Genomic DNA, 57,671 nt, shown 5'->3' with positions numbered 1-57,671 from the left:
CAATAGTGTTGAAACTCAGCGATACATAGTCAGGGCGACGGGTACGTGCGGCCGTCAGGTGCTCGTCAATGGTCAGTTCGGTAATACGCTCACGGCCCCACGCCGACTCCAGCCAGGCGAAGAACTCGCACAGTGCTGCGCCATCCTGCTCCATGGCCTGGCGGATATGCTCGGCATCAGCCAGGCTTTTGCGTGATTTGGCCAGGGTCGTCGGGTTCAGGCCTTCGACCAGCCTCACGTCACTGCTCAGGTTAGCCAGCAAGCCCGCCGTCACCCGCGCGGGATCAACCTGCAGGCTCGTTCCGGCGGGTACCGCACGCAACGCATCAGCGACTTCGCTGTAATCACGCAAAGTCACCCCATCCTGCTCAAGCACCGCGCGCAACTCGGCGCTGACCTTGCTCAACGCCACGAACAAGGTGGCCTGTTGCGGGCCGATCAAGGCGAAGGAAACAAACACCGGGTTGAATGACACGTCACCGCCGCGCAGGTTGAACAACCAGGCAATGTCATCAAGAGTGGCGATGAAATGCCAGTCAGCTGCGCGTTCTTTCATCACCTCGCGCAGTTTGCCGAGTTTTTCTGTGCGGCTGACCGTCGCCTGGGGCGGCAGGTGTTGATAGATCGGTTCATTGGGCAGGGTCGGACGATCACTCCAGACTTCGCTCAGCAGGTCAATGTCGGTACGCAGCCGGGCACCGCGCTCTTCAAGCTTGCTACCGAGCGTGCGCGCAGAGGCGACCGCCATCACCGCGCCGTCTACCGCGACCACACCGCCTTCGGGGGTCTGCTCTGCCAGCCATTCCAGCGGCCCGGGCTGGCCCGGTTGCAACTTGATCAGCTCGATACCGCTGCCTTCGAGTTCCTTGGTCGCCTGCTCCCAATAGCGGCTGTCGGCCCAGACTCCAGCGAAGTCCGGCGTGACGATCAGCGTACCGACCGAACCATGAAAGCCCGACAGCCACTGACGCCCCTGCCAGTAACCCGGCAGGTATTCCGACAGGTGCGGATCCGCCGATGGCACCAGCAGCGCATGAATGCCCTCCCGGCTCATCAGCTCGCGGGTTTGCGCCAGGCGCTGGGGCACTGACCCGTTGATCGAAGGCTGCGTACTCATCATGTCTCCTGCTAATCACGTATTCATTATTGTTGAAGCACTGATTCGAATCGGCGCTTTGAAGCCCTATTGCCAGAATGTCGGAGCACTGGCGCAGGCTGCTTTTATCAGTTCTGCCGCCTGGTCGATGTCCTGCTCGGTGGTGAACCGTCCAAGACTCAAGCGGATAGTGCGACTTGCCGAGCGGGCGTCATGCCCCAAGGCCAGCAGCACATGCGAGGGGGTATTACTGGCGGAATTGCACGCTGAAGTCGCGGAAAACGCGATCGAGTGGCTCAATACCGCTGAATTGAATTCACCCTCGGCGAACGTCAGGCTGAGGGTGTGGGGAATGCGCTGGAGTGGACTGCCGTTAAGGCGCACACCCGGAATGCTGGAGAGATGTTCGAGCAGGCGTTCTCGCAAACCGACGATGATGGTTTTTTCGTCCTCGAACAGCTGCGCCGCCAACTCGAAAGCCACCCCCATGGCGACGATCTGATGAGTCGCCAGAGTGCCCGAGCGCAACCCGCCCTCGTGCCCGCCGCCGTGAATCTGTGCCTGCAGGCGCTGTTGCGCGCGCGGTCCCACATACAGTGCACCGATCCCTTTGGGGCCGTAGATCTTGTGGGCTGAAAATGACATCAAATCCACCGGCAACCGTTCCAGGTCGATGACCACCTTGCCGGCACCCTGCGCCGCATCGACATGAAACAAGACCTCCCGCGCCCGCACGATCTCGCCGATGCCGGCGATATCGTTGACCGTACCCAGTTCGTTGTTGACCAGCATCAGCGAGACCAGAAAGGTGTCCTCGCGCATGGCTTCGCTGACCGCCTGGGGGGTGATCAGGCCATCGGCATCCGGCACCAGGTAAGTCACCGCTATTCCGGCGTCCTGCAGTTGCCGGGCAGTGTCGAGAATCGCCTTGTGCTCGATCTGGCTGGTGATGACATGGCCACCGGCAACGCCACGGGCCTGAGCTACGCCCTTGAGCGCGAGGTTATTCGATTCGGTGGCGCCGGAAGTCCAGACGATCTGTCCGGCCTGGGCACCGATCAGGTCGGCGACTTGCTGACGGGCCTGCTCGACCGATTGCCGGGCCTGCTGGCCGAACGCATGGGAGCTGGACGCGGGGTTACCGAAGTTACCGGTGAAACCCAGGCACTCGACCATTACCTTGATGACCCGCTCATCCACCGGGGTGGTGGCGGCGTAGTCGAAATACAACGGGCGTTTATTCATAAAAGACTCGCAGAGCGGGTTCCGGGATCAGGAGGCTCGTCACTGGAACGATAAAGCGCAGCCTCGTGAGCTGCGTTGATATCCCAGAACGCTAGAAATACCTGATCGGATGCCGTTAAAGAAGAACAACTTCATTTAAAAGTGCGTCGGAACGCTCCTGAAGTCGAGCTTAACAGGCATCGGCCAGCCGGTTGAAGCAATGCATCAGCCAATGCTCTCCAGCAGCAGCGGATAAAGCGAAATCACCAGCAGCGCGGCCATCCCCCAATTGAACAGTCGCAGCCAGCGGCGATCCTTCAATACGTTGCGCAACAGCGTGCCGCACGCGGCCCAGACGCTGACGCTCGGCAGATTGATCACGGCAAATACCGCGGCAATCACGATGACATTGGTGAAATAGCCCTGCATCGGCGTGTAGGTGCTGATGGCGCCGATCGCCATGATCCAGGCCTTGGGATTGACCCATTGAAACGCCGCCGCACCGAGGTAGCTGATCGGCTTTGCCTCACTGTCCTGGGTGTCGGAAACCGGTCCGGAGTGGGCAATTTTCCATGCCAGGTACAACAGGTAGGCCGCGCCGACATACCGTAATACCGTGTAAAGCAATGGATAGGTTTGAAACACCGCGCCCAGACCAAGTCCCACCGCCACGACCAGCAAAAAGAAACCGCAGGTGATGCCAAGCATGTGCGGAATGGTGCGGTTAAAGCCAAAGTTCACCCCCGATGCCAGCAACATAGTGTTGTTCGGGCCAGGAGTGATTGAAGTGACAAGGGCAAATAATGCGAAGCCCAGCAGCAGATCGGGAGAGAGCGTCATCGGAATCGGTCCATCAGGGTCGGTCAGGTATTGACCCTACCGCACGCCACAGCGCAAACCCATGGACAGTTGGGTGAAACTTCGAGCGGTACAGTCTCTCAGCTAGGCCGACCGTGCAGCTGCACAGTCCGCTCAGCGTTCATTTCGCCCTGTTTATCGAAGCTGAAGGTTTTCTGAGGCTGACCGAGCAATTCGGCCTTTTTCGCATGGTATTCGTCAAACGACAGGCTGCGACGATTGAGATCTTCAATGGCCAATTCACGGCTTTCTTCCGCAGTGTAAGGGCGTAGTTCCGGGGAAACATGGCTGGCACATCCGGCGAGTACGGAGACGGCGAGCAGCAGCAAAATGGCGACTGGCAATTTCATGGGGTGGCGTCCTGGCATCTGGGTTCGGGGCAATGACCACAGGCTACTCGCGCCCTTCTCCGGGCAGAAATCAACGCGCTCGATAGTGGGTATCGAGGTTTCGGCACGCGGTGCCAGCCCCCCATGTAAACAGCCTTTTATATTCATTAAAGATCTATAAATATTGTTTAACAGTCTTTTGAGGAATAACAACAAGCCTTTATAACAACCATATTGCTTAACCGCACTGTTGCCTCTGCAACTGTTTGCCAGGCAACAGCGAATCAACAAACAGCCTGCGCAATCGACAGCGATAACCGGCAGATGTGCTGCAACCCCCAGGAAACGGGGCTTCGAGGGATTGGTACAGCTCTTGCTGAAGTCAGTGACTACTCACTGCTCACCGAGCCACTGTTTAAAAAGGAACTGATCATGTCGCGCCCATTAAAAGTCGTTGCCCTCTCCGGTGGTACATGGCGTCCCTCTCGTACCCTGGTACTGACTCAAGCGCTGCTGGCCGAACTGTCCGAACACCTGCTGATCGAGAGCAAAGTGATCGAGCTGGGCGACATTGCCCGGCCACTGGGCGCAGCGTTGTCCCGCCAGGAACTAGGCGCAGAGGTCGAGGCCGAGCTACGGGCCATCGAGAATGCCGACCTGCTGATCGTCGCCACTCCGGTCTTCCGCGGCTCCTACCCCGGCCTGCTCAAGCATCTGTTCGACCTGATTGACCTCAATGCGCTGATCGACACACCGGTGCTGCTGGCTGCCACCGGTGGCAGCGAACGGCATGCCCTGGTACTCGATCACCAGTTGCGGCCGCTGTTCAGTTTCTTCCAGGCCCTGACCTTGCCGATTGGCGTGTACGCCACCGAAGCCGATTTCTCCAACTACCAAATAACCAGTGAGCCCTTGCAGGCCCGCATTCGTCTTGCTGCAGAACGCGCCGCACCGCTGTTCGGCGCGCCCCCCAAAAATCTGCTGAAAATCGCTTAAGGATTACTTCATGGATGTTTTCTGGTTCCTGCCGACCCACGGCGACGGCCACTACCTGGGCACCACCCAGGGTGCGCGTCCGGTCACGCTCAACTACCTCAAGCAAGTGGCCCAGGCCGCTGACAGCCTTGGCTACCACGGGGTGCTGATTCCCACCGGGCGTTCCTGCGAAGACTCCTGGGTGATCGCCTCGGCGCTGGTGCCGTTGACCGAACGCCTGCGCTATCTGGTCGCCATCCGGCCGGGAATTATCTCGCCGACTGTGTCTGCACGTATGGCTGCCACCCTCGATCGCTTGTCTGGCGGGCGCCTGCTGATCAACGTGGTGACCGGTGGCGATCCGGACGAAAACCGCGGCGATGGCAGCTTCCTGGATCACAGTGAACGCTACGAAGTGACCGACGAATTTCTGAAGATCTGGCGTCGCGTGCTGCAAGGCGAATCGGTGGATTTTGAAGGCAAACACCTGCGCGTGCAGAACGCCAAGGCGCTGTATCCACCGGTGCAGAAACCCTACCCTCCACTGTACTTTGGCGGCTCTTCGGATGCGGCCCACGACCTGGCGGCCGAACAGGTCGACGTCTACCTGACCTGGGGCGAGCCACCCGCCGCCGTCGCGGAGAAACTCGCCGATGTTCGCGAGCGTGCTGCGCGCCACGGTCGCACGGTGAAGTTCGGGATTCGCCTGCATGTGATCGTGCGCGAGACAGCCGAGGAAGCCTGGAAAGCCGCCGACAAACTGATCGAGCACATCAGCGACGAAACCATTCAGGCGGCACAGAAATCCTTCTCGCGTTTTGATTCCGAAGGGCAACGGCGCATGGCGGCTTTGCACGATGGGCGCCGGGACAACCTGGAAATCTCCCCCAACCTGTGGGCGGGCGTCGGCCTGGTCCGTGGTGGTGCCGGCACTGCGCTGGTGGGCGACCCGCAGCAAGTGGCCGCGCGGATCAAGGAATACGCCGATCTGGGGATCGAGAGTTTCATTTTCTCCGGTTACCCGCATCTTGAGGAAGCTTATCGCTTCGCCGAGCTGGTGTTCCCGCTGCTGCCGGAGCCCTATGCGAGCCTGGCCGGGCGCGGTGTTACCAACCTCACCGGGCCGTTTGGCGAAATGATCGCCAATGATGTGTTGCCCAGCAAAGCTACTGCCTGAGCCGGCTTCCACCTGTAGGAGCAAAGCTTGCTCGCGATGCGGTATGCACGGTCATCACGACAGACCGGGTCATCGTTCGTCGCGGGCAAGCCTTGCTCCCACAAAGAGTGGGCCAGCCTTGCTGCACACGAATGAGGAACCCCCGTGACTGCCAAGCCACAAAGCGCCCTGTTATCCCCCCTGCAGACTGCCCGGCAACTGGCGGCGCAGTTTGCCGTGACCGCTGTCGAGCGCGATGAACGCGGCGGCACGCCCAAAGCCGAACGTGACGCGCTGCGCGCAAGCGGCCTGCTCGCATTGAGCATCCCCATAGAATACGGCGGCGTCGGCGCGCAGTGGAGTGAAACCCTGGCGATCGTGCGCGAGTTCGCCAAGGTCGACAGCTCGATCGCCCATGTTTTCGGTTTCCACCACCTGATGCTCGCCACCGTGCGCCTGTTCGCCAGGCCTGAACAATGGCAGCCGTGGTTCGAACAAACTGCGCGCAAAAACTGGTTTTGGGGCAACGCCCTCAACCCGCTGGACACTCGCACCGTGGTGCGCAAGCTGGATGGCTGGCGCGAGTTCTCCGGCAAAAAGAGCTTCTGTTCCGGCGCCAGCGACTCGCAAATGCTGATCGCCTCGGCGGTGGATGAAACGGCGGGCGGCAAGCTGTTGATCGCCGCCATCCCCAGCAGCCGCAGCGGCATCACCTTGCACAACGACTGGAACAACATGGGCCAGCGCCAGACCGACAGCGGCAGCGCCACCTTTGAACGGGTTCGGGTGGAAGAGTCGGAATTGCTGCTCGATCCGGGCCCCTTGAGCACGCCGTTTGCCTGCCTGCGCCCATTGATCGCCCAGTTGACATTCACCCACATGTTCCTCGGCATCGCCGAAGGTGCTTTCGCAGAGGCACGGCAATACACCCTCACCGAAACCCGCCCGTGGCACAAATCCCACACCCAGGATGTGAGTCAGGACCCTTATGTGCTGGGTCATTACGGCGAGTTCTGGGTGGCGCTCGAAGGCGTTCGATTGCTGGTAGAGCGTGCCGCCGAGCTGCTCGACAAGGCCTGGGCCAAGGGCCCGAAACTCAGCGCCGAGGAACGCGGGCACCTGGCCATTGCCATCGCCACTGCCAAGGTCGCGGCCACCCGCAACGGCCTGGACCTGTGCAGCCGCCTGTTCGAAGTCACGGGTGCGCGCTCCACCCACGCCTCGCTGCGGCTCGACCGTCATTGGCGCAACCTGCGCACGCAAACCCTGCACGACCCGGTGGATTACAAACTCCATGAGCTGGGTGACTGGGCGCTTAACCAGTCCCTGCCGATTCCGACTTTTTATTCCTAGCCTGCCATTCATGGAGCGAACCCCATGCAACTGCTGACTCTACCGCCTTCGCCCGCGTTGGCCACCTCGATCCGCGCCACTGCGCAGGTGTTCGAAGACCCGAAATCCCAAGCCTTGCTCGCGCATCTGCAGCAGGTGGCGCCGAGTGAGGCCAGCGTGCTGATCATTGGCGAAACTGGCACTGGCAAGGAGCTGGTCGCGCGGCACATCCACAATCTCAGCGCCCGTCGCAATCGCCCGTTCGTGGCGGTGAACTGCGGCGCCTTCTCCGAATCCCTGGTCGAAGCCGAGCTGTTCGGGCACGAGAAAGGTGCGTTCACCGGCGCGCTCAGTGCCAAGGCCGGCTGGTTCGAGGAGGCGGATGGCGGCACCTTGTTTCTCGATGAGATCGGCGATCTGCCGATGGCGATCCAGGTCAAGTTGCTGCGCGTGCTGCAGGAGCGCGAAGTAGTACGCCTGGGCTCGCGCAAGAGCATCCCGATCGATGTGCGAGTGCTCGCGGCGACCAACGTGCAACTGGAGAAAGCCATCAACGCCGGGCACTTTCGCGAGGACCTGTATTACCGCCTCGACGTGGTCAGCCTGGAACTCAGCCCGCTGCGCGATCGTCCCGGCGACATCCTGCCGTTAACCCGGCACTTCGTCGAAGCCTACAGCCAGCGCCTGGGCTACGGCACCATCACGATCAGCAAAGAGGCTGAACTGAAACTGCGCAGCTACAGTTGGCCGGGCAACATTCGCGAACTGGAAAACGTCATCCATCACACCCTGCTGATCTGCCGCAACGGCATCATCGAACGCGATGACCTGCGCCTGTCGAACATGCGCATCGAGCGCCAGGATGATCAGGGCGGCAACTTCGATGATTCACCTGAGGCGTTGCTTGAGCGCGCGTTTCAAAAACTCTTCGAAGAACAGGCCGGAGCGCTGCATGAAAAAGTCGAGGATGCACTGCTGCGCGCTGCCTATCGCTTCAGTCACTACAACCAGGTGCACACTGCCGCACTGCTGGGCCTGAGCCGCAATGTGACGCGCACCCGGCTGATCAAGATCGGCGAACTGGCGGTCAACAAACGCCGGCCCACGGAAAATCTCCAGGGTGAGCGCTTGATGCAGCTGTCCATCTAACCCACCAGATGGCAGTGCAACGCGTTGTCATGGCTGCGTTCCAGACTGTGCAACACCTGGAACGAGCCGAAGGTCACGGTTTTCGCCTGATGAATTCGGATCAACTGCCAGAAATCCTGCGCGCCGCTTTCAAACTGCTGGAACGCCGCCTCTCCGGCCTCCCGCGTCTGCCACTGCAGATAATTCAGCACCCGCCGGCCATCGTCGCTGGCCTGGATGCTGGCACTTAGAAATCCCGCGTAGTCCTGGGCCAGGCGTTCGGTTTGCAGCGACAGCGCCGACACCAGTGCCGGTTGCTGGTGGGGTTCGATCTCGAACTCGATGAGTTGGGTAAAGCTGCGATTTTTCTCTGGCGCCTGCATGAAAAGTCCCCCTCGGTGTAGGCCGGATCTTGCGATCCGAAGACCTGCAGGGTAAAACCTCCAGTTAAGTCAAGGTCAAGGGGATTTTTCAATTGATTACCTCCGAGAACGTCCACCGGGAGCTCACGGTCGGCCAGGTTGCTGCCCGTAGCGGCGTGGCGGTCACCGCGCTGCACTTCTATGAGGCTAAGGGGCTGATCCGGAGCAACCGCAACCAGGGCAACCAGCGTCGGTATCCACGGGAGGTGTTGCGGCGTGTGGCGTTGATCAAGGTGGCGCAACGCCTGGGTATTCCGTTGGCAGAAATTGGTAAAGCGCTGCAATCGCTACCCGATAACCGCGCACCGACGGCGGCCGACTGGAAGGTGTTGTCGGCGCAATGGAGTCGGGATCTGGATGAGCGGATCAAACAGCTGACGCTGCTGCGCGATCGGCTGGATGGATGTATCGGTTGTGGGTGTTTGTCGATGGAGGCTTGTCCGTTGCGTAACTTTGGCGATGTGTTGGGGGATCAGGGGCCTGGGGCGCATTTGCTGGATGAGGATTAGTCGTGGAGTGGCGAGTCTGGACTCGCCTCGGGCTTGTTTAATGACAGTGTGATGAAATATCGGACTTACAGCTGGAATATCAGACGTTTCGGTGTTTGGTGTAGGGCGTTTCTGAGGTTTGGGTGGGGATCTTGCCTGGCAATCTTTTGTGGTGGTTGGATTGGGGTAAAGCGGATCAAAAGATCGCAGCCTTCGGCAGCTCCTACTATATTTATGGGTTCGTGACATTGTTGTTCCACAATAAAACGAGGGAGAACCGCCATGAGCGTCAAACCCATTCCAGAGGGCTATCACAGCATTACGCCGTATCTGGGTATTCAAAAAGCTGCCGAAGCTATCGAGTTCTACAAGAAAGCCTTTGGTGCCGTCGAAGTCATGCGTCTGTCCATGCCGGATGGTGGTATCGGGCATGCCGAGTTGCGCATTGGTGATTGCCCGATAATGTTGGGCACGCCCTGCGAACAGGGGCCGTTGAGTAATCCTGACCAGTCACCCTCGGTGGGGCTGCATCTGTACGTCAACGATGTCGATGCGTCCTACAAGCAAGCCATTGCCGCTGGCGGGACTGTGGTATCCGAGGTCAAGGATCAGTTTTATGGTGACCGATCCGGGACATTGAAGGACCCCTATGGGCATCTGTGGTTTCTGGCCACGCGCAAGGAGGATCTGACCCAGGAACAGATTGAGCAGCGCGCGCAGGAGATGTTCAAGCAGGGATAAGTGCGCGGCCCGCTCCCAAACATGAGTCTCGGGGAAGCGGGCCAATCAACATTTCGAAACATTTCCTTTCAAATGCAGATTCGGGATTTTTGATTCTCATTCGTCTTATATAGATGCAGTCAGCTCGCGTCGGCAAAAGCCACGGGCGACTTTTCATCGACCCCACGCTGGGAAGCCCGCAGCCAGGGCCGTCTCATCGATATAAGACTTAGACCATGTCGAAGAAATCCCGCTCCAAACTCTGGTTCCTGGTCCATAGCTGGCTGGCGCTGCCGATCTGGTTTTTTGTGCTGATCGTCTGCGTCACCGGCACGCTGGCGGTGGTAAGCCAGGAAATCGTGTGGCTGGCCAACCCGCAAATGCGTGCCAGCCAGCCTTCCGATGATGCCCAGCTGCTCAACTACGACCAGATCATGGCCGCGATCAACAAGGCTGAGCCTGACACCCTGGTCGAAAGTATCAGCCGGCCCGACGAGTCGCACTTCGCCCTCGACGTCGAGGTCAGCTACCCGGACGGGCGTTCGGTGACGGTCTACGTCAACCCGTACACCGGCGTGATCCAGGGCACGGCGCCGCAATTCAATTTCAAGGCGTTCACCCGCGCCCTGCATGGCTGGTGGCTGGTGCCGTTCACCAATGGCTACAGCTGGGGCTGGTATCTGGTGTCGTTCCTGAGCCTGCCGCTGCTGGCTTCGCTGATCACCGGGCTGGTGGTCTACAAGAAATTCTGGAAAGGCTTCATGAAGCCGACCCTGCGCATCCGTCACGGCGCGCGGATCTTCTGGGGCGACTTTCACCGGCTCAGCGGCATTTGGTCGATCTGGTTTATCGCGGTGATTTCCGTGACCAGCACCTGGTTCCTGATCGAGGCATTCATGTTCGATAACCAGGTGTCGATTTCCACCGCTCCAGTGGCGTTGGTGGTGCCTCGCGAGAGCGTGCCAATGACTGCCGATGGCTCGCCCGCGCCGATGATCAGCCTGCAGTCCGCGATCGCCGAGGCCAAGGAACGCATTCCCGGGCTGGACGACAGCTTTGTCAGCATGCCCGCCAACGCCTATAGCTACCTGACGGTGGGCGGACGCAGCTGGTACCCGCTGATGTTCCAGACCGCCGACATCAACCCCTATACCGGTGACATCGCGTCCACCCGACTGCTCTCGGATCGCTCCGGGCTCGAATTGGTCACCGAATCCATGCGCCCCCTGCACACCGGCGACTTCGGCGGCCTGTGGATCAAGCTGATCTGGTTCTTCTTCGGCCTGCTGCTGAGCATGATGGTACTCAGCGGCCTGCTGATCTGGACCAAGCGCACCGCCCTGGCTACGGCCAACGCCCTCAAGCGCGAAAGCAAGCGTTCACGGGTGCAGACCGCCACTCGCCACGAAACTACGGAGGTCAGCTGATGAGCCTGCTCGTTGCGGATAAACCGTCGTCGAAACTGAGCCGTTTTTGGCACAAATGGCGCTTCCATATCAACGTCCTGCTGTTGCTGGTGCCCCTGGGTTTCATGCCGAAATACTTCGCCGATGCCGCACTGTTCCGTGGTGACACTGGCCTGGGTGAACGGGAGGCCGGCGAAGTCCAGGTCGGCCCCTGGAGCGTGCGCCTGGCCGAGCTGCGCAATGAAGCGCCGCGACTCGATGGCCCGGCCGGCTACATGAAAAGCTTCAACGCAGCGCTGTGCGACAGCTGCCGTGATCAGGTCAAGGCGACCTACCTGCGCATCGGCAAACCCCGCAGTCTGCGCGCCGCCGGGGTGATTTTCTTCGGCACGCCGTACCGCATGGGCGCGATGTTGCCGATCCCGGAAAAGACCAAGGCCGATGCCGAGCTGTGGATCACCATGGAGGGTTGGGACGGTGCCATGCATCAAGCGTCCATTCCCCTGAGCCAGGCATCCCCCGCCACCGTTGAGTGGCTGACCAAACAAGGAGGCAAACCATGACCTTTCGCCCTCTCAGCCGCCTGCTGCTGGTGCTCTGCGCCGGACTCAGCACCAGCGCCCTGGCCCACAACCCGATGTGCGAATGCAAGGCCGTCGACGCCGAACAGATCGAATGCACCGGCGGTTTTTCCGACGGCAGCGGCGCACCCGGCGTGACCCTGGATGTGATCGGCTACGACGAAACCATTCTGGTGCCCGGCAAGCTTGGAACCGATTCGAAGATGACCTTTAAGAAACCCACCGCCGAATTTTATGTGCTGTTCGATGCAGGCCCTGGCCATGTGGTCGAAATCGACCAGGCGGACATCCAGACCCCATGAGTACGCCCACCCGCCAAATCGTCCGCCCGGCCGGCGCCGGCCATGAAACGCTGTACGTGTTGCTCCTGTGCCTGATGATCCTGGCAGTGGCCGGTTCGGTCGTTGCCTGGCGTTATGAATCCCAGGAAGTGACCACCGTGACCAGCCATCAGCTGGACGCGCGTCGCGACTTGAGCGCTTCAGAACAAGGCATCTATGCCGACCTGCGGGTCACGCTCGACGAGATCCATCTGTTGCGCCAGGAGCAGCAAGCGCTGCCGACCCCGGTGGTGCTCGCGAACGAAGGCTTCGCGCCTTTCGCCCAGGACGCCAGCTCGGTCAGTCGTGGCAGCCATGCCTGGCAGCTGCTTGAGGACCGGGCCTATTTCGGCCAAAGCCAGTCGCCGGAGGTGGCCGGCTCGTTCCTGATGCGCCTGACCGACGGCGACGATGCACCGGACATCTGGCTGCATCGCGGCACCGCCCTCAAGGCGCCCACCGATCTGGCTGACTCCGCGCTGGAAAGCGCCGGCTGGCAGCAAATCGTTGCGCAATTCGATGCCGGCGTCACTCGCCAGCACCGGCACTGACCCCGCCTTTACCCGAGAGAAGACCGCTTTCCCATGCCTATTTCATCTCAACGTTTCATGCGTGTGCTGCTGGCTGGCCTGCTGGCCTGCCTGTTGGCACCCCTGGCCCATGCTGACGAGGCCAAGCGCCTGCGCATCGGTATCACCCTGCATCCGTATTACAGCTACGTGGCCAATATCGTCGGGGACAAGGCCGAAGTGGTGCCGCTGATCCCGGCCGGCTTCAACCCGCATGCCTACGAGCCTCGAGCCGAGGACATCAAGCGCATCAGCGGGCTGGACGTAATAGTGCTCAACGGCGTCGGGCATGACGACTTCGCCGACCGCATGATTGCCGCCAGCGAAACCCCGAACGTGGCAGTGATCGAAGCCAACGAAAACGTGCCATTGCTGGCCGCTACCGGGGTTGCTGCCCGGGGTGCCGGCAAGGTGGTCAATCCGCACACATTTCTGTCGATAAGCGCCTCGATTGCGCAGGTCAACAACATTGCCCGCGAGCTTGGCAAGCTGGACCCGGACAACGCCAAGACCTACACCCAGAACGCCCGCGCCTATGGCAAACGCCTGCGGCAAATGCGCGCCGATGCCCTGGCGAAACTGACTGCGGCACCGAATGCCGAATTGCGAGTGGCGACGGTGCATGCAGCCTATGACTACCTGCTGCGTGAATTTGGCCTGGAAGTGACGGCCGTGGTCGAGCCCGCCCACGGCATCGAGCCAAGCCCGAGCCAGCTGAAAAAAACCATCGACCAGTTGCGTGAACTGGACGTGAAAGTGATCTTCTCCGAGATGGATTTCCCATCCAGCTACGTCGACACCATCCAGCGCGAATCCGGAGTGAAGCTGTATCCGTTGTCGCATATTTCCTACGGCGAATACACCGCCGACAAGTATGAAAAGGAAATGACCGGCAACCTTAACACCGTGGTCCGGGCCATCCAGGAGTCCGGCGCATGACTGTCCAGGAAACGCTGATTGCCCAGAGCGCCGGCCCGACTCTGGATTTCGCCGATGTCGGCCTGACCCTCGGCCGCACCCTGATCCTTGATCAGGTGACCTTCCAGGTCCAGCCCGGCAGCATCCATGCCCTGGTGGGCCCCAATGGTGGCGGCAAGAGTTCGCTGATCAAGACCCTGCTCGGGCAGATGCCCCACCAGGGCCGCCTGACCCTGCAGTGGCCAGGTACGCCGGGGACCATCGGCTACGTGCCGCAGGCGCTGGAATTTGATCGCGGGCTGCCGATGACCGTCGACGACTTCATGGCCGCGATGTGCCAACGCCGTCCGGCATTTCTTGGCTTGAGCAAACATTACGCCGCCGCCATCGGTGAGGCCCTGGAACGAGTGGGCATGCAGGACAAGCGCAAGCGCCGCATGGGCGCACTGTCCGGAGGTGAACGCCAGCGCGTGTTGCTGGCCCAGGGGCTGATTCCGCCGCCGCAGCTGCTGGTACTCGATGAACCGATGTCGGCGCTGGATGAAGCCGGTATCCAGGTGTTCGAGCGACTGCTAGGGGACTGGCGCCGCAGCGGCATTACGGTGCTGTGGATCGAGCATGACCTGGAAGCGGTTGGCCGTCTGGCCGACCGCGTTACCGGGCTCAATCGCCGGGTGCTGTTCGATGCCACGCCCAAGCAGGCACTGACGCCGGAACGCTTGCTGACGCTGTTTTCCACCCATCCACGGAGCGCTGCCTGATGAGTTACGAAGCATTTCGTCTGATGGTCCAGGGCTGGGCCTCTTCGGGTTACCTGCCGGAGGCGCTGGCCTATGGATTTGTGGTCAACGCGCTGCTCGCCGGCTTGCTGATCGGCCCGGTTCTAGGCGGCCTGGGCACTCTGGTGGTGGTCAAGCGTTTCGCGTTTTTCTCCGAAGCAGTCGGTCATGCGGCACTCACCGGCGTGGCCGTCGGCATCCTCCTCGGCGAACCGTACACCGGGCCCTATGGCAGCCTGTTCGGCTACTGCCTGCTGTTCGGCATTCTGCTCAACTACCTGCGCAACCGCACAGGGCTCGCGCCGGATACGCTGATCGGCGTGTTCCTGTCGGTGTCGTTGGCCTTGGGCGCGAGCCTGCTGCTGATCCTGGCCGGCAAGATCAACGTGCATATCCTCGAAAACGTGCTGTTCGGATCGGTGCTCACCGTCAACGGCAATGATCTGCTGGTGCTGGCCATCGTCGGCTCGCTGGTCATGGCCCTGGCATTGCCGCTGTACAACCGCATCATGCTGGCCAGTTTCAATCCGCAGCTGGCAGCAGTGCGCGGGGTGGCGGTGAAGACTCTGGATTACCTGTTCGTGATCCTGGTGACCCTGATTACCGTCGCTGCGGTGAAAGTTATCGGCGCCATTCTGGTCGGCGCCCTACTGGTGATCCCGGCCGCAGCGGCACGCCTGCTCAGCCAATCGCTCAAGGGCTTTTTCTGGTGCTCGGTGCTGATCGCTACGGTCAGCACGCTGTGCGGCATTCTCGCGCCGATTGTCTTCGACCTGCCTATTCCCTCGGGCGCCGCGATCATCCTGGTGGCCGGTATCGCCTTTGCCCTGGCCGCCATTGCCCGTGGCGTCGTTCCAAGTCTCAAAGGGAATATCGGATAAATGAGTTTTTCTCTGCGTCAACTAACCCTGGCCGTCGCTCTGTGCGCACTGGCCAACCCTGTATTCGCGGCTGATAGCGTCAAACCGCTGCGGGTCCTGGCTTCACTGCCAATCACCTATGGCCTGGGGGAAGTCCTGCTCAAGGGCACCGACGTCCAGCTGGAGCGGGCCGCGCCAGCGAATCTGCCCGGCAGCCGGCAGACTGCTTACTTCACCGGCCGAGGCGCCCCGGCGCTGGCCAAGCTGGCGACCGATGCCGATGCCGTGATCGGCGTGCGCTCGTTGTGGGCCGATGATCCGCTCTATCCCATGGCCCGGCGCAGCAACATTCGCGTGGTCGAAGTCGACGCCGCCCGTCCGGTGGATGGCGCCCTACCCGGCATCGCCGTGCAGCCGGACGACAAGCTCGATGGCTTGACCAGCCAGCCGTGGTTTTCCAGCAACAACATGGGGCGCATGGCGGACGTAATGGCTGCGGATCTGGTGCGCCTGGCACCCGCCGCCAAGCCGGTGATCGAGGCCAACCTGGCTACGCTGAAACAGCGCCTGCTGAAGTTCAGCGCCGCCAGCGAAGCGCGACTGGCCGCCGCTGACAATCTCAGCGTGATGAGTTTGAGCGATCACTTTGGTTACCTGATCGGTGGGCTTAACCTGGAACTGGTTGGCCTCGATGTACGGCCGGATGCCGAATGGACTCCAGAGGCGTTGAAGCAACTGGGGGCGAGGCTCAAGGACAATGATGTGGCGGTGGTGTTGCATCACCGTCAGCCGTCGGATGCGCTGAAGGCGGTGATCAGCGAAGCAGGGAGCCGCTTGGTGGTGTTGAGCACTGATGCGGCGGATCCGGTGGCGGAGCTGGAGGGGAATGTGGATTTGGTGATCAAGGGATTGAGCGGCTAGGGGTCTTCCTAAGATCAAGAGATCGCAGCCTCGTTGCACTCGGCAGCTCCTACGGGAAGAGCGAGCTTCACAATCTCCTGTAGGAGCTGTCGAGTGCAACGAGGCTGCGATCTTTTCCAAAGCCCAACCAGCAAATACTCAGTGACCCACAGCTGCCTGCTCTTCCATTTTCTTGCGCAGGCTCAGCGGACGCATATCGGTCCAGGTTTCCTCGATATACACCAGACACTCTTTCTTCAAACCGCTCTTGCCCACGGTGCGCCAGCCTTCAGGTACGGATTTGTAGTCTGGCCAGATCGAGTACTGCTCTTCGTGATTGACCACGACTTGAAAAAGGATGTCTTCGCGGTCGAATACTGACGTCATGCTGTTTCTCCATCGATGTGGGTGGGCTGCACGGCGGTGCAGCCGGTATGTAGAAGGTACGTTCGGGAAGCTGAAAAATTTACAGGCTGGCGGTGGCAGCGGCCATGGCCCGGCCGAAAATCTCGGCCACCCGGTCGATCTCGCTGGCGGTAATTACCAGCGGTGGCAGGAAGCGCACCACACCGCCATGGCGTCCGCCCAACTCCAGGATCAAACCGCGCCTGAGACATTCGCGTTGCACCAATGGAGCCAGGCGCGCGAACACCGGAGGATGCCCCTGGGCGTCCGGCTCGCCGGATGGATCAACCAGTTCAACCCCGAGCATCAGCCCGCGACCGCGAATGTCTCCCAGTTGCGGGAAACAATCGCGCTGCAGGATGCGCAAGTGCTCGCTCAAGCGCTCACCCATGGCGCTGGCGTGCTCGCAGATCTTGTGCTCGATCAGGTAGCGCATCACCGCAGAGCCTGCGGCCATCGCCATCTGATTGCCGCGAAAAGTCCCGGCATGGGCACCTGGCAGCCAGGTGTCGAGCCAGTCCCGATAGACCACCACCGCCAGCGGCAGGCTGCCACCGATGGCTTTGGACATCACCACCACGTCCGGAATGATCCCGGCGTGTTCGAACGCGAACATCTTGCCGGTGCGGGCAAATCCGCTCTGGATCTCGTCGACGATCAGCGCCACGCCGGCCTTCTCAGTGATACGGCGCAAGCCACGCAGCCAGTCGAGATCAGCCGGAATCACCCCACCCTCGCCCTGTACCGCTTCGACAATCACCGCCGCGGGCAACTGCACGCCGGCTTCCGGGTCATTCAGCAGGTTTTCCAGATAACTCAGGTTGACCTTCACCCCTTGCGCGCCGCCTAGCCCGAACGGGCAGCGGTAATCGTAGGGATAGGGCATGAATTGCACCCCGCTACCGAGCAAGGCGGCGATGGGTTTTTTCGGGCCCAGGCTGCCCATCAGGCTCAACGCGCCCTGACTCATGCCGTGGTAGCCCCCTTGAAATGACAACACGGTGCTGCGCCCGGTCGCGGTGCGCACCAACTTCAGCGCTGCCTCCACGGCGTCGGTGCCGGTAGGCCCGCAAAACTGGATTTTCGCTTCAGCGGCCAAGGCCGGTGGCAACAGGCCGAACAGGTCCTGGACGAATTGATCTTTCACCGGGGTGGTCAGGTCCAGGGTGTGCAATGGCAATTCATCGGCCAGCACCTGCTGGATCGCTGCAATGACTACCGCATGGTTATGCCCGAGCGCCAGCGTGCCGGCCCCGGCCAGGCAGTCAATGAAACGGCGACCTTCAACATCTTCGACATGGATACCCTTGGCCCGCTTGAGCGCCAAAGGAATACGCCGCGGATAGCTGCGCGCGTTCGACTCCTGGCGAGCCTGTCGCGCCAGCAGCGGCGACTCGTTGAACTGATAAAGCGTTTCCGCCGGCGCCGGAGCAAACCGCGCCGACTGGTCTTGCACAAGGCTGGTAGCGACTGTCATCTCTCGACCCCTAAAAAGGTATTCCTGTTGAGGAAACGCATCAGCCACCTGGGGATTTAGACCTTCGACAACGCTTTATGCATAGGGACGGCATAGAGACCCGCTACCGCGAAAGCTTGGGCGTACGCCTCATAACCCAGCCGCCGATAAAACGCTTCGCCGGTGCGGGTGCTGTTGAGTCGTGAATGACGCGAACCCTGTTCGATCAACCAGCCTTCCAGATCGCGCACCAGCGCCTGCCCGACCCCGCGACGAAACCATTCCGGCAGTACATAACAAAACGCTACCTTGCCGTTGCTGGAGGCCATGGCGACACCCACAGGCTTGCCCTGCAACAGCGCAATGTTCAGGTAAAACCGCCTGTCGGTGAACCAGGGAAGAATGTGTTCGACGGTCTTGTTGTGGGTCCAGTTGGCAACGGTTCGCCGGTTGTTGCGGTGGTCGAGCACGCAACCGATCCGGATGGAGCGCTCGATGATGCGACTGATGATGCCGGCGTCAGCCGGGGTTGCCTTGCAGGTATATAAGGATGCTTCCATGATGCGGTCATCTCAATCCATTGAGTATGAGCAACGATAGTACTGCGTGGTCCGGGTGGCCAATGGAGAGAAGTTACATTTGGTGTGCGTCAGAGATCCTTGTAGGAGCTGCCGCAGGCTGCGATCTTTTGATCTTTATAAAAGCAAAATCAAAAGATCGCAGCCTGCGGCAGCTCCTACAGGGGTGTAGTCCTTTAGGCTTGCAACGGCATCGTCAGCTCAACCCGCAATCCGTCCGGCTTGCTGTCGAACTTCAGCGTGCAACCACAGCGCTGGACAATCGCCTGGACAATCGCCAGGCCCAGCCCACAGCCGGTGCTCTGGCCGTTGCGCCAGAAGCGCTGGGTCAGGTGTTGCAGGTCATCGTCGGCGATCCCGGGGCCATGGTCACGGACCACGAACTGCGCGCGATTTTCAACTGTTTCCACGCTCAACTCTACCGGACCGTCGCCCGGAGTATGTCGCAGGGCGTTGTCGAGCAGATTGCGCAAAGCAGCGATCGACAGCACAGCAGGCATTTGCACGGGGGCTGCAGACAAACCGGTCGGCATCTTGAACCGGATGCGCTGTCGATCGCCGCTGCCGGCGTCCTGAATCGCCAGCCTGGCCACTTGCTCGGCACTGCATTGCACGCCGTCGTCGAATGACAGGCTGCCCTCTACCCGGGCCAACAGCAGTAACTGTTCGAGGGTGCGATGCAGCCGGTCGGCGCCCTCCTCCGCCCGGGCGAGGGACTGATCCCGGGCGGCACCATCGGTCATGCGCGCCACTTGCAGATGGGTCTTGATCGCCGTCAGCGGGCTGCGCAACTCATGGGCCGCATCACCGGTCAGGCGCCGCTCGCGCTCGATGGTCTTGCCGATCCGCTGCAGCAATTGATTCTGGGTATCGAGCAGTGGCTGCAATTCGCTCGGCAGCGGTTGGATCTGCAACGGTTCAAGGGAGTCAGCGCTGCGCCGCATCAGGGCGTCGCGCATGCGATTGAGTGGGGCCAGGCCCTGGCCAATCCCCAGCCAAAGGAGGCATAGGCAGCCGAGCAGTGCCACGCCGACCGGCACCGAAGCGGCCAGCAGGATCGACATGTTCAACGCTTCGCGCTCGATCTGCCGATCAGCGGTGGTGATGCGCAGATCGCCGCGCGCCAAGGTGAAACTGCGCCACGGCGCGCCATCGATCATCTGGTCGTGAAACCCCAGTTTCTCGGCTTCCAAGGTTTGTTGCGGATCGGTATGACTACGGGCCAGGATTTCGCCGCGCAGCGAACTGACCTGACAGGCCATGCCACCGGGAATATTCAATTGTTCGGCACTGAAATGGGTGCCCTCGCCTTTGCTCGGCAACGCCGGCAATTGCTCCATCAGGCCGGCAACCATGCGCGCCGAAGCGACCAGGCGCTGGTCGAGGGAAAACATCATCTGGTTGCGCAGATCGCTGAGCATCCAGGCGGCCGCCAGTGCCCAGATCAGCGCAAATGCGGCGCCAAGTGTAAGGGTAAGGCGCACACGCAGGCTCATCACTTCGGTTGATCTCCGCCGTCTGCCGGCCCCAGGCGATATCCCAGGCCGCGCACCGTCTCGACAATACCGTTACCGAGTTTGCGCCGCAGGTGATGGATGTGCACGTTCAGTGCATTGCTCTCCAATTCGTCGTTAAAGCCGTAGACGCTGTCTTTCAGCTGTTCGGTGGAGAGGACCCGGCCACGGTTGTGCAGCAAGGCCTGCAACAGCGATTGTTCACGCCGGGACAGGTCTACCGGCTGACCACCGAGCATGGTTTCGCGGCTGCTCGGGTCGTAGGTCAGCGCGCCGTGTTCAATCAGGTTCACACTGCGCCCCGCCACTCGCCGCAGCAAGGTATGCAGGCGGGCAGCCAGTTCACGCAGGTCGAAGGGCTTGAGCAGATAGTCGTCGGCACCGGCCTGCAAGCCGTCGACCCGGTCGGTCACCGAATCCCGGGCAGTCAGGATCAGTACCGGAATTTCCAGGCCACTGTGACGCAGCTGCTGCAATAGCTTGAGACCGTCCTCATCGGGCAGGCCGAGATCGAGCACCATGACATCGAATTCTGCAACCTTGAGCATGGCCCGGGCCGCCGACGCGGTAGCGACGTGCTCAACCGTCAGGCCCTGGGCGGTAAGGCCGGCAACTATACCGCTGGCAATCAGCTCATCGTCTTCGCAAACCAGTACGTGCATGGAGAGCTCCATAGAAAAACGTGAGTCAAACAAACCGGCATTAAGTGCGGATTATGTCGAGGAACGAGGCAGGAGAAAAGCTCGAATCATCAGCGGAAACACATGTTAATTCGACACCTGCATGCAAAAGTATTAAAAAAATAAAACCAACTGAAAGGAATCAGACCATGCAAGACCTCAAGAATTTTGTTGCCGTAGACTGGCGTTCGGGCAAAGACGCAGTGCATTTCTTCTTCAAGACCCCTAACACCTATTCTCGATTTGACATCGCCGATAACGAAGTCCCGCAGGGATATCCCTCCAAAATATCAGAAGGCAACTGGGGCTCATTTCATACTCACGCCAGAAATTTGAGATTTGGTTTCACCACCACAAGTTTGTTCAATGACAGAAGCAAGCTTGACGCGGACTCCACGTGGCTATTCTATCTGCACGAAGGTCAGACCCCATTTGTCTGCAAGTACAATCAGGACAGCGATAAGGTCGCCTACATGACACCCGTGAGCAAATCGGTATGGAGATCCATCCTGCCCTACTTCAACTCGATTGTAGCCGGTACATGGTGGAAAGCTGGTGGAAGCTCGACACATTTTCGGTTTCTGATGGACAATGGTAGTTACTTGACCCTCGACTTCGACTATTCAGTAAGCTTTGATGCACATGCGTCGCCAGTATATAAGTATGAAAATGACTTTCATTTTAAGACAACCCCCATCGTAAAATCTCAAAAAATTGATTCCAGCACGTGGCCCGGTCTGGAACAATTTAAGAACCGGATCATTACCGCAGTACAAAACGACCGAACATTCGGCGCAAATTACTACTACATCTTCCTCACCAACAACGAATACATCCGATTTAACATGTCCACGAACAGAGCTGAATCAGGCCCCATCAAGGTAGATGAGCATAGTTGGCCGGGACTGCTACGCGACTAATTCTGCGCGCTGCTTCCAACGCGGCAGGAAGCAAATCAACAGTTCACCAAGTGCGGCGTCGTTGACAAGGTGCGCCGCGCACTTGACCAAACATTTTTTATTTTGCTTCATGCTTGCGAAGCGGACGGCCGGTACCCGGTGACAGGGCAGTCCCCACCTCATGCTACGGTTAATCATCGGTTAATCGACATCACCCATTGTGCCCCCACTTGCACAGGGATAAGGCTAACCCATGCGTCGATTTTTTCTGTTTTTCATTCTTCTGATCTCGGGCCTGGCCCAGGCGGCAAATGATCCGTTCGCTACAAAACCGGACTTTCTTCCGGTCGCCAAGGCGTTCATCTTCACCTCCGAGCGCCTGGAGTCCGGTGAGACCCAACTCTATTGGCAGATCGCCGATGGCTACTACCTGTATCAGCAACGCCTCAAATTCGATGGTTTGCCGGTGGAGCACAAACCTGCGCTTCCGCCTGGCGAATCCCATAGCGATGAGTTCTTTGGTGAGCAGCAGGTTTACCGCCAGGGCCTGGAGCTGAAAATCCCGGCGGGGGCCACGGGGCAGATCAAAGTGGGTTTCCAGGGTTGTGCCGATGCAGGCCTGTGTTATCCGCCGCAAACCCAGGTCGTAGATCTGGGGGGTAAAAGCGCTGTGGCTGCGAACGATGAGGCCCCGGATCAAGCCCTGGCCAGTGGCCTGCAACAACGGGCGCTGGGCTGGAGCCTGCTGGTGTTCTTCGGCCTGGGCCTGCTGCTGGCTTTCACCCCTTGCACCCTGCCAATGTTGCCAATACTTGCCGGTTTAATCGTCGGCAGCGGGGCTTCGCCTCGCCGCGGTTTCGCCCTGGCCAGCAGCTATGTGGTGTGCATGGCTCTGGTGTATGCGGCGATGGGCGTATTGGCGGCGATGCTCGGCGCCAATCTGCAGGCGCTGTTGCAGAACCCCTGGCTGCTGGGCACTTTTGCTGCAGTGTTCGTGTTGCTGGCGTTGCCGATGTTTGGTTTCTTCGAGCTGCAACTGCCGGTGGCGATTCGTGATCGCCTGGAAAATGTTTCGCGCAACCAGCGCGGCGGCAGCCTGATCGGCGCCGGCGTCCTGGGCGCAGTATCCGGTCTGCTGGTGGGCCCGTGCATGACCGCGCCCCTGGCCGGCGCCCTGCTGTACATCGCGCAGAGCGGCAATGCACTGCATGGCGGGCTGATCCTGTTTGCCATGGGCATCGGCATTGGCGTGCCACTGCTGTTGCTGGTAACAGTCGGCAATCGCTTCCTGCCCAAGCCGGGCGCCTGGATGAATCTGCTCAAAGGCGTGTTCGGTTTCCTGTTCCTCGCCACTGCACTGCTGATGCTGCGTCCCGTACTGGATGAATCGCTGTGGGTCGGGCTGTGTGGCGCGTTGCTGCTGATTGCGGCGTACAGCGCATGGAAGCAGTCGGAGGGCTTTGGCCGCGTTGCGCAGCTGTTTGGCGCCAGTTCGGTGCTGATGGCATTGTGGGGCAGCTTGCTGGTGATCGGTGCCGCTGGCGGCGGTGATGACCTGTTCAAACCCTTGCAGGTCTACACCGCATCGAATTCGGAGAGCGTGGCCCGCCCGATCGGCCATGATGCGTTCACAACCATCAAGGACCCGGCTGCACTGCAACGGGAACTGGATGCTGCGAAAGCTCAAGGCCAATGGGTGCTGCTCGACTACTACGCCGACTGGTGTGTGTCCTGCAAAATCATGGAGAAAAAAGTGTTCGGTCAAGCTCAGGTGATGGATGCGCTCAGCGAGGTGCGACTGCTGCGCCTCGACGTGACAGCCGACAATGCCGCCAGCCGCGAGCTCCTCAGCCGCTATAAAGTGCCGGGGCCGCCGAGTTTCGTATGGATTGGCGCCGACGGCGAAGAGCGTCGCAGCCAGCGCATTACCGGCGAGGTGGATGCCGCCACCTTCCTGCAGCGCTGGACCCTGACTCGAGACGCACGCTAATGCTGACTCTCACCCTCGGCACCTTTGCCATCGCACTCAATCACCTGCTGCTGATCGGAGCCCTGGCGCTGGCGACCTTCGTCGGGTGGCGAGCAGCCAAGCGCGGTGGCGAGAATCCCGAGTCGGTGCTGTTCAGCCTGTTCCTGATCGGCATGCTGGCGGCCCGGATCAGTTTCGTGGCGCTGTACTGGACGCACTATCGTAACGACCCCTGGCAAGTCATCGACCTGCGCGACGGCGGCTTTCTCGCCTGGCCCGGAGTGATTGCGCTGCTGCTCGCCGCCTTCTACCGCGGCTGGCGCCGTCCCGGTCTGCGTCGGCCGCTGGGTTTCGGCGTTGGCAGCGGCCTGGCGTTCTGGCTGCTGGCGACTTTTTCCCTGTCCATCTACGAACAGGGCACGCGCCTGCCGGAAATCACCCTGCGCAACGCGGCCGGGGAAACCGTGCAACTGGCCGATTACAAAGGCGGTCCGCTGGTCATCAATCTTTGGGCTACCTGGTGCCCCCCCTGTCGCCGGGAAATGCCGGTGCTGGAAAACGCCCAGCAGCAGCGTCCGGACCTGACGTTCCTGTTCGTCAACCAGGCGGAAAGCATGCAAAGCGTCAGTACTTATCTGGAAACCCAGGGCCTGAGTCTGTCGAACGTGCTGTTCGATGGCAGTGGCCGCCTGGGTCAGGCCGTCGGTTCCATGGCCTTGCCGACTACGCTGTTCTATAGCAACGAGGGTCGTCTGTTGGGCAGCCATCTGGGTGAACTGTCGGAAGCCAGCCTGGCCCGCGCTCTGGAAAACTTCGACAGCCCCAACTCCGCCACTTCTTCAAGGAAACTGCCATGCCCCGCCTCCGCCACCTGCTGACGTTGACCCTCGGCACTGCCCTGTTGCACTTGCCCACTGTGCAGGCTGCCGAAGAATTACCCGAAGCGATCAAGAAGATCGAAGCCAAGGGCGCAAAAATCGTCGGCCAGTTCGACGCGCCGGACGGCCTGCGCGGATACGCTGCGCAGTACCAGAACCGCGGCATGGCGTTGTACCTGACTCCAGGTGGCAAACACGTGTTGCTGGGCAATCTGTATGACGCCGAAGGCAACGACCTCAGCACCGCGCCCCTGCAGAAGATGGTTTACGCACCCATGTCCAAGGAAGTCTGGGGCAAGATGGAGGCGAGCAACTGGATCGCCGACGGCAACAAGGACGCACCTCGTGTGGTGTACCTGTTCAGCGATCCGAACTGCCCTTACTGCAACATGTTCTGGGAACAGGCACGGCCTTGGGTAAAGTCCGGCAAGGTACAGCTGCGACACATCATGGTCGGTATCATCCGCGAAGACAGCCCGGGCAAGTCAGCGGCATTGCTGGCCGCCAAGGATCCGGAAAAAGCCTTGGCCGACCATGAAAAATCGGGCAAGGCGAGCCCGCTCAAGGCTTTGAAAGATGTTCCCCCAGCGATCCAGGCCAAACTCGCGGCGAACATGCAACTGATGGAAGAGCTGGAGCTGTCCGCCACACCGGCGATTTTCTACATGGATGACAAGGGTGAGCTGCAGCAGCAGCAAGGTGCACCGTCGCCGGACAAGCTGGTGAAAATTCTCGGGCCCAAGTAGTGAGCCCCCCGGCGCGCTGAGTAATCAGTTACAGCGCGCCGGAGTTGACCATTTTCGCGAGCAGGCTCGCTCCCACAGGTGGTCGCACTTCCCTTGAAAACCCGGATGATGGTCAGCTGGATTTGCGCAGAAAGCCCAACAGCTTCTCCGTGACGAAGTCGGGATTTTCCAGATTGGAAATGTGTCCCGCCTCAGGCACCAGCACGCAAGGGCAACCAATCACCTCGGCCATTTCCCGGCTTTCGTGAGATGGTCGAGGGATGTCCTGGTCGCCGCACATCACCAGCGTGCGGTCAGGGTCCAGTTCACTCAATCTTGGCATCAGGTCTTCACGGCCGAACGTTATCCGCCCCATTGGCACGATGCTTTCGCGCAGTCGATTGGATGGCAGTGCGGCCAATTCTGCACGGAAATCCTGGTAAAGCGGCGACTGCGGATCAATGCCGGGGCGGAAGAAGATCGGCACGATGATATCCAGCAGCTGTGGGGTGACGGCACCAGCCTCTTCGATCTGCTTTAACAACGAGAAATAATATTCCCGAGTCGGTTCCGGCTCGCTCCCCACATAAGTGTCCATCAGCACCAGCCCGTTGATCCGCTGCGGCGCCGATAAGGCCAGACGCGCCCCCCACATTCCGCCGACCGAAAGTCCGATCAGCGTAGTGCGCTGGATATCCAGGTGATCCAGCAGCACCAGCGCCTGGCGTGCAATGTCGTCCAGAGAGGTGGTGCCATCCGGCAGCCGGCCGGATTGCCCGTGCCCCCAAAGGTCGAGGGCAATCACGCGATACTGCTGCGACAAAGCGGCAATCTGCGGTGCCCACATGGCCTGATCCCACAGGTAACTGCCAGCGAGGAGCAGTGCCGGGCCGGTACCTTGATCGGTGTAGTGAAGAGGTTGTCCGTCAATTGTTACGAAGGGCATTGGGGGAGTTCCCAGGTAAGAGTCGAGGGAGCAGGCTCTGCTGACGGGAGTGGTCAGTCAATGTGGGAAGTGTGACAAAAGTGCAGATTGGCCCGGCTGCGCAGGAGTCCTGACGATGGGAGCAAAGCATGCTCGCGATGACTGAATGTCATCCAACATTGATGGCGACTGGGACGCCGCCATCGCGAGCAAGCTTTGCTCCCACAGCTCTCACCGTCCACAGGAATAATTTAGAATCCAAAGAATGTGCACAAGCAAAAACCAGCGCAGCGCGCCGGCTTGATGCCTTGGTCGGCCCGAAGGCCGCCACGGCCCGGTTGTTGATCGCGGACGCCCCATTAACCACGCTGGCCGAACGCAGGTATTGTGGAGCGGGTAAACCGGCAAGGATGCCGGTTTAGCTGCGTTGGGCCATGGATGGCCCGTCGCAGCGACCCGCGGAGCAATGCCTGCGTTCGGGCACACCGAGCCCAGGCGAGGTGCCGAGTGGTGGGGCAGAAAGCGCTTGGTTACTTGGCGCTCTTCCAAGTGACCCGCTGTAAAAGCGGAACCAATGGAAGCCGTTACCGCAATAACGGATATGTACACAATGCAAGATCAAAAGATCGCAGCCTCGTTTCTCTCGGCAGCTCCTACGCAGCTCCTACAGGGTGAACGCATACCTCCAGCCAGATCAGCTCAGCTCAGCGACAGCAATCACAGCCCCTCCAGCTCCGCCATCAGATCATTCAACCGATCCACCTTCTCCCCGGTAATCGCGCTCGCCGCCAATCCATCGATATAGGCGGCCAGCTCCTCAACCGTGCTGCACTCGAACATGGCCCGCAACGGCACATCACGCTGCAAGGTTTTCTGAACCCGCGAAGCGATCTGAGTCGCCAGCAAAGAATGCCCACCCAGCTCGAAGAAGTTGTCACGCACACCCACCTGCTCAACCTTCAACACGTCGGCCCAGATCTGCGCCAACGTCAGCTCCAGCTCGTTGCTCGGCGCCTGGTAATCCTGGCTGTGCAACTGGCCGATCTCCAGCGCCGGCAGCGCCTTGCGATCAAGTTTGCCATTGGCATTCAGCGGCATTCGCTCCAGCCACAGCCAGTGCAGCGGCACCATGTATTCCGGCAACTCGGCGCGCAGTCGATGCTTGATGCGCTCCAGGCGTTCCCCCGGATTGAGCGACGAATCGCCAGCCACCAGATAACCCACCAGATGCTTGCCATTGGCGCCCTCCTGCACCCCGACGGCGGCCTCGCGAACCTCTGACTGTTCGTGCAGACGCGCCTCGATTTCACCCAGCTCAATGCGGTAGCCGCGAATTTTCACCTGATGATCGATACGCCCGACATACTCCAGCACCCCGTCACTGCGTCGCCGCGCCAGGTCGCCAGTGCGATACAGACGCTCCCCCGGCGCGCCAAACGGGTCGGGTAAAAACACCTGGACGGTACGCAGCGGATCACTCACATAGCCGCGCCCAACCCCCGTGCCAGCGACGCACAACTCGCCCACTGCGCCCAGCGGCACCAACTCCAGCGCGCCATCGAGCAGGTACAAACGGTTGTTGTCGGTCGGCGTGCCGATCGGCAGATAGCTGCCACGGGTCGACGCCCTATCAACGCGGAATAACGCCACGTCATCCGAGCATTCCGCCGGGCCATAAGCATTCACCAGGCCGATGTGCGGGTAGCGCAGCAGCCATTGGTGAGCCAACTCTGGCGGCATGGCTTCGCCAGTCGGCAACATCCAGCGTAAACCGTCAAGACTCATGCGCTCCTGGGCGAGCATGCCCTGGATCAGCGACGGCACGCTTTCCAGCACGCTGATGCCTTGCGCCGCCACATGCGCCAGTAACCCTTGCGGATCATGGGCGATGGCATTGGGAACGATGTCCACCCGCGCACCGAACAGCGGCGCGGCGAGGAACTGCCAGACGGAAATATCAAAGCTCTGCGAAGCGGTCTGCGCGATCACATCGGCGTCACCAAGATCCAGGTACGGCACCTTGCTCAACTGGTTGTTGAGCATGCCGCGCTGCTCGACCATCACGCCCTTGGGCAGGCCGGTAGAACCGGAGGTATAGATCACATAGGCGAGGTTATCCGGCCCGCTGTAGATCCCCGGATTGAATGTCGAGACCGCGCTCGCCTGCACTTCTTCCCAGACCAGCAACTTCGGGCGCTGCGCATCGCTGAAGGAGTCGAGCAGTGCAACTGCCTGTTCATGACATGCCCGAGTACACACCAGCAACGGCGTGCGGCTGAGGTCGATGATGCGGCTCAGGCGCTGAGCCGGCAGGCCTGGATCCAGTGGCAGATAACCGGCGCCCGCCTTGAAGCTGCCAATGATCATGCCCAGCAGATCCAGGTTGCGCTCGGCCAGCAAGGCCACCGGCTGATCCAGCCCGACCCCGGCAGCCACCAGTGCATGACCGAGACGATTACTGCAGCGGTTCAGTTCGGCATAAGTAAGCCGCTGACCCAGGCAACTGGCAGCCACTCGCTGCGGATGCGCGGTCACCTGCGCTTCGAACAGGGCAACGTAGCCCTGCTCCAGGGGATATTCATGCGCACTCTGGTTGCAACCGTGGATCAGGAAGTCCTGCTCTTCGCCACTCAGCAGCGGCAAGTCCGCCATGTCATCATGGAACCCTTGCACCAGCGCCAGCAGCAAGCGCTTGAACTCGGCGAGCATGCGTTCGACCGTTGACTCGTCGAAGAAACGCTGGTCGTACGACAGGTGCAAACCCAGGTCGTCGCCCGGATAACACACCGCCGTCAGTGGGAAGTTGGTATGGGTACGGCCGGAATCGGACGTCGCATTGAGGCTCTGCGCGCGGTCCAGCACCGAGACTTCAACAGGTGCGTTTTCAAACACGAAGAGGCTGTCAAACAGCGGCTGGCCCTTAGGCAGCTCACTGTTTTCCTGAATGCTCACCAGCGGCAAGTACTCGTACTCGCGCAGCTGCATGTTGCTGTCGAGCAATTCGCCGAGCCATTGGCGAACGCTGCAACGCTGATGCTCTTCGGGCATTTTCACCCGCAGTGCGATGCTGTTGATGAACAGCCCGACGGTGTGTTGCATCGCCGGCATCTCTACCGGGCGCCCGGCCACGGTGACGCCGAACAATACGTCGCGATCGCCACTCAGGCGCCGCAATACCAGGGCCCACGCCGCCTGGGCGAAGGTGTTGATGGTCAACTGATGGGCCTGGGCCAGTTGCCGTAGTTGCGCGCCGTCCTGGGTATCCAGGCGAGTGTAGCGGTCGCCGACCCGCATGCCGCCGCTGGCACCGGCATGTTCGCGCAGGAACGGTCGGTCGCTGGGAATCGGCGTGGTGCGTTCGAAACCCTGCAGATTGTTTTTCCACCATTGCCGGGCTTCGTCCAGGCTCTGGCGCTGCAGCCAGCCTATGTAGTCGCGATAGCGCGTTGGCAGGCCCAGCTGGACTTCGCGACCTTCACCAAGGGCCGAGTAGATCTCGAAGAAATCGTTCATCAGCAACGAGCGGCACCAGGCATCGATCAGGATGTGGTGATTGCTCATCATGAACCAGTAACGCGCCGCGCCCACGCGAATCAGGCGCAGGTGGAACGGCGCCTGGTTGAGCAGATCGAACCCTGCCTCGCGCTCGCTTTTAAGCAACGCCTGCAGCTTCGATTCCTGCTCGGCTTCGGCCACCGACGTCCAGTCCTCATACTCGATCGGCGTGCTGCCCGGCTTGTGGATAACCTGCAGCATGTCTTCGCCGACGTTCCAGCAGAACGACGCGCGCAGGGCTTCATGACGAGCGATCACCGCCTGCCAGGCCTGGGCGAAACGCTGCGGATCGAGCTCGCTGTTGATGCGGTAACGGTCCTGCATGTAATACAGGCCGGTGCCCGGTTCGAGCAAAGTGTGCAGCAGCATGCCCTCCTGCATCGGCGTCAGCGGGTAGACATCTTCGATCAGTGCAGCGGGCACAGGCAGCGCGTCAAGCTGCGGCTGGGTGAGTTTCGCCAGCGGGAAATCCGACGGCGTCAGGCCGCTGGCATCATCGCCCAGGCAATGTTCGATCAGGCCCTGCAGTTCTTCGAGGTAGGCATGGGCCAGCTCGGCGATGGTCTGTGGGTCGTGGCGCTCGCTGCTGAAAGTCCAGCGCAGCACCAGCTCACCGCCATACACCTGGCTGTCGACGCTTAGCTCGTTGGGCAGCGGCGCCTTGGGATCGTGGGCCGCACCGACCGGTTCATCCAGCGGACGGAACAGGCCGCCGTCAGCAAAACTCTGGTCGAACTGGCCCAGGTAGTTGAAGGTGACCTGCGCCTGTGGCAAAGCCGTCATGGCCTGGCGGCAAGCGTCATCGGCAAGATAGCGCAGCACGCCATATCCCAGGCCCTTGTGCGGCACGGCGCGCAGTTGTTCCTTGATCGCCTTGATCGAGTCGCCCTGGCCCTGCGCCGGAGTCAGGCGCAACGGGAATGCGCTGGTGAACCAGCCAACGGTCCGGGTCAGGTCGATGTCGTCGAACAGGGTTTCACGGCCATGCCCTTCCAGTTGAATCAGCGCCGATGGTTGCTCGCTCCAGCGACACAGTACCCGGGCCAGCGCGCTTAGCAGCAGGTCGTTGACCTGGGTTCGATAAGCGCTCGGTGCCTGCTGCAGCAGCTGCCGAGTGCGTTCGCCATCGAGGCGCACGCTGACCGTCCGGGCGTGACGCTGCTGGCGTCCACCGTCTGCACGGGCGCACGGCAACGCGATATCGGGGCCCGCGAGATGCGCCTGCCACCAGCCCAGCTCCTCACGCAGGGATTCACTGCCGGCATAGGCTTGCAGGCGTGCGGCCCACTCCTTGAAGGAACTGGTTTTCGCGGGCAATTTGCGCGGCTTCCCGGTGCTCAATTGGCGGTAAACCGTCTGCACATCGTCCAGCAGCACGCGCCAGGAAACTCCGTCCACCACCAAGTGGTGAATGGCAATGAACAAGCGCTGCTGGCCCTGCGCACCATCGACCAGCAACGCCCGCAGCAACGGCCCGCGTTCAAGGTCGAGGCTGCGCTGGGCATCGGCGAACAGCGCAGTGCACTGCTCCATGGCGTTGACCCGCACCTGCCAGAGCACTGGAGTTTCAGAATCGAACTGATGCTCGGCACGCCAGGCGCCGGCCACATCCTTGAAGCGCAGTCGCAAGGCATCATGCTGTTCGATCACCGCCAGCAGTGCCTGCTCCAGGCGATGCGGCTCCAACGATTCGGTCGGCTGCAGCAACAGGGCCTGATTCCAGTGCTGGCGCTCGGGGATTTCGCTGTCGAAGAACCAGTGCTGGATCGGCGTCAAACGCGATTCACCGCTGAGCAGTCCTTGTTCGGCCAGCACCAGCCCGCTGCGCGTGGCGACCGCCGCGAGGGTTTGCACGGTCTGGTGCTGGAACAGGTCCCGCGGACTGAAGTGAATGCCCTGCTGGCGCGCGCGGCTGACCACCTGGATCGACAGGATCGAGTCGCCGCCCAGCTCAAAGAAGTTGTCGTTGAGACCGACCTGCTGCACGTTGAGTACTTCCCCCCAGATAGCGGTGAGGGTCTGCTCCAGCTCGTCGCTCGGCGCCACGTAGTGCTGACGATTCTGCTCAGGATCCGGTGCCGGCAGCCCACGGCGATCGAGCTTGCCATTGGCCGTCAGCGGCCAGTGCGCCAGCAGGACCAACTGCGTCGGCACCATATAGTCCGGCAGTTGCGATTTGAGGTGGGCCTTGAGCGATTCGCGCAAGCTCGCCTGTTGCGCTTCATCTTCTTCAGCCACCGACGTCAGCAGGTAGCCGACCAGCTGCTTGCCACTCGGCGCATCGAGTGCCAGCACCACCGCTTCACGCACGGATTCATGCTCCAGCAAGCGGCTTTCGATCTCGCCAAGTTCAATGCGGAAACCGCGAATCTTCACCTGATGATCGATACGCCCGAGGTACTCGACCAGCCCATCGTCACGCTGGCGCACCAGATCTCCAGTGCGATACAGGCGCCCGCCGTCGGCAGCAAACGGATCGGAGACGAAACGCTCTGCAGTCAGGCCCGGGCGCTGGTGATAACCCTGGGCCAGCCCGGCGCCGCCAATGTACAACTCGCCCGTTGCGCCCGGCGGTACCAGCGCCAGGTCGGCGTCGAGGATACAGGCCACGCGAGCGCCGATCACACTGCCGATCGGTACGCTGCCCAGGCCCTCTTCCAGCTGTTCGGGCGCCAAGTACGCTAAGGGCATGACCACGGTTTCAGTCGGGCCGTAGGCATTGAAAAACAGCTTCGGCTTGAACGCCCACCGAATGCGCTGCAGGTGTTCGCCGGTCAAAGCTTCGCCACCGGTGATGCACATGCGCACCGGCAGAGTTTCGTTGCGGCTGGCCAACCACTGCGCCAACTGGCTGCCGTAGCTGGGGGTAAAGCCGAGCACATTGACGTGGTGCCGACGAATCAGCTCGCAGATTTCCTGCGCGTCCCACTGCCCCTGCGCCCGCAACACGACCTGGGCGCCACAGAGCAACGGCACCAGCAAGCGCTCGGTGGCGGCGTCGAAGTTGATCGAATAAAAATGCAGTTCACAGTCATCGGAACGCATGCCGAAGCGCTCGATCACCGCGCGGCAATGCATCGCGATTTCGCCGTGAGACACCACCACGCCCTTGGGTTTGCCGGTGGAACCCGAGGTGTAGATCAGGTACGCCTGATGCTGCGGCGAACTGATAGAGGGTGGCTCGCTGGCCGGATAATCGGCCAGTGCGGCGCAGTCCTCCTCAAGACACCAGCGCGCGACACTGGCCGGCAGATCGCCAAGCGCCTTGAACATCGCCGAGTCGCTGAGCAGTAGACCGATGCCGCTGTCCTCGATCATGTAGTGCAATCGGTCCAGCGGGTATTCCGGGTCGAGCGGCACGTAGGCGCCACCGGCCTTGAGGATCGCCAGCAGGCCGATCACCATTTCCAGTGAGCGCTCCAGCGCCAGGCCGACTCGCACCTGCGGGCCGACTCCGCGCTCGCGGAGCATCCAGGCCAGGCGATTGGCCCGGCCATCGAGCTCGGCGTAACTCAGGGTTTGCCCGCCGAAGGTCAGCGCCGGTGCGTCCTGGCGCAGCAGTGCCTGCTCGCTGAACAGCTGATGAATGCACTGGTCCAGACGATGTTCACCCGGCTCGACGCCGAGGCTGTCGAGCAGGTCTTGCTGCTCATCGGCGGCCAGCAGCGGCAACTCGCTCAAGCGCTGTTGCGGATCGGTCAGCAGCGCTTCCAGCAGGTTGCGCCAATGCCCGGCCATGCGCGCGATGCGCGGTTCGTCGAACAGGTCAGTGCTGTAGGTCAGGCAGCAACCCAGGCGCAGGTCAAGCTCGGTGACTTCAAGATTGAGGTCGAACTTGGTCGCACGGGCATCGTTGGCCAGGTACTCGACGGTCATCCCGGCCAGGCTGCGTTTCTGCTGGAACTCCCAGCGCTGCACGTTGCACATCACCTGGAACAGCGGGTTATAGGCGGCACTGCGCGGCGGCTGCAACGCTTCCACCAGATGATCAAACGGCAAATCCTGATGGGACTGTCCTTCGATCACCGTGTGCCGAACCTGCTCGAACAATTCGCCGATGGACATCTGTCCATCCAGCTGGCAGCGCAATACCTGGGTGTTGAGGAAGGCGCCTATAAGCCCCTCGCTCTCCGGACGGATCCGGTTGGCCACCGGCGCGCCGATGCGCAGGTCGGTCTGGCCGCTGTAACGATAGAGCAGAACGGCCAGCGCAGCGGTCATGGTCATGAACAGGGTCAGGCCGTTTTGCGCATTGAACGCGCGCACCCGTGCCGCCAGTTCGTCACTCAGATCAAAACGGAACAGCTCGCCGCGATGGCTTTGCACCGGCGGCCGAGGACGGTCGGCGGGCAGCTCCAGCAGCGGATGTTCATGGCCCAGCTGTGCGGTCCAGTAGTCGAGCTGCCGCTGGCGCTCGCCAGATTCCAGCCACTGGCGCTGCCACACGCTGTAGTCCAGGTACTGCACCGGCAGCGCCGCCAGCGGCGATTCGCGACCATCGACCAGCGCTTCGTACAGTGCGCTGAGCTCCCGGGCGAAGATGTCCATGGCCCAGCCTTCGGTAACGATGTGGTGCAAGGTCAGCACCAGGTAATGCTCGTCCAAGGCGGTCTTGACCAGGCAGGCGCGCAGCAACGGCCCGCGTTCCAGGTCGAAGGGTTGATGCGCCTGGTCGTCCGCCAGACGCTGCACCTGCCGCATGCACTCATCAGCCGCCAGCGTGCTGAAGTCCTGCCATTCCAGGCGCATGGCGGATTGCGCATGAACCTGTTGCCGGGCCACTCCGTCGGCACTCGGAAAGGTGGTGCGCAGGGTTTCGTGGCGCACAATCAGCGCCTGCAGCGCGGCATCGAAGCGCTCGACATCCAGCGCCCCGCGCAATCGTGCCATGCCACCGACGTTGTAGGCCGGGCTGTCTGGCTCCATCTGCCAGAGGAACCACATGCGCTGCTGGGAATAGGACAAAGGCACCGGCTGGCTGCGATCGACTCGCTCGATTGGCGGCTGCCGATTGATGCTGCCGCTGGCCTGGATCAGCCGCACCTGCTCAGCGAAGGCGCCCAGCTCACTGTTCTCGAACAGCACCCGCAGCGCCAGCTCCATGTCACACGCCTGGCGGGTGCGGGAAATGATCTGCGTGGCCAGCAACGAATGACCGCCGAGGGCGAAGAAATCATCGCGCAGGCCGATCTGTGCCTGACCGAGGACCTCGCGCCAAATCGCGGCGATTTGCTGCTGCAGCACGGTCACCGGCTCAACATGTTCGCGCACCTGCCACTGCGGCTCCGGCAGGGCCAGGCGGTCGAGCTTGCCGCTGGGACTCAGGGGCATTACCTCCAGGCGCATCAGGTGCGCCGGCACCATGTACTCCGGCAGTTCAGCCGCCAATGCGCGGAGCAGCCGTGCGCTCTGCGTTTCCATGTCCTCGGCGTCATGCCCGGTGTAGTAGCCGATCAGCTGTGGACCCGCGACCGTTTCGCGCACCAGCACCACGGCCTGGGCGACTCCGTTTTGGGCCAGCAGGCGTGCTTCGATCTCCTGCGGCTCGACGCGGAACCCACGCAATTTGACCTGCTGATCGAGCCGCCCGAGGTATTCGATCGCCCCCTCTGCGTTCCAGCGTGCCCGGTCGCCGGTTCGGTACAGACGCGCCCCAGGCTCGCCCATTGGATCGGCCACGAAGCGCTCGGCGGTCAGGCCCGAGCGACCCAGGTAACCGCGCGCCAGGCCCAGGCCACCGATGCAAAGTTCGCCGGGGACTCCGCTCGGAACCGGATTGAGTTCACCGTCGAGTATCCGGCACAGCACGTTGCCCAGCGGTCGACCAATCGGCGATCGCTCGCCGTCGGCGCGAGTGCAGTGCCAATGTGTGACGTTGATCGCGGTTTCAGTCGGGCCATACCGGTTGTGCAGTTGCACCGCCGGCAGCTGCGTCAGCACCCGGTTACGCAGGTTGGCTGCCAGGGCTTCACCGCCAGAGAACAACCGGCGCAGGCTGGTGCATCCGCTGCTCAGCGGCTCGTCGATGAACAACGCCAGCAGCGGTGGTACGAAGTGCAAGGTGGTTACGCCGAACTGTTGCACCAGCTGGGTGATGCGCTGGGGATCGCGATGTTCGCCCGGTCCGGCAAGCAGCAATCGCGCACCGGTGACCAGCGGCCAGAAGCACTCCCACACCGACACGTCGAAACTGATCGGCGCCTTTTGCATCAGCACGTCGCTGTCGTCGAGACGGTAGGTGTCCTGCATCCACTGCAGGCGTTCGGCCAGGGCCGCATGGGTATTGCCGACGCCCTTGGGCTGGCCGGTCGAGCCCGAGGTGTAGATGACATAGGCCAGGTTGTCGCCGTGCAGGTGCAGCCCTGGTGTGTGGCTCGGCCAGCTTTCCAGGTGCAATGCATCCATGGCAATCACACTCACGCCCGTGGTGGCCGGCAAGCATTCGAGCAATCCGGTCTGGGTCAGCAGCAGTTCGACTCCGCTGTCGGCGAGCATGAAAGCCAGACGCTCAGCCGGGTAATCCGGGTCTAGTGGCACGTAGGCTCCGCCGGCCTTGATAATGGCCAGCAGGCCGATCAGCAACTGCGGCGAACGCTCGGCAGCGATGGCCACGCAGACGTCCGGGCCGACACCTTTGTCGCGCAGGTAGTGGGCCAGGCGATTGGCTTGGCTGTGCAGATCGGCGAAGTCCAGGCTGCCGTTTTCCCAGACCAGCGCCGTGCGCTCGGGTGTCAGGCGTGCCTGTTCGTTGAGCAGTTCCGGCAGCCACACCGAAGCCGGTGTGCAAGGCGCCACGCCCCACTTGGAGTGTTGCGCATGTTCGCCCGAGGTCAGCGGATGCAGGTCGCCAATTGCGGTATCCGGCTGCTCACAAATAGCGCGCAGCAAGTTTGAATAATGCTCGGCCAGGCGCTCGATAGTCGTGGCGTCGAACAGTTCGCTGGCGTAGTCGAAGGACAGGCTCAGGCGACCTTTCTGGTCTTCTTCGCTGTGCAGTTGCAGGTCGAACTTGGCTTCGCGGCTGTGCCACGGCAGCTCCTCCGCCAGCAGGCCCGGCAGCCGACGCAGGGCGCTCAGGTCACGCTGCTGGTGGTTGAACATGACCTGGAACAGCCCCTGCTCGCGAGCTTGGGGGAACGCTTCCAGCAACTGCTCGAACGGCAGGTCCTGATTGGATTGAGCCCCCAATGCCGCATGCCGGGTTTGCTTTAGGAGTTCAACGAAGGGCAAGCGCGAATCAAGCTCGACGCGCATCACCTGAGTGTTGATGAAGAAGCCAATCAGTCCCTGGGTTTCCAGGCGCGGCCGGTTGGCGTTGGGCACGCCGATGCGGATGTCCCGATCACCGCTGTAGCGATGCAACAGGCTCTGGAAAGCAGCGAGCAGCAGCATGAATGGCGTCGCCTGGTGCGCGAGGGCGGTTCGGCGAATGGCATCGCTCAGCGCCGCATCCAGCTTCACACCATGGCGCGCTGCGCTGCGCAGGTGCTGCGCCGAGCGCGGGTGATCGGTGGTCAGATTCAGGGTCGGATGCTCATCGCCCAGTTTTGCTTTCCAGTAGGCCAGCTGCCGCTCACTCTCACCTCGCGCCAGCCATTGCCGCTGCCAGCTGGCGTAGTCGGCGTACTGGGTTGGCAAGGCGGCGAGCATTGTGGTCTGTCCTTGGGAAGCGGCCGCGTAAACCCGGGAGAACTCGTCGATCAGCACGTTCAGCGACCAACCGTCAGCAATGATGTGGTGCATCGTTACCAGCAGTTGATGCTCCTCGTCATCGAGGCGCACCAGGGTCACCCACCACAGCGGCCCCTGCTCCAGATCGAATTGGGTACGCGCTTCGTCCTCGCGAATCTGCTGCGCGCGGGCTTCGCGCTCGGCCTGGGGCAGGTGACTGATATCGATCACCTGCAAGTTGAATTCATGGGCGTCGTCGACCTGTTGCAACGCCACGCCGTCACGCTCGAAGAAGCGTGTGCGCAGAGCTTCATGCCGTTCGATCAGTTGCTGGAAGCTGGCGCGCAGGGCGTCCTCATCCAGCTCGCCGCGCAGGCGCAAACCGCCAGGAATGTTGTAGGCGCTGCTCTCGGGATCGAGCTGCCAGGTGATCCACAAACGGTTCTGCGCCAGGGACTGCGGCAGCGCTTCACGACGTGACAGGCTGGTTATCGCGCCTTGGGCCAGGCCGCCGTCCTGTTGCTGCAAGAGCACGGCTTCGGTGAACGCGCCCAGGGTCGGCGCCTCGAACAGCAAGCGCAGGTTCAGCTCCAGTTGCAATGCTTCACGCAGGCGGGCGATCACCTGGGTAGCGGCAATGGAATTGCCGCCCAGCAGGAAGAAGTGATCGTCGGTACTAACCTGCTCGACCTGCAATTGCTCCGCCCAAATCTGTCCAATCAGGCCCTGCAGTTCGCAAGTGCTGTCGCCTGTTGACTCGTTGAGCAGGGAATTGGACGGGAACCGGGCATAGCTGTCGAGGCTACCCTGCCCCAGGCGACTGCGACAGGCCGAACGCTGCAGCTTGCCGCTGGAAGTTTTTGGCAGCGCCCCTGGATTGAGCAACACCACCACACCCGGCGCCTCCTGATACGCTTCGGCCACGGCCTGGCGAATGGCTTTGATCAACGCTGCGGGCGGCAGGATTTTCTGCACGCTGCGGCTGATTTCCGCGGCGATGCCGATGCCTTCGAGACCGTCGACTGTCACCGCAAATGCCGCTACACGCCCCTTGCGCACTACCTCGACTTCGCGCTCGATGGTCTGCTCGATGTCCTGCGGGTACAGGTTGTGGCCGCGAATGATCAGCAGGTCTTTCAGGCGCCCGGTGATGAACAGTTCACCGCCGCGCAGAAAACCCAGGTCGCCGGTGCGCAGCCAGGTCTGGCCATCTCGTTGGACGAAGGTCTCTGCGCTGGCCTCGGGATTGCGCCAGTAGCCGTGGGCGATGCTTGGCCCCGAGGCCCAGACTTCGCCCACCCGGTTGTCGGCGAGTTCGGTGAGCGCCGACGGATCGACCACCCTGACCGCGTGGCCCGGCTGACTCACGCCGCAACTCATGACCGCAGTGCCCGCTCCGGGCTCGACACGATTGCCGGCCAGTGCCTGGTCGTCGACTCGCAGACTGCCGATACCCTGGCCGCGCGGAGTGCCGGCAACGAACAGCGTGGCTTCCGCCAATCCGTACGAGGCCATGAAGGAATCTGCAGTGAAACCGCAGGCCGCGAATTTCTCGGCGAAGCGTTGCAGGGTGTCGAGGCGAATCGGCTCGGAACCGGAATATGCCACTCGCCAGCCGCTGAGGTCGAGCCGCTCCACAGCCGATTCGCTGACCCGCTCGCTGCACAGGCGATAGGCAAAGTCCGGCCCGCCGCTGATGGTGCCGCGGTATTCACTGATCGCCTCGAGCCAGCGCAACGGCCGCCCGAGAAAGTACGCCGGCGACATCAGCACGCAAGGCACGCCGCTGAAAATCGGCTGCAGCAAGCCACCGATCAGGCCCATGTCGTGATAGAGCGGCAGCCAGCTGACGATCACATCGTCGGGGTTCAGGTCGATGCCGAAGCCCTGACGAATCAGCATCTCGTTGGCCACCAGATTGCCGTGGCTGACTTGCACGCCTTTGGGCAACGCCGTGGAGCCGGAGGTGTATTGCAGGAAGGCGATGTGCTGGTCCTGCAGATCCGGTGCAACCCAATGCTTGGCCAACGACTGGTCCAGGGTGTCGACGCACAGCAACCGCGGCGCCCCTTCGATTTGCACCAGGGCATCGCGTAGATGGGTGCAGGTCAGCAGCACGCTCGGCTCGGCATCGCCAATGATCGACAACAGGCGCTCTTGATGATGACGCCGGCTCGACTCCGGCGGATAGGCAGGCACCGCAATCACACCCGCATATAGGCAACCGAAAAAGGCCGCGACATAATCCGGACCGCTCGGGAACAGCAGCACCGCGCGATCACCCCGTGCAGCTTGCTGCTGCAACGCCCCGGCGATCACTCGCGCCCGCTCATCCAGCTCGCGGTAGCTGAGCACCACCGTCTGATCCCGGGATTCGGCAAGAAAACGCAAGGCCACCCGATCCGGCGTCAGTGCCGCGCGGCGCTGGAGGGCTTGGACCAGATTGCCTGGACGTTCAAACGAGTCGGTCATGGGGTTTCCTGCAAAAAATTTGGGCTGTGTGGGCGCTGCCATTCACCAAGAGGAACGGTTGGAGTGGGTGAATAATTAGTGGTCGGCGTTGATCGCCAACGGGGCAGGCGTGCGGCAGCGTGTCGCAGTTCGCAAAACGCACCTTTGAGGCGCATTAATTCTCTTTCTCAATTGACAATCATTATCATTCAACCTAATTTGTCGCTCGATGTGTAGGGCAGCCAAGCTCTCCGGCCGTCCCACTAACCTCTTTGCAGCAGGGTGTTTTCCATGACGGAACAAGTATCCACAAGTAGGTGCGATTCACCGCTACTTCAGGCATTCGTCGACAATCGACTGATACTGGTCAAGATTGCAGCACGCATTACCGGGTGCCGGTCACGCGCTGAAGACGTGGTGCAGGATGCATTTTTCCGGCTGCAATCGGCGCCGCAGATCACCTCTTCGTTCAAGGCGCAGCTGAGCTATCTGTTCCAGATCGTGCGCAACCTGGCGATCGATCATTACCGCAAGCAGGCACTGGAACAGAGGTACTCCGGCCCTGAAGAGGAAGGCTTGAATGTGGTGATTCAGGGTGCCTCGCCGGAAACCTCGCACATCAACTTCTCGACCCTGGAAAACATTGCCGACGCGCTGACCGAGCTGCCCAGCCGCACCCGCTATGCGTTCGAGATGTACCGCCTGCACGGCGTGCCACAGAAGGACATCGCCAAGGAACTGGGGGTGTCGCCGACCCTGGTGAACTTCATGATCCGCGATGCACTGGTGCATTGCCGCAAAGTGTCGGGAACTCGGGCGGACAGTTTTGCCCGGCGGTGAGATCCGGTATTTGTGGCGCCCCCAATCGCGAGCAGGCTCACTCCTACAGAGGGCGCTGTGAAGATCCCCTGTAGGAGTGAGCCTGCTCGCGATAACTGGCTCAAGATCAACCGAGATCTCGAGCCAGAAACCTCAAGCCAACCCACACCGAGCAAAAAACCGCTCCCGCCCCAGCACCATCAACGCCGCCCGCTTATGCGGAAAGTCGAATTCCTTCTCGCAGTAAAACCGCTGCCCCTGCATGTACCCGATCATCTTCGCGTTATCCGCCCGAGGCTCGGCAACTACCCGCTGGGTGCGCGGATCATCTAGAAACAGGTAATGGGTCAGCGCTGATAACCAGCTCGCCACCTTGTGCGGGCCGCGGTGTTGTTCTTCACCCACCAGCATATGGATCCCGCGATCGTAATCCCCCGCTTCATAGAACGGCGCGATGCGATCCTCCTTGGCCCAGTAGGCCTCGAAGTAAGCAAACGGCTGGTCATCAAAACAACCGATCAACGTCAGCGTGTGTGGATCGGCCTGCAGCTTTGCCAAATACTCCCGATGCTGCTCGAGACTGCCCTCCTCCTGCCAGAAATTCGCCACCCGAGCACTGTTCTGCCAGCGATTGAAACGCGCCAAGTCATGTTCGATATCGACTGTGCGCAGGGAGATCCAGGCCCCCAGCCGCGCATCGAAGCGCCTGTATACCTCGCCTCGTGGTTTCACTGGTCGCAATGGATGGCGCTTGCCGCCGCTGATCACCGGCAGCTGCGGATAAACGCCAGCATGCGCCTGACTTAACCATGGCTGCGGCAACTGCCAGAACAGCGACCGCTCGCAGCGGTACTGGCCGCTGGCGTCGCTGGCAATGAGCAAGCCGCTGAGCAGTGCCTCAGTTGGCGTTTCGCCCAGCTGCCAGATCAGGTGCTGACAGTCCGGATCCCGGGCGAACAACCAATAACATGCAAGCTGAATGGCCTCATTGTCCGGGCGTTCGAAGCGCTGTTCGATGGCCACCTGCAATCCGGTTTCGCGATGCAGGCGCAGAGTGATCAGAGGCTGCCCTGCCCAGATGAGGCTCAAGCCGGTAGCGGTTTCATCCGCCACCAGACTGTCGCCTGAGGGCAAGGCCAGGGCAATCAGGTCATTCAGAATAGGCATGGATCGGGCTCACGAGTCGTCGGCTGTCAACCGAGATGACGTGAGCCGAACCGGGAAATTTAACCAAACACGGAAAATACGCGACCTGTGGTGCGACTCAGTTGCCAGGCACCGGCACCACAGCGATCTGGTACGGCGCAAAAATCCGCAGCATCTGGCCGCTTTCCCGCAGCCCTTGCAGCAACTTGCCAAAAGCTTCGCCACTAATGGGCGCCGCCGGACGCAGGATCGCGTAGTGGTGATAAATCTGATCCACGCGCTGGGACACCAGCAACTGATCGCCGACTTTGCCGTTACGCAGCAGGTAGTCGCTCAGGTACGAACGAGTGACCAGCGCGATGTCGGCGCGGCCACGCAGTACCATCAGCAGATTGCTGCCATGGGAATAAGTCAGCGTGGCGTTGTAGCTTTGCGCGAGCACTTTCGGGTCGGCATTGAAGTTGGCGAACTCGTAATGATAGCCACTGAATAATGCCAAACGTTTGCCGGCCAGGTCGGCGAAATACTCCTGCTGGCGATCAGGGAGGCTTTTCGCGACAAATATCTCGGCATCTTCCAGGCCCATGTCGACCGTCGTGTGGGGAATGTCCTTCCAGCCCCAATCGGGATTCTCGAAGATCGCCATGTCGACCCGGCCCTGCTTGAAATCACCGAAGCGGCGAGGAATCGAGGTCGGCACCAGGACAAACTCATAGTCATGCTGGGCGACGTTCAGCGCTTCCACCAATTGCGGTAGCAAGCCGGTGTCGGCGCCCATTTCCGGGCGCACGGTGTAGGGCGGGAAATGTGCGGCTCCCACTCGAACCAGCTGGGCTGCCTGGGCAGGCAATACCCATAGGGCGCAAAGCGCCGCCATAAAAAACCACGAGGCCGTCCGGGTTGGCGAAGACATCAAAAAAACCTACTCCCCGAAAATTACACTGCAATGCATTCAAGCTAGGCGCTTTCAACCGAATAGCCAACTGCATAATGGCTAATTAACACTATGGCTCTGCTTAAGCAGCAGGATCAAGGCTTCATCAGCTAATTGGTCCAGGCTCATGCTGCCGCCGGGACGAAACCAGGTCGTGGTCCAGGACAGCGCACCGGTGAGAAAACGCCGGGTGACGAACACATCGCCGCCAATCAGCCTGGCATCCTTGGCCTCGCCCAACACCTGCAGCCACAGCTCTTCATAAATATCGCGCAGCGCCAGCACCTGTGCCTGGCCCTCTTCGGACAACGAACGCCATTCATAGACCAGCACGGCCATGGCCTCGCCACTGCCGCCCATGATGGATTGCAGTTCGCAGCGAATCAGCGCCAGCACTCGCTCGCCCACGCTCGTGGCCTCGGCCAGGGCGGCGCGCATCAGCGCAGTGTTGTAGCGGATGGTTTCCTCCATCACCGCGCGCAGGATGTCGTCCTTGCTCTTGAAGTGATGAAAAATGCTCCCCGACTGTATGCCCACGGCGCCGGCCAGGTCGCGCACCGTGGTGCGCTCGTAGCCTTTGTTGCGAAACAGGTGGGCCGCCACTTGCAGCAGTTTGCCGCGGGCGCTGTCCGGGTCGGTCAACTGGCCGCCGTCGACCAGTTCGCGCATGACACCCAGGGCTTTTTGCTCGTCCACCCGTTCTCTCCTACAGTCGATCAATCAAATACGCCGCTCGCCACTGAAACAGTGGGCTTGCGCGGGCAATTTAAGCTGGCGATGACAACCAAGCAAGCGCTTGGGAAGAAGTAATTCAAGGCATTTACAAACCAAGCGCTTGCTTGGTAGTCTCGGACCGGTAATCTCCCAACACTGTCGACGGAGGTGAGCATGAAGCCAATTGGGCCTGAAACCATTCGCATCGGTTGCGCCAGCGCGTTCTGGGGCGACACCTCGACGGCGGCAGCACAGCTGGTGACGGGAGGTCGACTGGATTACCTGGTGTTCGACTATCTGGCCGAAATCACCCTGTCGATCATGGCCGGCGCGCGGATGAAGGATCCTCAGGCCGGTTACGCCAGTGACTTCGTTGAAGTGCTCAGCCCGCTGCTCACGCAACTCGCCGACCAGGGCATCCGGGTCATCAGCAACGCGGGCGGGATCAACCCGCAGGCCTGTGCTGCGGCGCTGCAGGTGGCTTGCGACAAGGCAGGCGTTGTGTTGAAGATCGCCGTGCTGCTGGGCGACGACCTGCAACCGCAGTTCCGGCAGCTGAAAGCCCTCGGTCTCCAGGAGATGTTCAGCGGCGCGCCCTTGCCGGCGATGTGCGTCTCGACCAACGCTTACCTTGGCGCACCGGGCATCGTCGAAGCCTTGCGCCTGGGCGCGGACATCGTTATCACCGGGCGCGTGGTCGACAGCGCCGTGGTCAGCGCCGCCCTGGTGCATGAGTTCGGCTGGTCGTGGCAGGACTACGACAAACTCGCCCAGGCCGCACTGGCCGGCCACATCATCGAATGCGGCGCGCAGTGTACCGGCGGCAACTTTACCGACTGGCGTGAAGTGCCGGACTACGAACACATCGGTTTCCCTATCGTCGAAGTCAGCCGCGACAGCCAGTTCATCGTCAGCAAGGCCGAAGGTTCCGGCGGCCTGGTCACGCCGCTGACCGTGGGCGAGCAGATGCTCTATGAAATTGGCGATCCCCAGGCTTACCTGCTGCCCGATGTGGTTTGTGATTTCACTCAGGTGAGGCTGGTGCAACAAGGTAAAAACGCGGTGCAGGTACACGGCGCCAAAGGCCTGCCACCTACCAACCAGTACAAGGTCAGCGCGACCTTCATGGACGGCTTCCGCTGCACCGCCAGTTGCCTGATCGCCGGCATCGATGCGGTCGACAAGGCACGCCGCGTCAGCGCCGCGATCATCGACAAGACCGCAGAAATTTTCAGCCAGCGCGGCTGGGCGCCTTACAGCGAAGTGAGCGTCGAACTGCTCGGCAGCGAGGCTACCTACGGCCCCCGCGGCCAGCGCCAGGACAGCCGCGAGGTGGTGATCAAGCTCGCCGTGCGGCATCCGGACAAACAGGCGCTGATCCTGTTCTCCCGGGAAATAGCCCAGGCCGCGACCGGCATGGCGCCCGGCCTCACCGGGATCGTCGGCGGACGGCCGACGGTGTACCCGCTGATCCGCCTGTTCTCATTCCTGATCGACAAGTCCGCCTGCACTCTGGGTATCCATCTTGAAGGGCAACTTCACCCCTGCGCCCTGCCCGCCATCGCGCTGCTCGACACCCACGACTTGCCTGTGCCGCTCGACCCGCCCAAGCCTGCCGGGCTGGCCGACGCCAGCGTAGCGCTGATCAAGCTGGCGGTCGCGCGCTCGGGTGACAAGGGCAACCACAGCAACATCGGCGTCATGGCCCGGGAGCCGGAGTACCTGCCGTGGATTGCCGAAGCCTTGACCCCGGAAGTACTGGTCGACTGGATGAGCCATGTCCTCGACCCGGTGCACGGAAGGGTCGAGCGCTGGTACCTGCCGGCCACCCACAGCCTGAACTTCCTGCTGGAAAACGCCCTCGGCGGCGGTGGCGTGGCCAGTCTGCGCATTGATCCGCAAGGCAAGGCGTTCGCCCAGCAGTTGCTGGAAATCCAGATACCGGTGCCGCAAAGCATCGCCGACCAGGTCAACTAGAGGATTGCCACCGTGGCCTACGATTCGATTTTCAAAGCCGGCCTGTTCGCCGGGCAAAACATCATCGTGACCGGCGGCGGCAGCGGCATCGGCCGTTGTACCGCCCATGAGCTGGCGGCGCTGGGTGCCCATGTAGTGTTGGTCGGGCGCAACGCCAGCAAGTTGAAAAACGTCGCGACCGAAATCGCTGAAGACGGTGGCAAGGCCGCCTGGGTGGTGTGTGATATTCGCGAGGAGGAAACCGTCAGGCATATTGTCAGCGAGCTGATCCGCGAGCACGGCCCGATTCACGGTCTGGTCAACAATGCGGGTGGGCAGTTCCCCTCGGCACTGGCCTCGATCAACCAGAAGGGATTCGAAACTGTGATGCGCACCAACCTGGTGGGCGGCTTCCTGATGGCCCGGGAAGTGTTCAACCAGTCCATGAGCAAGCACGGTGGCGCGATCGTCAATATGCTCGCCGACATGTGGGGCGGCATGCCCGGCATGGGCCATTCCGGCGCTTCGCGTGCGGGCATGGACAACCTGACCAAGACGGCGGCGTTCGAGTGGGGTTATGCCGGCGTGCGGGTCAACGCCGTGGCGCCCGGCTGGATCGCTTCCAGCGGCATGGACACTTATGAAGGCGCGTTCAAGGCGGTGATTCCAACCCTGCGCGAACATGTTCCACTCAAGCGCATCGGCACTGAATCGGAAGTCAGTGCGGCGATTGTGTTTTTGCTCAGCCCGGCTGCGGCATTTGTCAGCGGCAGTACCTTGCGCATCGATGGCGCGGCGAGTCTCGGCGGGCGCGCGTGGCCGATTCACAAAGCGCAGAACAGCGAGTCGTATAACGGTTTTCACCGCGCGTACCTGCCCGACGTACTCCAGGACAAGGACTGAAACCATGCCGGTCATCGAGTCGCAGGTCGATCCATTCAGTGCCCAATTTGCGCAGAACCACGCGGCGATGCTGGCGGGCATCGAGCAGGTTCGTCAGCTGGAACACAATCTGCTGAACAAAGCCGCCGAGGCCAAACCCAGGTTCGACCAGCGCGGCCAATTGCTGCCCCGGGAACGCCTCAACCTGCTGCTCGATCCGGGGGCCCCTTTCCTCGAACTGGCGAGCCTGGCCGGCTACAAATTGCACGATGACAAGGATGGCAATTCAGCCGGTGGCGGTCTGATCGCCGGGATTGGTTGCGTGTCCGGAGTGCGCGTGCTGGTGGTGGCGAACAACAGTGCGATCAAGGGTGGGACCATTTCCCCCAGCGGCCTGAAAAAATCCCTGCGCCTGCAACAGATCGCCATGGAGAACAAGCTGCCGGTGATCACCCTCGCCGAGAGCGGTGGCGCCAACCTCAATTACGCCGCGGAGATCTTCGTCGAAGGCGCGCGCAGCTTTGCCAATCAGGCGCGGATGTCGGCGATGGGCTTGCCGCAGATCACCGTGGTGCACGGCTCTGCCACCGCAGGCGGCGCCTATCAGCCGGGCCTGTCGGATTACGTGGTGGTGGTGCGCGGCAAGGCCAAGCTGTTTCTCGCCGGGCCGCCCCTGCTGAAGGCTGCCACCGGTGAAATCGCAACCGACGAGGACCTCGGTGGCGCCGAGATGCACGCCCAGGTAGCAGGCACGGCGGAGTACCTGGCGGAAAACGATGCCGATGGCGTGCGTCAGGTGCGCGAGATTCTGCGCCTGCTGCCATGGAACGCGCGGCTTGCCCTGCCCCCTCGGCAACCCTTCGAAGACCCGCTCTACCCCATCGACGAGTTGCTCGGGCTGATTCCCGATGATCCGAAAAAACCCTATGACGCACGGGAGATCATTGCGCGAATTGCCGACGGTTCGAATTTCCTCGAGTTCAAGGGCGAGTACGATCAGCAAACGCTCTGCGGCCACTTGCAGATTCAGGGCCGCGCCTGTGGATTCATCGGCAACAACGGCCCGATTACCCCCAGGGGTGCAAGCAAGGCCGCGCAATTTATCCAGCTGTGCGACCAGAGCCAGACGCCCTTGCTGTTTTTCCACAACACCACCGGGTTCATGGTCGGCACCGAATCGGAGCAGCAAGGCGTGATCAAGCATGGCGCGAAGATGATCCAGGCGGTGGCCAACGCTCGAGTGCCCAAACTGACCATCGTCGTCGGCGGCTCCTACGGCGCCGGCAACTATGCCATGTGCGGGCGCGGCCTCGATCCACGCTTCATCTTCGCCTGGCCCAACAGCCGCACCGCCGTGATGGGCGGGGCCCAGGCGGGCAAGGTGCTGCGCATCGTCACTGAGGCCAAACAGCTCAAGGACGGCCTGGTACCCGACCCGAAAATGCTCGACATGCTGGAACAGGTCACCGCGCAGAAACTCGACGGCCAATCCACTGCGCTGTACGGCAGCGCCAACCTGTGGGACGACGGTTTGATCGATCCGCGCGACACCCGGAGCTTGCTCGGTTACCTGCTGGACATCTGTCACGAGGCCCAGGTGCGGCCATTGCAAGCCAACAGTTTTGGTGTCGCGCGCTTCTAAGCGGCGATCAGGAGAACAATAAAAATGATCTTCACCCAGGAACACCAGGCACTGCGCCGCACGGTTCGGCAATTTGTCGATCATGAGATCAACCCCTACGTCGACGAATGGGAAAAGGCCGGACGTTTTCCCATCCACGAGGTCTTCCGCAAGGCAGGCGAGCTGGGCCTGCTGGGGATTTCCAAACCGGAAAAATTTGGCGGCATGGGCCTCGACTACAGCTATTCGATCGTTGCCGCCGAGGAGTTCGGCACCATCCATTGCGGCGGTATTCCGATGTCTATCGGCGTGCAGACCGACATGTGCACGCCGGCGCTGGCACGCTTTGGCTCTGACGAACTGCGCGAGGAATTCCTGCGCCCGGCGATCACTGGCGAGCAGGTTGGCTGCATCGGGGTCTCGGAAGTCGGTGCCGGTTCCGACGTGGCCGGGTTGCAAACCGGCGCGCGCAAGGACGGTGACGACTACGTGATCAACGGCAGCAAGATGTGGATCACCAACTCGCCGAGCGCCGATTTCATCTGCCTGCTGGCCAACACCTCGGACGACAAACCACACATCAACAAGTCGCTGATCATGGTGCCGATGAATACGCCGGGCATCAGCCTCAGTTCGCATCTGGACAAGCTCGGCATGCGCAGCTCGGAAACCGCCCAGGTGTTTTTCGACGACGTGCGGGTGCCGCAGCGCAACCGCATCGGCCACGAAGGTGCGGGCTTCATGATGCAGATGCTGCAGTTCCAGGAGGAGCGCCTGTTCGGCGCGGCCAACATGCTCAAGGGCCTGGAATACTGCGTCGACAGCACCATCGAGTACTGCAAGGAGCGCAAGACCTTTGGCAATGCACTGATCGACAATCAGGTCATTCACTTTCGCCTGGCCGAACTGCAAACCGAAATCGAATGCCTGCGGGCGCTGGTCTATCAGGCGACCGAGCAGTACATCAAGGGCCAGGACGTCACGCGCCTGGCGTCGATGGCCAAGCTCAAGGCCGGGCGCCTCGGCCGCGAAGTCAGTGACAGCTGCCTGCAATACTGGGGTGGCATGGGTTTCATGTGGGACAACCCGGTGGCGCGGGCTTATCGCGACGTGCGGCTGGTATCGATCGGCGGCGGCGCCGACGAAATCATGCTGGGGATCATCTGCAAACTCATGGGCATCCTGCCAGGGAAGAAAAAATGACCAGTTTGCCGGTGTGCCAGACGTTACTGCTCGAACTGCATAACGGCGTGCTGCACGTCACCCTCAATCGTCCCGAGAGCCGCAATGCCATGAGCTTGCAGATGGTCGCCGAACTGCGTGCGCTGCTGGCGGACGTACGCGAAGACCAGGCCATTCGAGCGCTGGTGATCGGCGGCGCCGGCGGGCATTTCTGTGCCGGCGGCGACATCAAGGACATGGCCAGCGCCAGGGCCCAAGGCCCGGACGGTTTTCGCGAATTGAACCGTGCCTTCGGTGCACTGCTTCAGGAAGTGCAGCATGCGCCGCAGGTGGTGATCACCGTGCTGCAAGGTGCGGTGCTGGGCGGCGGGCTGGGCCTTGCGTGCGTGAGCGATGTCGCATTGGCGGATCACCAGGCGCAATTCGGTTTGCCGGAAACCAGCCTTGGGGTCCTGCCGGCGCAGATTGCGCCTTTCGTGGTCCAGCGTATCGGCCTGACCCAGGCACGGCGCCTGGCGCTGACTGCGGCACGCTTCGATGGCACCCAGGCGCGACGGATCGGCCTGGTGCATTTTGTCGAGCACGACGCCCAGGCGTTGGCCGAACGCCTGGATGAGGTGCTGGCGCATGTGCTGTGTTGCGCACCGGGGGCGAATGCCACGACCAAAAAACTGTTGTTGGCCAGCGCGGGACAACCGTCAGATGCCTTGCTGGATGAAGCGGCGCAGTGGTTCAGCGAAGCGGTGACGGGGGCTGAGGGGGTCGAGGGGACGATGGCTTTCGTGCAAAAACGTAAACCGGGGTGGGCGCCTTCTTAACAGCATCGCGAGCAGGCTCACTCCTACAGGATCTGTGAACGACGCAGATCCCCTGTGGGAGCGAGCCTGCTCGCGATGAGGCCCTGAAATTCACCGACCAATCTGAGTGAAGAACAATGCCCTCCATCAACAAAATTCTGATCGCCAACCGCAGTGAAATCGCCTGCCGCATCCAGCGCACCGCCCACGCCCTGGGTTATCGCACCGTCGCCGTTTTCAGCGACGCCGACGCCGACGCCCTGCACGTGCGCATGGCCGATGAAGCCGTGAACATCGGGCCGGCCCCGGTACAACAGTCGTACCTGAACATCCCTGCCATCATCGACGCCGCCCGACGCACCGGTGCCGACGCTATCCACCCCGGCTACGGCTTCCTCTCGGAAAACGCCGGCTTCGCCCGCGCCTGCCAGGAAGCCGGTATCACCTTCATCGGCCCGAGCCCCGAGGCCATTGAACTGATGGGCAGCAAGCGTTTGTCAAAAATCGCCATGCTCGCAGCAGGCGTGCCCTGCATCGCGGGCTATCAAGGCGCCGAACAGGACGACGCGACCCTTGGCCGCGAAGCCGCGTGCATCGGTTACCCGCTGATGATCAAGGCCAGCGCCGGCGGCGGCGGGCGCGGCATGCGCCTGGTGCACGACGCCAGCGAGCTGCTGCAACAGATCCACACGGCCCGTTCCGAGGCACTGAACGGATTTGGTAGCGACGAGTTGATCCTGGAACAGGCACTGATCGATCCGCGCCATGTCGAGGTGCAGGTGTTCGGCGACCAGCACGGCAACCTGATCTACCTCGGCGAGCGCGACTGTTCAATTCAGCGCCGCCATCAGAAAGTCATCGAGGAAGCGCCCTGCCCGGTCATGACCAACGCACTGCGCCAGGCCATGGGTGAAGCCGCACTGCAGGCCGGGCGCGCGGTGAAGTACGTCGGCGCAGGTACGGTGGAATTTCTGCTGGATGCCCGGGGGCAGTTTTACTTTCTGGAAATGAACACCCGTCTGCAAGTAGAACACCCGGTGACTGAATTGATCACCGGCCTCGATCTGGTAGCGTGGCAGTTGCTGGTCGCGCAAGGCTTGCCGCTGCCATTGCGCCAGGAGCAAGTGCTGCTCAGCGGCCATGCCATGGAGGTGCGCTTGTATGCGGAAGATCCGGCCCAGGGCTTTTTGCCTCAGACCGGACGCGTCGTGGCGTGGGAGCCAGCGGCGCAAAATCACGTGCGCATCGACCACGGCCTGATCGCCGGGCAGAGCATCAGCCCGTTCTACGACCCGATGCTGGGCAAGATCATCGCTCACGGCGCCACCCGCGAAGAGGCCCGGCGCAAGCTGTTACGGGCAGTGCAAGACAGCGTGTTGCTGGGCGTGCAGACCAATCAGGCGTTGCTTGCCCAGTTGCTGGAACACCCGCAGTTCGTCAGCGGCGAGTTCAGCACCGGATTCATCGCCACGCATTTCGCCGACCACGACTGTTTGCGCCCGCGAGTTCCGTGCACTGCTGAACTGGCGATCACTGCCGCGCTGCTGCACCACCATTCGGCCCAGGCTCATCCGGCGCCGCTGGCCGGTTGGCGCAACAACGCCAGCGTCCCCCTGCACTATCGTCTTGGGCTGGAGGAGCAGGAGTGGGCCGTGGAATTGAATGCGGGTGCAGGACAACCGTACCGGATTCAGATCGCCGATCAGACCCTGAGCGTGAAGATCACTGAGTGCGACGGCGGCTGGACCACCCTGGAAATCGATGGCATTCGTCAGCGCCATGCCTACCGCCTCGAAGCCAGGCGCCTGTGGCTGTTCACCCGCCCTGGCAGCCTGTGCCTGGAAGACCGCACGCAAGCACCGGTCAGCACTCGGACCAGCATCAGCTCAGGCACCCTCAAGGCGCCCATGGATGGTGCGATTGTCGACGTGCTGGTGAGCGAGGGCAGCACCGTCAGCAAAGGTCAGCTGCTGGTGGTGCTGGAGGCAATGAAAATGGAGCATCCGCTCAAGTCCGGTATTGATGGAGTTCTCAAGCGCTTGCAGGTGTGCGTTGGCGACCAGGTGAAAAATCGACAGATTTTGCTCGAGGTCGAATAACTCGCTAGGCGGAACTGCCGGGTTTGGCTACGCTCAAAGCCTATCAGGACGCGGATACCAGGAACCCTGCGATGCCCCATTGGCTGGTGATTGATCTGGAAGCCACCACCGATAAGGGTGGTTGGCCAGTAACGGAAATGGAAATCATCGAAATCGGTGCCACCCTGGTGGATCGCAAAGGTCGAGAATTGGACCATTTGCAGCGCTTCGTCCGGCCACTGCGCCGTCCTTTGCTGACTCCGTTTTGCCGTGAGCTGACGCACATCACCCAGGCCAACATCGACGCTGCGCAGCCGCTGGACGAAGTCTGGGCGGCCTTTGAACGTTGGCTCGGCCAGCACCAGTCGAACCTGGAGGGCTGGGCCAGCTGGGGTGATTACGATCGCCAGCAACTGGTTCAGGATTGGCAGCGCCTGCAAATCGACAGCCTGCTCGGCCGGGTGCCGCACATTAATCTCAAGCAGCGTTTCGCCAAGGTGCGCCGGCTGGAGCGCCCGCTAAGCCTTAATGGCGCCCTACAACTGGCAGGCATGCAGTTCACCGGGCAGCAGCATCGGGCACTCGAGGATGCACGCAATACTGCGCGCCTGCTGCCGCTGATTCTCCCCGCCTAGAGTGGTGACGGCGCCCAGGGGCTTGTGCATACTGGCCAGCCCTTTTAAGCCCTTTTCGAGGAATCGCCCATGTTTAAAGTCAACGAGTACTTCGACGGCACCGTCAAGTCCATCGCCTTCGGCACCGCTGAAGGTCCGGCGACTATTGGCGTCATGGCACCGGGCGAATATGAATTCGGCACCAGCCAGCGTGAAATCATGCACGTCGTGACCGGCGCGCTGACCGTCAAGCTGCCAGACAGCAGTGACTGGGAAACGTTTGCTGCGGGCAGCCAGTTCAATGTGCCTGCCAACAGCAAGTTTCAGCTGAAAGTGGCCGTCGACACCGCTTACCTGTGCGAATACCGCGGCTGAAACCGCGGGTTTTCATAGCGAAAAAAAATGCCCGGGTCTCGCGACTCGGGCATTTTTCATTACCGGGCCGTCATTCGAGAACGGTCACTGGCATGCCGACTTCCAGGTGGCCATTGCCGTCATTGACCAAATTCTGGCCGAACATCGCGCCGTCAGCCTGGGCCCGGTATTTCTGCAAGGTGGCCAGCGGTTCGCGGTCGGCGCTGCGTTGACCGGTCTGCGAGTCGATGGTGGTGAGGATGCAGCGCGAGCAGGGTTTGACTACGCGAAATTCGACTTCACCAATGCGAATGCGCTTCCAGCCATCCTCGGCGAAGGCTGCGCTGCCTTCGATTACCAGGTTGGGTCGAAAACGCAGCATCTCCAGCGGTCGCCCGACCTGTTGCGACAGATCTTCCAGTGACGCCTGCCCGATCAGCAGCAGTGGATAACCATCGGCGAATGCCACCTGGTCATCGTCCCTGCCGTAGCCGGCTTCGGTGGTGCGGGCTCGATCGAGGGGGATCTGCACCAGGCGAGTCGCTTTGCCAATAAATTCGCTGACCCAGGCGCCCGCCTCATCTCCGGCATCGGGTACTCGCAGGCTGTCGCGAAAGATGGTCACACCGCGCAGTTCAGCGTCTGTGCCGGGCAGGGTGACTTCGACGACCGGGTGCCCGGGAGCGCTGAGGGTCAGGCCGCCCTTGGTATTCCATAGTGCCGATATCTGGCTCATGCTCGGCACTGCCCGCTGGGTGAGGAAGCGGCCGGTGGCTTGGTCCACGAGCATCCAGCGTCGATCGCCGTCCAGGCCCAGTTTGTCCAGGCGGGCCTGTTGCAGGACCTCGCCTTTGGCGGATTTCAACGGGTAACGATAGAGTGCGCTCAGACGCAGCATGGCCAGCTTCCTGGGGGGCAAAAACGCCACCCTATACGAGCTTGGGGTTGGAATCAAAGGCTGGGGGGTTGGGGGCATATCCGTTGCTGCGGTCACGGCCGCTATTGGTCCGCGCGTACCGACCTTTTGACACGGCTGCATTGGTCCGCCTGTATCGCACACTGGATCCCCCTGTAGGAGCTGTCGAGAGAAACGAGGCTGCGATCTTTTGATCTTGCTTCTTTTTCTGTGTACATATCCGTTGCTGCGGTAACGGCCGCTAATGGTTCCGCTTTTACAGCGGGTCACTTTCGAAAAGCGCGAAAGTAACCAAAGCGCTCTTGCCCCACCACTCGGCACCTCGCTTAGGCTCGGTGTGCCCTCACTCCGGCATTGCTCCGCGGGCCGCCGCGATGGCCCATCCATGGGCCAGCGCGGCTAAACCGGCATCCTTGCCGGTTTACCCGCTGCGCAATGCCTGCGTTCGGCCAGCGTGGTTAATGGGGCGCCTGCGATCACAAGCTAAGCCGTTTCGGCCTTCGGGCCGACCAAGGCATCAAGCGGGCGCGCTGCGCTTGTTTGGTCGCGCACCTTCTCCGAATCTGAAATAAGCATGTGTGGGAGGCTGATACCTGTGGGAGCAAAGCTTGCTCGCGATGGCGGCGTACCAGTCACCATCACTGTTGAACGCCAATCACTCATCGCGAGCAAGCTTTGCCCACAGGGTGTTCCATTCCAGGAAGTGCCATCCGCCGCTAATGCACAGCCGGACTATTGGCCAGGTCGGCTTTCAGGCCGCCTCGGCCTGGTTCTTGATCGCGGACGCCCCATTAACCACGCTGGCCGAACGCAGGTATTGTGGAGCGGGTAAACCGGCAAGGATGCCGGTTTAGCCGCGCTGGCCCATGGATGGGCCATCGCGGCGGGCCCGCGGAGCAATGCCTGTGTTCGGGCACACCGAGCCTAGGCGAGGTGCCAAGTGGTGGGGCAAAAAGCGTTTGGTTACTTGGCGCTCTTCCAAGTGACCCGCTGTAAAAGCGGAACCAATGGAAGCCGTTGCCGCAGAAACGGATATGTACACAGCAAGATCAAAAGATCGCAGCCTCGTTTCACTCGACAGCTCCTACACAGCTCCTACAGAAAACGGAGTGACCCGCTGTAAAAGCGGAACCAACGGAAGCCGTTACCGCAGCAACGGATATGTACACAAAACAAAACAAGATCAAGCCGACACGGCATCCAGCATCAACCGCTGCCGCACCACATCCACCAGCTTGTCCGGCTGAAACTTGGACAGGAAGTTGTCACACCCCACCTTCTTCACCATCGACTCGTTGAAACTGCCAGACAACGAAGTGTGCAGCACCACATACAGGCCCCGCAGGCGCGGATCGTTGCGGATTTCGGTGGTCAGGCGATAACCATCCATTTCCGGCATCTCCGCGTCAGTAAACACCATGAGCAGCTTGTCGGTCATGTTCACCCCAGTGTCCGCCCAGGCCTTAAGCATCTTCAATGCCTTGAGACCATCGCTGGCGATATGCATCTTCACGCCCAACTGACCAAGGGTGTCGCGCAATTGCGCCAGGGCCACGTTCGAGTCATCCACCAGCAACACTTCGCGTCCGCGTGCTCGTTCAAGCACCGGGTCCTCGAGTTTCTCCCGAGAAACCTTGGCGTTGTAGGGGACGATTTCCGCCAGCACCTTTTCGACATCTATGATCTCTACCAACTGGTCCTCTACCTTGCTGATCGCGGTCAGGTAATGCTGGCGGCCGGCGCTGGTCGGGGGAGGCAGGATGGCTTCCCAGTTCATATTGACGATCCGGTCCACACCGCTTACCAGGAACGCCTGCACCGAGCGGTTGTATTCGGTGACGATGATCGTGCTGGTCGGCCCCGGGACCAAGGGCCGCATGCCGATGGCCTGGGACAGATCGATCACTGGTAGCGTCTGCCCACGTAGATTGACCACGCCACAGACAAACGGATGACGCTGGGGCATCAGGGTCAGCTTGGGCATCTGCAAGACTTCCTGAACCTTGAACACGTTGATCGCAAACAGCTGCCGTCCCGCCAGGCGGAACATGAGTATTTCCAGGCGATTCTCACCCACCAGTTGCGTGCGTTGGTCTACCGTGTCGAGAATGCCGGCCATCATGACTCCTGGGCTTGTGCGGATGAATTCATTAAAGAGGGTTATCGGCTGCTGCAAGCAGACCTTGACCCTGGTGAAGATGCCATTTACAGCCATTGATGTCACATTAACATCATGCTCTACTGGCATTGATTGACTCGACTCCCTCTCGCGGCACGACCACGATTTGCTCGCCAGGTTCCCCTGCCTAAGGGTTACCCCTACCCGCAATCAGGCCTGACCTGATATTCGTCCTATCCGATAGCCATTAATGTGACGCCATTCTCATTGCATGAACGGAGTCGGCTTTTGTGTGCGATCAAAGGCAAGCGGTCTTGTGCCCGACCGAATACCCGGGCACGCGCCCGGACCAGCTGGAGCGTCAGCGCTCACGTCGCCACACACGACAAATCCTCATTTGACATGATGTTGTGGAGATAGCATGCGAATCGACCATAAAGCGTGGGCTCAACGGTTCACCGAGTTTCAAGTCGAGGCGGAACTGCTTTTGGCCAAAACCGAGGAATGCCTGAGTCACTTGCAGTTGATCAGCAATGACAACGACGCGATCGATTGCATTCTAAGCACTCTGCTCAAACTGGCGAGCAAGGCTGATGCACTCGCCCTTGCAGCCGTTTCGGGCTTCTCACTGCACATCCACAGCGTGCTTAACCATGCCCACCAGAACATGCCACTGCACAACGAAGCCCTCGGCGCATTGAAAGACTGCCTGACCCTGATCGCCTGGCAACTCGAGCTGATCGATCAGGACACAGGTCAGCTTTTCCTTGATGACAGCGAGCAGACCGAGTTGATTGAAGCCTTTGCGTTTCAGGTCGGCGACCGTCAGTTCCAGCCGCCACTGAGCGCAAAACCGTTCACCCTGATTAGTTTTCCGGCAGCTCACGCCTGACGTCTTCAAATCACGGCCACTGCCATTACCGTCTGTATAGGCGTGTGCGCTGACCGTTTCGCCCTCTGATGCCAGCGCGACCATCGGTATCTTCGGTGGTATCATGCCGACCGTTAATTGACGTCAATTAATGGCACATTGATTCCACCTCCCGGATACGCCATTGCACCTGGCGATCTTCCCGCAGCGAACATCCATTGGCTCCATCCGCTATGTACGCCAGCCTGAAGTCAATCATTGCGTGGCCACCCTCCCCCCTAAATGCGCGACGGCTGACGCTGCTGCTGTACACCGGCTCGGTCATGGGCTGCCTGCTGGTCTACGGCCTGTCCCTGCCGTTTCCGCCCGGTCTGCTGGCGCTGAATTTCGCGACGCTATTGAGCCTGTGGCTGCACCATCATCTGTCCAGTACGATGATCAAGTTCCAGCCGCAGGAGCTGGCCGATCGGCTGCTTGAAGTCCAGGAAAACGAACGTCACCGGCTCAGTCGCGAGCTGCACGACGATATCGGCCAATTGCTGACGGCGGCCAAGCTGCAAAGTGACTGGCTCAAGCGCCGTATGCCCGAAGAGCTGCAATCCCATTGCTCAGTCCTCTGCGACACGCTTGAGGAAACGCTGGTAAAAGTGCGCGACGTATCGGCAATTCTCAATCCCCGGCAACTGGCCAGCCTCGGGCTGGAAGCCAGCTTGCGCGCCCACCTGCTCAAGACCCTGGCCAATACCGCAGTGCACTGGAGTCTTGAATGCCAGCAGCGCCTGATCGGGATTCCCGAGGAAACCGCCGTTGCAGCCTTTCGACTGACCCAGGAAGCCGTAACCAATGTATTGCGTCATGCCAGGGCAAAAAACCTGCTGGTGCGCCTGCAGCGGCTGCCCCA

46 protein-coding genes (2 of these 46 only partly in view) are annotated in these 57,671 nt (G+C 61.2%); 29 read left to right on the top strand and 17 right to left on the bottom strand.

All coding sequences use genetic code 11. The features are described from left to right. From ACYZTK_RS23445 to ACYZTK_RS23430, 4 genes are all read right to left on the bottom strand, one after another. Positions 1–1,117: the 5' portion of an aminopeptidase P family protein gene (locus tag ACYZTK_RS23445; protein ID WP_462011998.1), read on the bottom strand. The gene continues 692 nt to the left of window position 1, outside the view; only the first 1,117 of its 1,809 coding nucleotides appear in the window; the start codon lies at positions 1,115–1,117; the stop codon falls past the left edge of the window. A gap of 66 nt (positions 1,118–1,183) precedes the next feature. Further along, positions 1,184–2,341, bottom strand: coding sequence for a cysteine desulfurase family protein (locus tag ACYZTK_RS23440; protein ID WP_462011997.1), 1,158 nt, complete (start codon positions 2,339–2,341; stop codon positions 1,184–1,186). 204 nt (positions 2,342–2,545) lie between these two features. Continuing rightward, a complete protein-coding gene (locus ACYZTK_RS23435) occupies positions 2,546–3,160 on the bottom strand; it encodes a LysE family translocator (protein WP_462011996.1) in 615 nt (204 codons plus the stop codon). A 98-nt stretch (positions 3,161–3,258) separates the two neighbouring features. Continuing rightward, complete coding sequence (locus tag ACYZTK_RS23430) at positions 3,259–3,528, bottom strand: hypothetical protein (protein ID WP_462011995.1); 270 nt, start codon at positions 3,526–3,528, stop codon at positions 3,259–3,261. A gap of 411 nt (positions 3,529–3,939) precedes the next feature. Here ACYZTK_RS23430 and msuE point away from each other — a divergent pair, with 411 nt between their 5' ends. The 4 genes from msuE to ACYZTK_RS23410 all read left to right on the top strand — a co-directional run bounded on the left by msuE (position 3,940) and on the right by ACYZTK_RS23410 (position 8,119). After that, a complete protein-coding gene (gene msuE, locus ACYZTK_RS23425) occupies positions 3,940–4,503 on the top strand; it encodes an FMN reductase (RefSeq protein ID WP_462011994.1) in 564 nt (187 codons plus the stop codon). Positions 4,504–4,513: 10 nt separating this feature from the next. Continuing rightward, entirely contained in the window at positions 4,514–5,659 is a 1,146-nt protein-coding gene (gene ssuD / locus ACYZTK_RS23420) for an FMNH2-dependent alkanesulfonate monooxygenase (RefSeq protein WP_462011993.1), read from the top strand. 144 nt (positions 5,660–5,803) lie between these two features. After that, a complete protein-coding gene (locus ACYZTK_RS23415) occupies positions 5,804–6,991 on the top strand; it encodes an acyl-CoA dehydrogenase family protein (RefSeq protein WP_462011992.1) in 1,188 nt (395 codons plus the stop codon). Positions 6,992–7,015: 24 nt separating this feature from the next. Then, entirely contained in the window at positions 7,016–8,119 is a 1,104-nt protein-coding gene (locus tag ACYZTK_RS23410) for a sigma-54 interaction domain-containing protein (protein WP_462011991.1), read from the top strand. Here ACYZTK_RS23410 and ACYZTK_RS23405 read toward each other — a convergent pair. Continuing rightward, positions 8,116–8,481 (bottom strand): antibiotic biosynthesis monooxygenase, encoded by a 366-nt coding sequence (locus ACYZTK_RS23405; RefSeq protein WP_462011990.1) that lies wholly within the window; start codon positions 8,479–8,481, stop codon positions 8,116–8,118. The genes ACYZTK_RS23410 and ACYZTK_RS23405 overlap by 4 nt on opposite strands. Before the next feature lie 92 nt (positions 8,482–8,573). Between ACYZTK_RS23405 and soxR the strand changes: the two genes are divergently transcribed. The 10 genes from soxR (at position 8,574) to ACYZTK_RS23355 (ending at position 16,082) form a co-directional block, all read left to right on the top strand. Beyond that, entirely contained in the window at positions 8,574–9,029 is a 456-nt protein-coding gene (gene soxR, locus ACYZTK_RS23400) for a redox-sensitive transcriptional activator SoxR (RefSeq protein ID WP_462011989.1), read from the top strand. 261 nt (positions 9,030–9,290) lie between these two features. After that, positions 9,291–9,749 (top strand): VOC family protein, encoded by a 459-nt coding sequence (locus tag ACYZTK_RS23395; protein ID WP_462011988.1) that lies wholly within the window; start codon positions 9,291–9,293, stop codon positions 9,747–9,749. Between the two features lie 215 nt (positions 9,750–9,964). Next, complete coding sequence (locus ACYZTK_RS23390; RefSeq protein ID WP_462011987.1) at positions 9,965–11,155, top strand: PepSY-associated TM helix domain-containing protein; 1,191 nt, start codon at positions 9,965–9,967, stop codon at positions 11,153–11,155. Then, complete coding sequence (locus ACYZTK_RS23385; RefSeq protein WP_462011986.1) at positions 11,155–11,697, top strand: thiamine pyrophosphate-binding protein; 543 nt, start codon at positions 11,155–11,157, stop codon at positions 11,695–11,697. The genes ACYZTK_RS23390 and ACYZTK_RS23385 overlap by 1 nt, the downstream gene beginning before the upstream one ends. Next, on the top strand, positions 11,694–12,017 hold the full coding sequence (locus tag ACYZTK_RS23380; RefSeq protein WP_462011985.1) for a hypothetical protein: 324 nt from the start codon (positions 11,694–11,696) through the stop codon (positions 12,015–12,017). Before ACYZTK_RS23385 ends, ACYZTK_RS23380 begins: the two co-directional genes overlap by 4 nt. Beyond that, positions 12,014–12,586, top strand: coding sequence for a DUF6162 family protein (locus ACYZTK_RS23375; protein WP_462011984.1), 573 nt, complete (start codon positions 12,014–12,016; stop codon positions 12,584–12,586). The genes ACYZTK_RS23380 and ACYZTK_RS23375 overlap by 4 nt, the downstream gene beginning before the upstream one ends. 33 nt (positions 12,587–12,619) lie before the next feature. Next, on the top strand, positions 12,620–13,543 hold the full coding sequence (locus ACYZTK_RS23370) for a metal ABC transporter substrate-binding protein (RefSeq protein ID WP_462011983.1): 924 nt from the start codon (positions 12,620–12,622) through the stop codon (positions 13,541–13,543). Then, positions 13,540–14,283, top strand: a complete 744-nt coding sequence (locus tag ACYZTK_RS23365; protein ID WP_462011982.1) for a metal ABC transporter ATP-binding protein — start codon at positions 13,540–13,542, stop codon at positions 14,281–14,283. The genes ACYZTK_RS23370 and ACYZTK_RS23365 overlap by 4 nt, the downstream gene beginning before the upstream one ends. Further along, a complete protein-coding gene (locus ACYZTK_RS23360; protein WP_010461179.1) occupies positions 14,283–15,182 on the top strand; it encodes a metal ABC transporter permease in 900 nt (299 codons plus the stop codon). The genes ACYZTK_RS23365 and ACYZTK_RS23360 overlap by 1 nt, the downstream gene beginning before the upstream one ends. Further along, positions 15,183–16,082 (top strand): metal ABC transporter substrate-binding protein, encoded by a 900-nt coding sequence (locus ACYZTK_RS23355; protein ID WP_462011981.1) that lies wholly within the window; start codon positions 15,183–15,185, stop codon positions 16,080–16,082. A gap of 138 nt (positions 16,083–16,220) precedes the next feature. Here the strand turns inward: ACYZTK_RS23355 and ACYZTK_RS23350 are convergent, their stop codons facing one another. From ACYZTK_RS23350 to ACYZTK_RS23330, 5 genes are all read right to left on the bottom strand, one after another. After that, complete coding sequence (locus ACYZTK_RS23350; protein ID WP_462011980.1) at positions 16,221–16,448, bottom strand: MbtH family protein; 228 nt, start codon at positions 16,446–16,448, stop codon at positions 16,221–16,223. Positions 16,449–16,527: 79 nt separating this feature from the next. Continuing rightward, positions 16,528–17,943, bottom strand: a complete 1,416-nt coding sequence (locus ACYZTK_RS23345) for a diaminobutyrate--2-oxoglutarate transaminase (RefSeq protein ID WP_462011979.1) — start codon at positions 17,941–17,943, stop codon at positions 16,528–16,530. Between the two features lie 56 nt (positions 17,944–17,999). Then, positions 18,000–18,482 carry a GNAT family N-acetyltransferase gene (locus ACYZTK_RS23340; RefSeq protein ID WP_462011978.1) on the bottom strand — a complete coding sequence of 161 codons (483 nt, stop codon included), beginning with the start codon at positions 18,480–18,482 and terminating at the stop codon, positions 18,000–18,002. A 194-nt stretch (positions 18,483–18,676) separates the two neighbouring features. Then, positions 18,677–19,999 carry an ATP-binding protein gene (locus ACYZTK_RS23335; RefSeq protein ID WP_462011977.1) on the bottom strand — a complete coding sequence of 441 codons (1,323 nt, stop codon included), beginning with the start codon at positions 19,997–19,999 and terminating at the stop codon, positions 18,677–18,679. After that, on the bottom strand, positions 19,996–20,676 hold the full coding sequence (locus ACYZTK_RS23330; protein ID WP_462011976.1) for a response regulator: 681 nt from the start codon (positions 20,674–20,676) through the stop codon (positions 19,996–19,998). The genes ACYZTK_RS23335 and ACYZTK_RS23330 overlap by 4 nt, the downstream gene beginning before the upstream one ends. 167 nt (positions 20,677–20,843) lie before the next feature. On the opposite strand from ACYZTK_RS23330, the gene ACYZTK_RS23325 reads away from it, so the two are divergent. From ACYZTK_RS23325 to dsbG, 4 genes are all read left to right on the top strand, one after another. After that, positions 20,844–21,614 carry a hypothetical protein gene (locus ACYZTK_RS23325; protein ID WP_462011975.1) on the top strand — a complete coding sequence of 257 codons (771 nt, stop codon included), beginning with the start codon at positions 20,844–20,846 and terminating at the stop codon, positions 21,612–21,614. 232 nt (positions 21,615–21,846) lie between these two features. Next, a complete protein-coding gene (gene dsbD / locus ACYZTK_RS23320) occupies positions 21,847–23,583 on the top strand; it encodes a protein-disulfide reductase DsbD (RefSeq protein WP_462011974.1) in 1,737 nt (578 codons plus the stop codon). Continuing rightward, positions 23,583–24,440: a TlpA family protein disulfide reductase gene (locus ACYZTK_RS23315; RefSeq protein WP_462011973.1), complete on the top strand. Its 858-nt coding sequence runs from the start codon at positions 23,583–23,585 to the stop codon at positions 24,438–24,440. Before dsbD ends, ACYZTK_RS23315 begins: the two co-directional genes overlap by 1 nt. Then, positions 24,416–25,186 carry a thiol:disulfide interchange protein DsbG gene (gene dsbG, locus ACYZTK_RS23310; protein WP_462011972.1) on the top strand — a complete coding sequence of 257 codons (771 nt, stop codon included), beginning with the start codon at positions 24,416–24,418 and terminating at the stop codon, positions 25,184–25,186. The genes ACYZTK_RS23315 and dsbG overlap by 25 nt, the downstream gene beginning before the upstream one ends. Positions 25,187–25,298: 112 nt before the next feature. On the opposite strand, the gene ACYZTK_RS23305 is transcribed toward dsbG, so the two are convergent. Together ACYZTK_RS23305 and ACYZTK_RS23300 are read right to left on the bottom strand one after the other, a co-directional pair. After that, positions 25,299–26,111: an alpha/beta fold hydrolase gene (locus tag ACYZTK_RS23305; RefSeq protein WP_462011971.1), complete on the bottom strand. Its 813-nt coding sequence runs from the start codon at positions 26,109–26,111 to the stop codon at positions 25,299–25,301. 696 nt (positions 26,112–26,807) lie between these two features. Continuing rightward, positions 26,808–39,788 (bottom strand): non-ribosomal peptide synthetase, encoded by a 12,981-nt coding sequence (locus tag ACYZTK_RS23300; RefSeq protein ID WP_462011970.1) that lies wholly within the window; start codon positions 39,786–39,788, stop codon positions 26,808–26,810. A 270-nt stretch (positions 39,789–40,058) separates the two neighbouring features. Here ACYZTK_RS23300 and ACYZTK_RS23295 point away from each other — a divergent pair, with 270 nt between their 5' ends. Next, positions 40,059–40,607: an RNA polymerase factor sigma-70 gene (locus tag ACYZTK_RS23295; protein ID WP_462011969.1), complete on the top strand. Its 549-nt coding sequence runs from the start codon at positions 40,059–40,061 to the stop codon at positions 40,605–40,607. A 132-nt stretch (positions 40,608–40,739) separates the two neighbouring features. On the opposite strand, the gene ACYZTK_RS23290 is transcribed toward ACYZTK_RS23295, so the two are convergent. From ACYZTK_RS23290 to ACYZTK_RS23280, 3 genes are all read right to left on the bottom strand, one after another. Then, positions 40,740–41,753 (bottom strand): GNAT family N-acetyltransferase, encoded by a 1,014-nt coding sequence (locus ACYZTK_RS23290; protein WP_462011968.1) that lies wholly within the window; start codon positions 41,751–41,753, stop codon positions 40,740–40,742. A gap of 97 nt (positions 41,754–41,850) precedes the next feature. Next, entirely contained in the window at positions 41,851–42,645 is a 795-nt protein-coding gene (locus ACYZTK_RS23285; protein WP_462011967.1) for a substrate-binding periplasmic protein, read from the bottom strand. A gap of 81 nt (positions 42,646–42,726) precedes the next feature. After that, positions 42,727–43,362, bottom strand: a complete 636-nt coding sequence (locus ACYZTK_RS23280; RefSeq protein WP_462011966.1) for a TetR/AcrR family transcriptional regulator — start codon at positions 43,360–43,362, stop codon at positions 42,727–42,729. A gap of 192 nt (positions 43,363–43,554) precedes the next feature. Here ACYZTK_RS23280 and ACYZTK_RS23275 point away from each other — a divergent pair, with 192 nt between their 5' ends. The 8 genes from ACYZTK_RS23275 to ppnP all read left to right on the top strand — a co-directional run bounded on the left by ACYZTK_RS23275 (position 43,555) and on the right by ppnP (position 52,885). Beyond that, positions 43,555–45,357, top strand: coding sequence for an acyclic terpene utilization AtuA family protein (locus ACYZTK_RS23275; protein WP_462011965.1), 1,803 nt, complete (start codon positions 43,555–43,557; stop codon positions 45,355–45,357). 12 nt (positions 45,358–45,369) lie between these two features. Next, entirely contained in the window at positions 45,370–46,239 is an 870-nt protein-coding gene (locus tag ACYZTK_RS23270) for an SDR family oxidoreductase (RefSeq protein WP_462011964.1), read from the top strand. A gap of 4 nt (positions 46,240–46,243) precedes the next feature. Beyond that, positions 46,244–47,860: an acyl-CoA carboxylase subunit beta gene (locus ACYZTK_RS23265; protein ID WP_462011963.1), complete on the top strand. Its 1,617-nt coding sequence runs from the start codon at positions 46,244–46,246 to the stop codon at positions 47,858–47,860. Positions 47,861–47,884: 24 nt separating this feature from the next. Beyond that, positions 47,885–49,042 (top strand): citronellyl-CoA dehydrogenase, encoded by a 1,158-nt coding sequence (gene atuD / locus ACYZTK_RS23260; RefSeq protein WP_462011962.1) that lies wholly within the window; start codon positions 47,885–47,887, stop codon positions 49,040–49,042. Further along, positions 49,039–49,839: an enoyl-CoA hydratase/isomerase family protein gene (locus ACYZTK_RS23255; RefSeq protein ID WP_462011961.1), complete on the top strand. Its 801-nt coding sequence runs from the start codon at positions 49,039–49,041 to the stop codon at positions 49,837–49,839. Before atuD ends, ACYZTK_RS23255 begins: the two co-directional genes overlap by 4 nt. Positions 49,840–49,955: 116 nt before the next feature. After that, a complete protein-coding gene (locus ACYZTK_RS23250; RefSeq protein ID WP_462011960.1) occupies positions 49,956–51,917 on the top strand; it encodes an acetyl/propionyl/methylcrotonyl-CoA carboxylase subunit alpha in 1,962 nt (653 codons plus the stop codon). Between the two features lie 71 nt (positions 51,918–51,988). After that, a complete protein-coding gene (locus tag ACYZTK_RS23245; protein WP_462011959.1) occupies positions 51,989–52,531 on the top strand; it encodes a 3'-5' exonuclease in 543 nt (180 codons plus the stop codon). Positions 52,532–52,600: 69 nt separating this feature from the next. Further along, entirely contained in the window at positions 52,601–52,885 is a 285-nt protein-coding gene (ppnP, locus tag ACYZTK_RS23240; protein WP_054614024.1) for a pyrimidine/purine nucleoside phosphorylase, read from the top strand. Positions 52,886–52,955: 70 nt separating this feature from the next. Here the strand turns inward: ppnP and ACYZTK_RS23235 are convergent, their stop codons facing one another. Beyond that, positions 52,956–53,762, bottom strand: coding sequence for an MOSC domain-containing protein (locus ACYZTK_RS23235; RefSeq protein ID WP_462011958.1), 807 nt, complete (start codon positions 53,760–53,762; stop codon positions 52,956–52,958). A gap of 1,201 nt (positions 53,763–54,963) precedes the next feature. Then, on the bottom strand, positions 54,964–55,899 hold the full coding sequence (locus ACYZTK_RS23230; RefSeq protein ID WP_462011957.1) for a chemotaxis protein CheV: 936 nt from the start codon (positions 55,897–55,899) through the stop codon (positions 54,964–54,966). Between the two features lie 421 nt (positions 55,900–56,320). Here ACYZTK_RS23230 and ACYZTK_RS23225 point away from each other — a divergent pair, with 421 nt between their 5' ends. Further along, positions 56,321–56,791: a hypothetical protein gene (locus ACYZTK_RS23225; protein ID WP_462011956.1), complete on the top strand. Its 471-nt coding sequence runs from the start codon at positions 56,321–56,323 to the stop codon at positions 56,789–56,791. A gap of 212 nt (positions 56,792–57,003) precedes the next feature. Further along, a protein-coding gene (locus ACYZTK_RS23220; RefSeq protein ID WP_462014958.1) for a sensor histidine kinase crosses the window boundary here: on the top strand, positions 57,004–57,671 show its 5' portion. 226 nt of this gene lie beyond the right edge of the window; the window shows 668 of its 894 coding nt (coding positions 1–668); its start codon is at positions 57,004–57,006; its stop codon lies off the right edge, out of view.

The sequence above is a fragment of the Pseudomonas sp. LB3P31 genome (genome assembly GCF_054897945.1).
This window is presented reverse-complemented; position numbering and strand designations above follow the sequence as displayed.

What these genes read in the sequence shown, in the direction of transcription:
- ACYZTK_RS23360 (WP_010461179.1), top strand. Translation starts at nt 14,283, where the DNA reads ATGAGTTACGAAGCATTTCGTCTGATGGTCCAGGGCTGGGCCTCTTCG.
- ACYZTK_RS23330 (WP_462011976.1), bottom strand. Translation starts at nt 20,676, where the DNA reads ATGCACGTACTGGTTTGCGAAGACGATGAGCTGATTGCCAGCGGTATA.
- ACYZTK_RS23345 (WP_462011979.1), bottom strand. Translation starts at nt 17,943, where the DNA reads ATGACAGTCGCTACCAGCCTTGTGCAAGACCAGTCGGCGCGGTTTGCT.
- ACYZTK_RS23355 (WP_462011981.1), top strand. Translation starts at nt 15,183, where the DNA reads ATGAGTTTTTCTCTGCGTCAACTAACCCTGGCCGTCGCTCTGTGCGCA.
- msuE (WP_462011994.1), top strand. Translation starts at nt 3,940, where the DNA reads ATGTCGCGCCCATTAAAAGTCGTTGCCCTCTCCGGTGGTACATGGCGT.
- ssuD (WP_462011993.1), top strand. Translation starts at nt 4,514, where the DNA reads ATGGATGTTTTCTGGTTCCTGCCGACCCACGGCGACGGCCACTACCTG.
- ACYZTK_RS23405 (WP_462011990.1), bottom strand. Translation starts at nt 8,481, where the DNA reads ATGCAGGCGCCAGAGAAAAATCGCAGCTTTACCCAACTCATCGAGTTC.
- ACYZTK_RS23380 (WP_462011985.1), top strand. Translation starts at nt 11,694, where the DNA reads ATGACCTTTCGCCCTCTCAGCCGCCTGCTGCTGGTGCTCTGCGCCGGA.
- ACYZTK_RS23295 (WP_462011969.1), top strand. Translation starts at nt 40,059, where the DNA reads ATGACGGAACAAGTATCCACAAGTAGGTGCGATTCACCGCTACTTCAG.
- ACYZTK_RS23375 (WP_462011984.1), top strand. Translation starts at nt 12,014, where the DNA reads ATGAGTACGCCCACCCGCCAAATCGTCCGCCCGGCCGGCGCCGGCCAT.
- ACYZTK_RS23285 (WP_462011967.1), bottom strand. Translation starts at nt 42,645, where the DNA reads ATGTCTTCGCCAACCCGGACGGCCTCGTGGTTTTTTATGGCGGCGCTT.
- ACYZTK_RS23235 (WP_462011958.1), bottom strand. Translation starts at nt 53,762, where the DNA reads ATGCTGCGTCTGAGCGCACTCTATCGTTACCCGTTGAAATCCGCCAAA.
- ACYZTK_RS23430 (WP_462011995.1), bottom strand. Translation starts at nt 3,528, where the DNA reads ATGAAATTGCCAGTCGCCATTTTGCTGCTGCTCGCCGTCTCCGTACTC.
- ACYZTK_RS23410 (WP_462011991.1), top strand. Translation starts at nt 7,016, where the DNA reads ATGCAACTGCTGACTCTACCGCCTTCGCCCGCGTTGGCCACCTCGATC.
- ACYZTK_RS23245 (WP_462011959.1), top strand. Translation starts at nt 51,989, where the DNA reads ATGCCCCATTGGCTGGTGATTGATCTGGAAGCCACCACCGATAAGGGT.
- ACYZTK_RS23395 (WP_462011988.1), top strand. Translation starts at nt 9,291, where the DNA reads ATGAGCGTCAAACCCATTCCAGAGGGCTATCACAGCATTACGCCGTAT.
- ACYZTK_RS23315 (WP_462011973.1), top strand. Translation starts at nt 23,583, where the DNA reads ATGCTGACTCTCACCCTCGGCACCTTTGCCATCGCACTCAATCACCTG.
- ACYZTK_RS23350 (WP_462011980.1), bottom strand. Translation starts at nt 16,448, where the DNA reads ATGACGTCAGTATTCGACCGCGAAGACATCCTTTTTCAAGTCGTGGTC.
- atuD (WP_462011962.1), top strand. Translation starts at nt 47,885, where the DNA reads ATGATCTTCACCCAGGAACACCAGGCACTGCGCCGCACGGTTCGGCAA.
- ACYZTK_RS23365 (WP_462011982.1), top strand. Translation starts at nt 13,540, where the DNA reads ATGACTGTCCAGGAAACGCTGATTGCCCAGAGCGCCGGCCCGACTCTG.
- ppnP (WP_054614024.1), top strand. Translation starts at nt 52,601, where the DNA reads ATGTTTAAAGTCAACGAGTACTTCGACGGCACCGTCAAGTCCATCGCC.
- ACYZTK_RS23225 (WP_462011956.1), top strand. Translation starts at nt 56,321, where the DNA reads ATGCGAATCGACCATAAAGCGTGGGCTCAACGGTTCACCGAGTTTCAA.
- ACYZTK_RS23435 (WP_462011996.1), bottom strand. Translation starts at nt 3,160, where the DNA reads ATGACGCTCTCTCCCGATCTGCTGCTGGGCTTCGCATTATTTGCCCTT.
- ACYZTK_RS23300 (WP_462011970.1), bottom strand. Translation starts at nt 39,788, where the DNA reads ATGACCGACTCGTTTGAACGTCCAGGCAATCTGGTCCAAGCCCTCCAG.
- ACYZTK_RS23275 (WP_462011965.1), top strand. Translation starts at nt 43,555, where the DNA reads ATGAAGCCAATTGGGCCTGAAACCATTCGCATCGGTTGCGCCAGCGCG.
- ACYZTK_RS23290 (WP_462011968.1), bottom strand. Translation starts at nt 41,753, where the DNA reads ATGCCTATTCTGAATGACCTGATTGCCCTGGCCTTGCCCTCAGGCGAC.
- ACYZTK_RS23325 (WP_462011975.1), top strand. Translation starts at nt 20,844, where the DNA reads ATGCAAGACCTCAAGAATTTTGTTGCCGTAGACTGGCGTTCGGGCAAA.
- dsbG (WP_462011972.1), top strand. Translation starts at nt 24,416, where the DNA reads ATGCCCCGCCTCCGCCACCTGCTGACGTTGACCCTCGGCACTGCCCTG.
- ACYZTK_RS23370 (WP_462011983.1), top strand. Translation starts at nt 12,620, where the DNA reads ATGCCTATTTCATCTCAACGTTTCATGCGTGTGCTGCTGGCTGGCCTG.
- ACYZTK_RS23250 (WP_462011960.1), top strand. Translation starts at nt 49,956, where the DNA reads ATGCCCTCCATCAACAAAATTCTGATCGCCAACCGCAGTGAAATCGCC.
- ACYZTK_RS23340 (WP_462011978.1), bottom strand. Translation starts at nt 18,482, where the DNA reads ATGGAAGCATCCTTATATACCTGCAAGGCAACCCCGGCTGACGCCGGC.
- ACYZTK_RS23230 (WP_462011957.1), bottom strand. Translation starts at nt 55,899, where the DNA reads ATGGCCGGCATTCTCGACACGGTAGACCAACGCACGCAACTGGTGGGT.
- ACYZTK_RS23390 (WP_462011987.1), top strand. Translation starts at nt 9,965, where the DNA reads ATGTCGAAGAAATCCCGCTCCAAACTCTGGTTCCTGGTCCATAGCTGG.
- ACYZTK_RS23305 (WP_462011971.1), bottom strand. Translation starts at nt 26,111, where the DNA reads ATGCCCTTCGTAACAATTGACGGACAACCTCTTCACTACACCGATCAA.
- ACYZTK_RS23440 (WP_462011997.1), bottom strand. Translation starts at nt 2,341, where the DNA reads ATGAATAAACGCCCGTTGTATTTCGACTACGCCGCCACCACCCCGGTG.
- ACYZTK_RS23265 (WP_462011963.1), top strand. Translation starts at nt 46,244, where the DNA reads ATGCCGGTCATCGAGTCGCAGGTCGATCCATTCAGTGCCCAATTTGCG.
- ACYZTK_RS23385 (WP_462011986.1), top strand. Translation starts at nt 11,155, where the DNA reads ATGAGCCTGCTCGTTGCGGATAAACCGTCGTCGAAACTGAGCCGTTTT.
- dsbD (WP_462011974.1), top strand. Translation starts at nt 21,847, where the DNA reads ATGCGTCGATTTTTTCTGTTTTTCATTCTTCTGATCTCGGGCCTGGCC.
- ACYZTK_RS23255 (WP_462011961.1), top strand. Translation starts at nt 49,039, where the DNA reads ATGACCAGTTTGCCGGTGTGCCAGACGTTACTGCTCGAACTGCATAAC.